Origin of the sequence: Protofrankia sp. BMG5.30 (assembly GCF_001983005.1) — a bacterium.
Taxonomy (GTDB): Bacteria; Actinomycetota; Actinomycetes; order Frankiales; family Frankiaceae; genus Protofrankia; species Protofrankia coriariae.
Genome location: NZ_MOME01000013.1, coordinates 57672 through 115342, shown reverse-complemented (window position 1 = coordinate 115342; position 57671 = coordinate 57672). Strand labels below are relative to the sequence as shown.

Annotated in this window: 40 protein-coding genes, 1 tRNA gene and 1 pseudogene (2 of these 42 cut by a window edge); 25 read left to right on the top strand and 17 right to left on the bottom strand. The window is 71.3% G+C overall.

Annotated elements, in window-relative coordinates:
- A protein-coding gene (locus BL254_RS08505; RefSeq protein ID WP_076843010.1) for a nitrate- and nitrite sensing domain-containing protein crosses the window boundary here: on the bottom strand, positions 1 to 2110 show its 5' portion. The gene continues 1634 nt to the left of window position 1, outside the view; only the first 2110 of its 3744 coding nucleotides appear in the window; the start codon lies at positions 2108 to 2110; the stop codon falls past the left edge of the window.
- A gap of 489 nt (positions 2111 to 2599) precedes the next feature.
- Here BL254_RS08505 and guaA point away from each other — a divergent pair, with 489 nt between their 5' ends.
- Positions 2600 to 4189 carry a glutamine-hydrolyzing GMP synthase gene (gene guaA, locus BL254_RS08500; protein ID WP_076843061.1) on the top strand — a complete coding sequence of 530 codons (1590 nt, stop codon included), beginning with the start codon at positions 2600 to 2602 and terminating at the stop codon, positions 4187 to 4189.
- 85 nt (positions 4190 to 4274) lie between these two features.
- Here the strand turns inward: guaA and BL254_RS08495 are convergent, their stop codons facing one another.
- Complete coding sequence (locus BL254_RS08495; RefSeq protein WP_371390251.1) at positions 4275 to 5579, bottom strand: threonine/serine dehydratase; 1305 nt, start codon at positions 5577 to 5579, stop codon at positions 4275 to 4277.
- A 461-nt stretch (positions 5580 to 6040) separates the two neighbouring features.
- Here BL254_RS08495 and pcrA point away from each other — a divergent pair, with 461 nt between their 5' ends.
- A complete protein-coding gene (pcrA, locus tag BL254_RS08485) occupies positions 6041 to 8509 on the top strand; it encodes a DNA helicase PcrA (protein WP_047221605.1) in 2469 nt (822 codons plus the stop codon).
- Positions 8510 to 8646: 137 nt separating this feature from the next.
- On the opposite strand, the gene BL254_RS08480 is transcribed toward pcrA, so the two are convergent.
- Together BL254_RS08480 and BL254_RS08475 are read right to left on the bottom strand one after the other, a co-directional pair.
- A complete protein-coding gene (locus BL254_RS08480; protein ID WP_254857921.1) occupies positions 8647 to 9471 on the bottom strand; it encodes a M23 family metallopeptidase in 825 nt (274 codons plus the stop codon).
- A 209-nt stretch (positions 9472 to 9680) separates the two neighbouring features.
- Complete coding sequence (locus tag BL254_RS08475) at positions 9681 to 10658, bottom strand: triacylglycerol lipase (RefSeq protein WP_254857919.1); 978 nt, start codon at positions 10656 to 10658, stop codon at positions 9681 to 9683.
- A gap of 696 nt (positions 10659 to 11354) precedes the next feature.
- Between BL254_RS08475 and BL254_RS08470 the strand changes: the two genes are divergently transcribed.
- The 7 genes from BL254_RS08470 to purH all read left to right on the top strand — a co-directional run bounded on the left by BL254_RS08470 (position 11355) and on the right by purH (position 19007).
- Positions 11355 to 11795, top strand: coding sequence for a cobalamin B12-binding domain-containing protein (locus BL254_RS08470; protein ID WP_013875048.1), 441 nt, complete (start codon positions 11355 to 11357; stop codon positions 11793 to 11795).
- 993 nt (positions 11796 to 12788) lie between these two features.
- Complete coding sequence (gene sucC / locus BL254_RS08465) at positions 12789 to 13955, top strand: ADP-forming succinate--CoA ligase subunit beta (RefSeq protein ID WP_047221608.1); 1167 nt, start codon at positions 12789 to 12791, stop codon at positions 13953 to 13955.
- A 24-nt stretch (positions 13956 to 13979) separates the two neighbouring features.
- Positions 13980 to 14855: a succinate--CoA ligase subunit alpha gene (gene sucD, locus BL254_RS08460; RefSeq protein WP_047221609.1), complete on the top strand. Its 876-nt coding sequence runs from the start codon at positions 13980 to 13982 to the stop codon at positions 14853 to 14855.
- 320 nt (positions 14856 to 15175) lie between these two features.
- Positions 15176 to 15895: a hypothetical protein gene (locus tag BL254_RS26920; protein ID WP_175648320.1), complete on the top strand. Its 720-nt coding sequence runs from the start codon at positions 15176 to 15178 to the stop codon at positions 15893 to 15895.
- 184 nt (positions 15896 to 16079) lie between these two features.
- Positions 16080 to 16607: a helix-turn-helix domain-containing protein gene (locus tag BL254_RS08450; RefSeq protein ID WP_254857917.1), complete on the top strand. Its 528-nt coding sequence runs from the start codon at positions 16080 to 16082 to the stop codon at positions 16605 to 16607.
- 151 nt (positions 16608 to 16758) lie between these two features.
- Positions 16759 to 17334, top strand: a complete 576-nt coding sequence (gene purN, locus BL254_RS08445; RefSeq protein ID WP_076843006.1) for a phosphoribosylglycinamide formyltransferase — start codon at positions 16759 to 16761, stop codon at positions 17332 to 17334.
- Positions 17331 to 19007 carry a bifunctional phosphoribosylaminoimidazolecarboxamide formyltransferase/IMP cyclohydrolase gene (gene purH / locus BL254_RS08440; protein WP_254857915.1) on the top strand — a complete coding sequence of 559 codons (1677 nt, stop codon included), beginning with the start codon at positions 17331 to 17333 and terminating at the stop codon, positions 19005 to 19007. Before purN ends, purH begins: the two co-directional genes overlap by 4 nt.
- Positions 19008 to 19346: 339 nt before the next feature.
- Here purH and BL254_RS08435 read toward each other — a convergent pair whose 3' ends face one another.
- Positions 19347 to 19655 (bottom strand): hypothetical protein, encoded by a 309-nt coding sequence (locus BL254_RS08435; RefSeq protein ID WP_013875041.1) that lies wholly within the window; start codon positions 19653 to 19655, stop codon positions 19347 to 19349.
- 521 nt (positions 19656 to 20176) lie between these two features.
- On the opposite strand from BL254_RS08435, the gene BL254_RS08430 reads away from it, so the two are divergent.
- From BL254_RS08430 to mdh, 3 genes are all read left to right on the top strand, one after another.
- Positions 20177 to 20482 (top strand): DUF3017 domain-containing protein, encoded by a 306-nt coding sequence (locus tag BL254_RS08430; RefSeq protein WP_235433270.1) that lies wholly within the window; start codon positions 20177 to 20179, stop codon positions 20480 to 20482.
- Positions 20483 to 20724: 242 nt separating this feature from the next.
- Positions 20725 to 20931, top strand: coding sequence for a hypothetical protein (locus BL254_RS08425; RefSeq protein ID WP_047221611.1), 207 nt, complete (start codon positions 20725 to 20727; stop codon positions 20929 to 20931).
- 5 nt (positions 20932 to 20936) lie between these two features.
- Positions 20937 to 21869, top strand: coding sequence for a malate dehydrogenase (gene mdh, locus BL254_RS08420; protein ID WP_076843005.1), 933 nt, complete (start codon positions 20937 to 20939; stop codon positions 21867 to 21869).
- A 233-nt stretch (positions 21870 to 22102) separates the two neighbouring features.
- On the opposite strand, the gene BL254_RS08415 is transcribed toward mdh, so the two are convergent.
- Positions 22103 to 23353 carry an NAD(P)/FAD-dependent oxidoreductase gene (locus BL254_RS08415; protein ID WP_371390298.1) on the bottom strand — a complete coding sequence of 417 codons (1251 nt, stop codon included), beginning with the start codon at positions 23351 to 23353 and terminating at the stop codon, positions 22103 to 22105.
- Positions 23354 to 23483: 130 nt separating this feature from the next.
- Here BL254_RS08415 and BL254_RS08410 point away from each other — a divergent pair, with 130 nt between their 5' ends.
- Positions 23484 to 24401, top strand: coding sequence for a serine hydrolase (locus tag BL254_RS08410; protein WP_047221699.1), 918 nt, complete (start codon positions 23484 to 23486; stop codon positions 24399 to 24401).
- 127 nt (positions 24402 to 24528) lie between these two features.
- The gene (locus tag BL254_RS08405; protein WP_076843003.1) at positions 24529 to 25692 is read left to right on the top strand and encodes a YihY/virulence factor BrkB family protein; all 1164 of its coding nucleotides are present in this window, start codon (positions 24529 to 24531) and stop codon (positions 25690 to 25692) included.
- Between the two features lie 485 nt (positions 25693 to 26177).
- On the opposite strand, the pseudogene BL254_RS28235 reads toward BL254_RS08405, so the two are convergent.
- A pseudogene (locus BL254_RS28235) lies at positions 26178 to 27164 on the bottom strand (D-alanyl-D-alanine carboxypeptidase family protein); the annotation flags it as partial.
- A gap of 187 nt (positions 27165 to 27351) precedes the next feature.
- On the opposite strand from BL254_RS28235, the gene lysS reads away from it, so the two are divergent.
- Positions 27352 to 28827, top strand: coding sequence for a lysine--tRNA ligase (gene lysS / locus BL254_RS08395; RefSeq protein WP_076843001.1), 1476 nt, complete (start codon positions 27352 to 27354; stop codon positions 28825 to 28827).
- Positions 28828 to 29067: 240 nt separating this feature from the next.
- Here the strand turns inward: lysS and BL254_RS08390 are convergent, their stop codons facing one another.
- The gene (locus BL254_RS08390) at positions 29068 to 34635 is read right to left on the bottom strand and encodes an AAA domain-containing protein (protein ID WP_076843000.1); all 5568 of its coding nucleotides are present in this window, start codon (positions 34633 to 34635) and stop codon (positions 29068 to 29070) included.
- Positions 34636 to 34864: 229 nt separating this feature from the next.
- Here BL254_RS08390 and BL254_RS08385 point away from each other — a divergent pair, with 229 nt between their 5' ends.
- Positions 34865 to 38584 carry a UvrD-helicase domain-containing protein gene (locus BL254_RS08385; RefSeq protein ID WP_076842999.1) on the top strand — a complete coding sequence of 1240 codons (3720 nt, stop codon included), beginning with the start codon at positions 34865 to 34867 and terminating at the stop codon, positions 38582 to 38584.
- Positions 38585 to 38694: 110 nt separating this feature from the next.
- Here the strand turns inward: BL254_RS08385 and BL254_RS08380 are convergent, their stop codons facing one another.
- Complete coding sequence (locus BL254_RS08380; protein WP_235433274.1) at positions 38695 to 39576, bottom strand: class I SAM-dependent methyltransferase; 882 nt, start codon at positions 39574 to 39576, stop codon at positions 38695 to 38697.
- 249 nt (positions 39577 to 39825) lie between these two features.
- Between BL254_RS08380 and BL254_RS08375 the strand changes: the two genes are divergently transcribed.
- Positions 39826 to 40830: a CAP domain-containing protein gene (locus tag BL254_RS08375; RefSeq protein WP_076843058.1), complete on the top strand. Its 1005-nt coding sequence runs from the start codon at positions 39826 to 39828 to the stop codon at positions 40828 to 40830.
- Positions 40831 to 40982: 152 nt separating this feature from the next.
- Here BL254_RS08375 and BL254_RS08370 read toward each other — a convergent pair whose 3' ends face one another.
- From BL254_RS08370 to BL254_RS08340, 7 genes are all read right to left on the bottom strand, one after another.
- Positions 40983 to 41981, bottom strand: a complete 999-nt coding sequence (locus BL254_RS08370) for a family 16 glycosylhydrolase (RefSeq protein WP_157180371.1) — start codon at positions 41979 to 41981, stop codon at positions 40983 to 40985.
- Positions 41982 to 42278: 297 nt separating this feature from the next.
- On the bottom strand, positions 42279 to 43325 hold the full coding sequence (locus BL254_RS08365; RefSeq protein ID WP_076842998.1) for an MBL fold metallo-hydrolase: 1047 nt from the start codon (positions 43323 to 43325) through the stop codon (positions 42279 to 42281).
- A gap of 620 nt (positions 43326 to 43945) precedes the next feature.
- The gene (locus tag BL254_RS08360; protein WP_047221620.1) at positions 43946 to 44869 is read right to left on the bottom strand and encodes an agmatinase family protein; all 924 of its coding nucleotides are present in this window, start codon (positions 44867 to 44869) and stop codon (positions 43946 to 43948) included.
- 33 nt (positions 44870 to 44902) lie between these two features.
- Positions 44903 to 46153, bottom strand: coding sequence for a radical SAM protein (locus BL254_RS08355; protein WP_076842997.1), 1251 nt, complete (start codon positions 46151 to 46153; stop codon positions 44903 to 44905).
- Positions 46154 to 46220: 67 nt separating this feature from the next.
- Positions 46221 to 47189, bottom strand: coding sequence for a DMT family transporter (locus tag BL254_RS08350; RefSeq protein WP_076842996.1), 969 nt, complete (start codon positions 47187 to 47189; stop codon positions 46221 to 46223).
- Between the two features lie 477 nt (positions 47190 to 47666).
- Positions 47667 to 49334 (bottom strand): polyketide antibiotic transporter, encoded by a 1668-nt coding sequence (locus tag BL254_RS08345; protein WP_254857913.1) that lies wholly within the window; start codon positions 49332 to 49334, stop codon positions 47667 to 47669.
- Positions 49327 to 50226 (bottom strand): ABC transporter ATP-binding protein, encoded by a 900-nt coding sequence (locus BL254_RS08340; protein WP_076842994.1) that lies wholly within the window; start codon positions 50224 to 50226, stop codon positions 49327 to 49329. Before BL254_RS08340 ends, BL254_RS08345 begins: the two co-directional genes overlap by 8 nt.
- Positions 50227 to 50282: 56 nt before the next feature.
- Here BL254_RS08340 and BL254_RS08335 point away from each other — a divergent pair, with 56 nt between their 5' ends.
- The 3 genes from BL254_RS08335 to BL254_RS08325 all read left to right on the top strand — a co-directional run bounded on the left by BL254_RS08335 (position 50283) and on the right by BL254_RS08325 (position 51905).
- Positions 50283 to 50777 (top strand): GbsR/MarR family transcriptional regulator, encoded by a 495-nt coding sequence (locus BL254_RS08335; protein WP_047221622.1) that lies wholly within the window; start codon positions 50283 to 50285, stop codon positions 50775 to 50777.
- Between the two features lie 382 nt (positions 50778 to 51159).
- The gene (locus BL254_RS08330; protein ID WP_052914252.1) at positions 51160 to 51618 is read left to right on the top strand and encodes a hypothetical protein; all 459 of its coding nucleotides are present in this window, start codon (positions 51160 to 51162) and stop codon (positions 51616 to 51618) included.
- Positions 51609 to 51905: a hypothetical protein gene (locus BL254_RS08325; RefSeq protein WP_076842993.1), complete on the top strand. Its 297-nt coding sequence runs from the start codon at positions 51609 to 51611 to the stop codon at positions 51903 to 51905. The genes BL254_RS08330 and BL254_RS08325 overlap by 10 nt, the downstream gene beginning before the upstream one ends.
- A gap of 452 nt (positions 51906 to 52357) precedes the next feature.
- Here BL254_RS08325 and BL254_RS08320 read toward each other — a convergent pair.
- Positions 52358 to 52429 (bottom strand) — tRNA-Arg (locus BL254_RS08320).
- A 73-nt stretch (positions 52430 to 52502) separates the two neighbouring features.
- On the opposite strand from BL254_RS08320, the gene BL254_RS08315 reads away from it, so the two are divergent.
- The 5 genes from BL254_RS08315 to BL254_RS28230 form a co-directional block, all read left to right on the top strand.
- Entirely contained in the window at positions 52503 to 52895 is a 393-nt protein-coding gene (locus BL254_RS08315; RefSeq protein ID WP_076842992.1) for a response regulator transcription factor, read from the top strand.
- Between the two features lie 68 nt (positions 52896 to 52963).
- On the top strand, positions 52964 to 53998 hold the full coding sequence (locus tag BL254_RS08310; protein WP_047221625.1) for a DALR anticodon-binding domain-containing protein: 1035 nt from the start codon (positions 52964 to 52966) through the stop codon (positions 53996 to 53998).
- Between the two features lie 217 nt (positions 53999 to 54215).
- The gene (locus tag BL254_RS08305) at positions 54216 to 55499 is read left to right on the top strand and encodes a homoserine dehydrogenase (protein WP_047221706.1); all 1284 of its coding nucleotides are present in this window, start codon (positions 54216 to 54218) and stop codon (positions 55497 to 55499) included.
- Positions 55500 to 55600: 101 nt separating this feature from the next.
- Positions 55601 to 56737 carry a threonine synthase gene (gene thrC / locus BL254_RS08300; protein ID WP_047221707.1) on the top strand — a complete coding sequence of 379 codons (1137 nt, stop codon included), beginning with the start codon at positions 55601 to 55603 and terminating at the stop codon, positions 56735 to 56737.
- Positions 56650 to 57671 carry the 5' portion of a homoserine kinase gene (locus tag BL254_RS28230; RefSeq protein ID WP_076842991.1) on the top strand. Its footprint extends 262 nt past the window's final position, so 1022 of the gene's 1284 nt are visible here — the first part of the coding sequence; it begins with the start codon at positions 56650 to 56652; its stop codon lies beyond the right edge, outside the window. The genes thrC and BL254_RS28230 overlap by 88 nt, the downstream gene beginning before the upstream one ends.

The window sequence follows — 57671 nt, the reverse complement described above, 5'->3', positions numbered from 1 at the left end:
TGGTCAGTGGCGCTGTGGGGCGTGCCGGCGTGCTCGGGGTCGCCTCACTGGCGACGACCTTGGCTGGCAGCCTTATCACGGCGGTGATCCCGCCGGAGGTCGATTCGCGGAGCTGGACGCGGATGCTGTGTCGGCCGGCCAGCCGACCGACCGCGAACAGACCCATCGTGCGGGACACCGACACGTCGATGACGGGTGGGTTGGCCAGCCGTTCGTTGATGCGTTCGAGCTCCTTGGCCGGCATTCCGATGCCGCGGTCCTCGATCTCGACTATCGCTCCGGCGCCAGGCCCCAGGGAGCGGCTGGTGACCTGCACATCGGTCGCCGGCGGGGAGAAGGAGGTGGCGTTCTCCAACAGTTCGGCGATGAGGTGCACGACGTCGCTGACGGCGTTCCCGGTGATGGACACCGCGGCCGCCGCCGTCTGYTTGACCCTCGTGTACTGCTCGACCTCGGAGATCGCGGCGAGGACGACCTCGTTGAGGGGGACGGGGTGGGTCCACCTGCGGGCCGTGTCGGTGCCGGCGAGCACCAGGAGGCTTTCGTTGTTCCRGCGCATACGGGTCGCCAGGTGGTCGAGCTTGAACAGGTTGGAGAGCTGGTCCGGGTCCTGCTCCCGGTTCTCCAGGTCGTCGATGAGCCGCAGCTGCCGTTCGACCAGTCCCTGGCTGCGCCGGGACAGGTTGACGAACATGGCGTTGACGTTGTTCCGCAGCACGGCCTGTTCGGACGCGAGGCGGACGGCCTCTCGGTGGACCTCGTYGAACGCGCGGGCGACTTCACCGATCTCCTCGTCGGTGTTGATACCGACCGGTTCGACCTCGGTCTCGATGTCCTGTTCGGTGGAGTCACGCAGCCGGCGGACCGACTCGGGCAGCCGGCGGCCGGCGACGTCGAGCGCGGCCGCGCGCAGCCCGAGCAGGGGGCGTACCAGGGAGCGGGCGACGATCATGGCGGCGAACAGGGCGGCCGTCAGGATGAAGACGATGAGCAGACCGGAGAGCAGCGCCCGGCGCTGGATACCCGACCGCAGCGTCTCGACGCGGTCCTCGGTGTTGTTGTACAGGGAGTCGACGACCCTGCTGTTGAGGTCCATCGTGGCCTGGGTCGACTGCAACCACTTCAGGTTGTCGAGCTCGAGCGGCTGCCCGACCCGTCCTGTCAGTACGTCCTGTACCTCGTTGCTGGTCTCCGCGACGTCCTGACCGACGAGCGTCTCCCGGTACACCCTGGCCTGGTCCGGGTTGGCCACCGCCTCGAAACGGGAGATCTGGGTTTCGCGTTCCGTGCTCAGACCGACGAACAGCCGGTAGTCGGTGCTGTCGAAACGTCCCTGCTGGATGGTGCCGTGGATGAGGGACTGCTGGGCAGCCAGGCGTTCCCGCGCGCGGATGACGGAGTCGAGGRCCTCCACGTCGGCGTTCAGCGCGGCGTCGTCCTGGCCCTGTGGGATGAGCGACACCAGGTTGACGAGGCTGTTGATCATTCCGGTGTAGGCCACCTGGACGGAGCTCGACGAGGCCAGCGTCAACGCGGTCTCGCGCACGTTCGTCCGGTGCGACAGCCGGTCCGTGATCGACTGGAGTGCCGTCCGGGCCTGCTCGGTGAAGGCGTTCTGCTGGCCCCGGACATTCTGCTCGTACTGCCGGGCCGCCTCGTCAACCTGTGTCTGCACCGTTTTGATGCGCTCGGGGGAGCGGAAGCCCGACAGGGGCGTGCCGCGTGAGGCGACATAGCCGACCGTATAGGTGCGTTCCTGCTCCAATGCGGACACCAGTGCCGTGGCGGCGCGGCTTATCTTCGCCATGTCCTGGGCACGGTTGACGTCCCGGGTGCTGGTCAGCACACTGTTGGCGCCCATCGCGGCGTTGGCCAGGATCGCGATGATCGGGACCGCGAGAATCGCGATCAGCTTGGTACGGACCCGCCAGTTCGCCGGCGCACCGAGCAGTGCCCTTATGCGTCGTATACCGCCTGGGTCCTGTGACGTGATGGCTGGGGCGTCGACGCGGTGCCCGCCGTCATCGGCGGACCGCTCCGGCTCCTGCGGTGTGGCCTCGCCCGCCGGGGGAGCGTCGATGCCCGTGCCGGCTATCGGTTGTCTGCGCACGTACCTTCGCAACCTCTCCGCCAGCCTCCCGGAACATGACGTGCCGGGATGGCCCGGTATCGGGCCCGGATGTCCCTCGATAGGCACCATAGCGGTATGGCCAGACATCCCGACACGCGCCTGGCCTAAACTAGATGTCCACTTCCGATCCCATCCGTTCGGTCCGTTTTCGGGCGGTCCGGACGTATGCCCGCAGGATGGACRGAAGTCCGGGCGGGTCGGCCGCCTGTTGCCTGTCGCGCAGGTACTTTCCGGCGCCGCGTCAGGTACCGCACCCGTTCTCCGCGGGCCTGACACCTTCTCTATGGGCCCGTACCGTCCTGGCCTGTTCTTCGTGGGCTTGGCTCTCCGTGGGCCTGGCATCTTCTCCGTAGGCTTGGCGTCGTGGACACCGCCATCTCGAAGCCGGCCGCGGGCCCGACGGGCAACGGCCGAGGATCCGACGCGCCAGCAGCCCCCGCATCCGCGTCTCCGCCCGCGCCCGCGTCGGTGGCGTCCGACGCGCCCGGGGCCTCCCGCCCGGCTCACGACACGGTTCTGGTCGTCGACTTCGGTGCCCAGTACGCCCAGCTCATCGCCAGGCGGGTGCGGGAGTGYCACGTCTACTCGGAGATCGTGCCCTGGGACATCTCGGTCGAGGAGATCCTCGCCCGGCGTCCCGCCGCGGTGATTCTCTCGGGCGGGCCGAAGTCGGTCTACTCGCCGGGCGCCCCGGAGGTGGACCCCGCGCTCTTCCGTGCCGGGGTGCCGGTGCTGGGCATCTGCTACGGCCACCAGGTGATGGCGCACGCGCTGGCCGGGACGGTGGCCCGCACAGGTGTCGCGGAGTACGGCGCGACCCGCCTGACCGTCACCGCCGGCGGTGTCCTGTTCGCAGATCTGCCCACCAGCCAGCAGGTGTGGATGTCCCACGGCGACTCGGTGACAGCGGCGCCACCGGGGTTCGTGGTCACCGCGTCGACGCTGTCGACCCCGGTCGCGGCCTTCGAGGACGTCGCGCGCGGGCTGTTCGGCGTGCAGTTCCACCCGGAGGTGGTGCACAGCGACCGCGGCCTGGACGTCCTGCGGCGTTTCCTGTTCGYCGGCGCCGGCTGCCGGCCCAACTGGACGATGGTCAACATCGCGGACGAGGCGGTCGCGGCGGTCCGGGCCCAGCTCGGCGACGCGCGCGCGATCTGCGGGCTGTCCGGCGGGGTGGACTCGGCGGTGGCCGCGGCGGTCGTCCACCGCGCCGTGGGCGACAGGCTGACCTGCGTGTTCGTCGATCACGGCCTGTTGCGCGCGGGCGAGGCGGAGCAGGTGGAGAAGGACTTCGTCGCCTCGACCGGGGTCGAGCTGGTGCACGTCAAGGCCGCCGACCGGTTCGCCGCGGCACTCGCCGGCGTCAGTGACCCGGAGCGCAAGCGCAAGATAATAGGACGGGAGTTCATCCGGGTGTTCGAGGCCGCCGCCCGCGAGCTGGAGGCTCAGGCCGAGGCGGAGGGCTCCCGGATCGAGTTCCTGGTGCAGGGCACCTTGTATCCGGACGTCATCGAGTCCGGCTCGCCGACCGCGGCGAAGATCAAGTCGCATCACAACGTCGGCGGGCTCCCCGAGGATCTGCAGTTCTCCCTGGTGGAGCCGTTGCGCACCCTGTTCAAGGACGAGGTGCGCCGGCTCGGCGAGGAACTCGGGCTGCCGGAGGAGATCGTCTGGCGGCAGCCATTCCCGGGGCCTGGCCTGGCTGTCCGGATCATCGGTGAGGTCACCCCGCAGCGGCTGGCGACGCTGCGGGCCGCCGACGTGATCGTCCGCGAGGAGATCCGCCGGGCCGGGCTGGACCGCGAGATCTGGCAGGTGTTCGCGGTGCTGCTGGCGGACGTCCGCTCGGTGGGGGTCCAGGGGGACGAGCGCACCTACGGGCATCCGGTCGTGCTGCGCGCGGTCACCAGCGAGGACGCGATGACCGCCGACTGGGCCCGGCTGCCCTACGACCTGCTCGAACGCATCTCGAACCGGGTGGTCAACGAGGTCGAGCAGGTCAACCGGGTGGTGTACGACATCACCTCGAAGCCGCCGGGCACCATCGAGTGGGAGTGACCCGGGCCGGACGCGGGCCGGCGGGCCGGCGGGCTGGCGCGGGCAGGGGAGAGTGYGCAGAGGAGAGCGGTGCGGTGACCAGGCGTCACGCGGCGGGGATGCCCAGGGGACCGGCGGCCAGCGCGCGGACGCGGCCGGCGGTGACCGGGTCGATGTTGCCGCCGGAGAGGACCACCGCGGTCGGGYCCTGCGCGAGTTCGGGATGACGCAGCAGCGCCGCCGTCCCCGCTGCCCYGGCGGGCTCCACCGTCTGGCCGTCGGCGCACAGCAGCGCCACCATCGCCTCCCACAGCGCGTCCTCGTCGACCGTGATCACATCGTCTACCAGGGCGGTGGCGAGCGCCAGGGTCAGCGTGCCCGGGGCCCGCACGGCTATGCCGTCGGCGATGGTGGCCGCCGGGACGCGCACCGGCCGTCCGGCGCGCCAGGACAGGGCGAAGGCGGGCGCGCCCGCGGCCTGGACGCCGATCACCCGCACGTCGCGCCGCCGCTGTCTGATCGCCGCCGCTATCCCGCTGATCAGGCCACCGCCGCCGATGCCCACCAGGACGGTCCGCAGGCCGGGGATCTGCTCGGTGAGCTCGAGCCCGATCGTGCCCTGTCCGGCGATCACGGTCGGATCGTCGAAGGGATGCACCAGTAGCCCGCCGTGTCCGCGCGCGGTGGCCTCGGCGGCCAGCAGGGCGGCGTCGATCCCGCCGTGGACGTGCTCGACCCGCGCGCCGAGGCGGCGGGTGCGCGCGACCTTGACCGGGCTCGCGTCGGCCGGGACGAAGATCGTGGCTGGGACGCCGAAGTGGGCCGCCGCGTACGCGACGCCCTGGGCGTGGTTGCCGGCGCTGGCGGCGACCACCCCCCTGGCCCGTACGGCGGGGTCGGCGAGCGCGAGTCGGGCGAACGCGCCACGTAGCTTGAACGACGCGGTGCGTTGCTCGTTCTCGCACTTCAGCCACACCGGCACGCCGGTCAGCCGGGACAGATGGGCGCTGGGCGTGACCCTGGTCCGCCGAAGCACCGGCGCGAGGACGACCGCGGCCGCGGTGACGTCGATCGCGTCGCAGCCGACGGCCGCAGCGTCGAGGCTCGCCGCGCCGTGGCCCGCCACGCCGTGCCGTGCCGTGCTGTGCCGTGTCGTGTCGTGCCCCGCCGGGGCGCGGTTCGCCGTGTCGACGGCCCGCGCGCCGTCAGCGCCGCCGGCGCTGCCCGCGGCCGCCGCGGGCGTGACGGATCTGGGCGGGACGTCGTTGTCGTCCTTACCGGTGGCACGTGCCGTACCGGCGGCGGGACAGGCGGCACCGGTCTTACCTGTTCTGCTCTTACTTGTCTTACCTGTGGTTTCTGTTTTGTCGCCGGTGGTACATGTCGGGTTTTCGGCTGGCTGGCGCATCATCGTGCTCCCGGTAGCTCGGCGGCCACCTCCGACGTGACCGCGGCAACAAAAAAGCCCCCCGCCGAACTGGCAGGAGGGCGAGGCGCGCTGACCCGTCGGTATTGCTTCGAAAGCATGTCGGCCCGAAAGCCTGCTTCGAAAGTGAGGTCGCGCGCCTAACTAATGATCATAATGTGCTGCGGCACCTTCTCAGTTTGCTCTTGGACGTCGGCGGCCGTCAAACCCACCGGCTCGCCCCGCGCCGGATGTTTGTCACACCCGGTGGCGGGATCGCGGCTACCGTGCAGGCCCTCCCACGGGCCCTCCAGCGGGCCACGGCGCGGGCCCTCCAGCGAGCCACGGCGCGGGCCATGACCGCCAGGGCGGGGATGCGCGGTCGTGGCGCGCGTCGGGGCCTCGTAGGGTGAGAGTCATGTACCGCTGTCGGACCAGCTGGGCGTCGAACGTATGATCGGCTCCCTATGAGCGCGCTTCCCGGTGGCCCGTACCCCGGCTTCGGCCTGTACCCGGGCTTCGACGACGCCGACGACCGCGACGAGCCGGGGTCGCCGACGGCGGAGGGCATACCGGGCGCCCGCCCCGCCGCGCCCCGGCTCGATCCCGACGCGCTGCTCGACGGCCTGAACCCGCAGCAGCGGGCGGCGGTCGTCCACACGGGCTCGCCATTGCTCGTCGTCGCGGGCGCGGGCTCCGGCAAGACGCGGGTGCTGACGAACCGGATCGCCTACCTGCTCGCCGCGCGCGGGGTCCGCGCTGGCGAGATCCTGGCGATCACGTTCACCAACAAGGCCGCGAACGAGATGAAGGAGCGGGTCGCCGCGCTCGTCGGCACCCGCACCCGGGCGATGTGGGTGAGCACCTTTCACTCTGCCTGCGTGCGCATCCTGCGGTCGCACGCCAAGCGCATCGGGTTCACCAGCGGCTTCTCGATCTACGACGCGGCGGACGCCCAGCGCCTGATCACGCTGGTCGCGCGCGACCTGGACATCGACCCCAAGCGGTATCCGGCACGCGCGCTCGCCACCGGGATCAGCAACCTGAAGAACGAGCTGGTCGACTGGGAGACCGCCATGAGTCGGGCGACCGGCCATGTCGAACGTGCCGTCGCCGAGGTCTACGGGCTTTACCAGCGCCGGCTGGCCGAGTCGAACGCGTTCGACTTCGACGATCTGATCATGACGACGGTGAACCTGCTGCAGGCGTTCCCGGACGTCGCCGAGCACTACCGGCGCCGGTTCCGGCACGTCCTCATCGACGAGTACCAGGACACCAACCACGCCCAGTACGTCCTGGTGCGGGAGCTGGTGGGGCAGGCGTCCCGGCTGACCGTCGACGGCGAGCCGGTACGGCCGGATCCGGTGCCGCTGGGCGCCGACGCCGACGAGCCCGCGGTGGAGCCGGCCGAGCTGTGCGTGGTCGGCGACGCCGACCAGTCGATCTACGCCTTCCGGGGCGCGAACATCCGTAACATCGTCGAGTTCGAGCAGGACTACCCCGACGCCACCGTGATCCTGCTGGAGCAGAACTACCGCTCCACACAGACGATCCTGTCCGCGGCGAACGCGGTGATAGCCCGTAACGCCCGGCGCAAGCCCAAGCGGCTGTGGTCGGACGCCGGGGACGGCGAGAAGATCGTCGGCTATGTCGCGGACAACGAGCACGGCGAGGCCGCCTTCGTCGCCGCCGAGGTCGACCGGCTCTCCGACGCCGAGCTGGCGCGCCCTGGCGAGGTCGCGGTCTTCTACCGCACCAACGCCCAGAGCCGGGTCTTTGAAGAGATTTTCATCCGGGTCGGCCTGCCCTACCGGGTGATCGGCGGGGTGCGCTTCTACGAGCGCCGTGAGGTCCGGGACCTGCTCGCCTACCTGCGGGTGCTGGTGAACCCGGCGGACACGGTGAACCTGCGGCGCATCCTCAACGTGCCCAAGCGGGGGATCGGCGACCGGGCCGAGGCGATGCTCGCGGCCTTTGCCGAACGTGAGCGCGTCCCCTTCGCCGATGCCCTGAACCGGGTGGACGAGGTCCCGGGCCTGACCGCCCGGTCGGCGAACGCGGTCCGCGGTTTCGCCACCCTGCTGGCCGAGCTGCGCGCGGCCGTGGCCGACGGCCCGGTCGCGGCGCTGGAGACGGTGCTGGAGCGGACCGGCTACCTCGCCGAGCTGGCAGCCGCGGACACCCTCGAGGCCGAGGGGCGGGTGGAGAACCTCCAGGAGCTGGTCAGCGTCGCCCGGGAGTTCAGCGAACAGTTCCCGCAGGGCTCGCTCGCGGACTTCCTCGAGCAGGTCTCCCTGGTCGCCGACGCCGACCAGGTGCCCGACCCCGATGACGGCGCGGATGGCGAGGGCGGTGCCGCCGGGGCCGTCACCCTGATGACGCTGCACAGCGCCAAGGGCCTGGAGTTCCCGGTGGTCTTCCTCACCGGCTTGGAGGACGGCGTCTTCCCGCACCTGCGCACGCTCGGTGACTCCACCGAGCTCGAGGAGGAACGCAGGCTCGCCTACGTCGGCATCACCCGGGCGCGCGCCCGGCTGTACCTGACCCGGGCGGAGGTCCGCAGCGCCTGGGGCCAGCCGACGTACAACCCGCCGTCGCGGTTCCTCGAGGAGGTGCCGGCCGAACTGGTCGACTGGCAGGGGAACACACAGTCGGCGCCGGCCGCCGCCCACCCGCGGACGAGCGCGTGGGGCTCGGCGTCCGCGGGGCCGTCCAGCGCGCGGGCCGGTGGGCTGCCGGGGCGTCGGCCCGCGCCCGCGCCGCGCGAGATCCCCGACCTGTCCCTGGGGGACCGGGTCAACCACGACACCTTCGGGCTCGGTCAGGTCGTCGCGGTGGCCGGCACCGGGGACAACCGCGAGGTGAGCATCGACTTCGGCGAGGGGACCGGCACCAAACGCCTGCTCCTGCGCTACGCCCCCGTCGAGAAGCTGTGAGCGTCCCGCGCACCCGCGTCCGGCAGGTCTGACAGGCACACGGCCAGCGCCAGCGGTCGCCAGACGTTGGGTGACGTCGGTGGCGTTCGGTGACGTTGGTACGGCGCGGCCGGTGGAAGAGCGGCCAGCGGTAGCGGTCAGTAGTAGACGTTGTGTTTGGCGAGCCACGCGAGTGGGTCGACCTTGGTGCCGTTCTGGCCGCCCAGCCGGACCTCGAAGTGCAGGTGCGGCCCGGTGGAGAACCCGGTCGACCCCTCCAGGCCCACCTGCTGACCGGTGGCGACCTGCTGACCGACCCGGACGCTGATCCGGGACAGGTGGGCGTAGCAGGTGACGACGTTGTTCGCGTGCCGGACCTGGACGAAGTTGCCGTAGCCGGACTCCCACCCCGCGTAGATGACGGTGCCGCCGTGAGCGGCGACGACCTGGGTCCCCATCGGTGCGCCGAGATCGATGCCGGGGTGGCCGTTCGCGCCGCCGAAGCGCTGGGTGATCCGGGCCTGTATCGGGCGGACCCAGCGCAGCTCCTCCTGCTGGCGTACGGCCTCCGCGGCCGTGGTCCGCTGCTGGAGGAGCAGGATGGACATCTGGGCCAGTGCCTCGTCTCGGTCGACGCGGTCGGCCTGGGCTTGGCGTCGCGCGGCGTCGCCGTCGTGTTGCCGCTCGAGCAGGGCAGGGTCACTCAGCCCGTCGGTGGCGGCGTCCGTCACGCCGCCGGACGCGGGATCGAAGATCGTCCCGGCGGTGCGCAGGCCGGAAATGACCGCCGGCTCGGAGTGGGCGATACCGGTTGTGTTGATCATAACGATGCCGAGGGTGGAGACCACGGCGGTGGCGATGCCGGTACGGCGGATCTGCGCTGCCGATGCCGCCCGGCGAGCGGAGCCGGACGAGCCGCTGTGGCCCGTGGCCCTGCCATGGCCGCGATGCCGCCCTGAGTCACGGGCTGGGGGCTGCGACAACCCGAACTCACGCTCCCGTTGCTCGACAAGACTCCCGCCGTGTCATGGCATGCCATGACACAACGTGTTACGTCACAGTGTGTTACGGCACGACGGGAGGAAAAGCCTGCAAACCGGATCGAACGCTACACCGTCCCAAAGCGGGCTTTGACACCACCCCCGCCCACGGCGGGCGTGACGCGTGAAGCGGCGCAATTATTGCTTTTTCGTCATTGTGAGTGATGAAGATTTCGATCATGTTGGAAGTCGCCGGCCGCTGAACGGCCCTCCGCCCATGACGCGCGGTCGGAACGGGCGTCGCGGAGGGATCTCGGCGCCTCCGCCGGCGTCTCGGCCTGCTCCGCTTCCGCGGCCTCCTCCTCGCCGCCGGGGCCGGTGCGTCCGGTGTCAGGGCCGGTGCGTTCGCCGCCCGGGGCGGTGTGTTCGACGTCGTCCAGATGCGCGAGCGTGGTCGCGATCTGGTGGACGACGCCGATGTTGAACGGCAGCGAGTGGTGACCGACGCCGGGAACCCGCAGGTTGCGGACGATCAGGTCCGGATGGCGGACCAGCGCCGCCTCGGTCGGACGAATGATCGCATCCAGGTCCCCGGAGAAGGCCACGAACCTGGTCCGGCAGTTCGGTGCGGGCTCGGCGAGTTCGCGGATCACGTCCGAGTCCGGGACGAGCTGGCGCAGCAGGGTGTACGGCACCATCGGGGGGAGCAGCCGGGCCAGGCGGGTGCCCTCGTGCGGCGTGCCCAGCGTCACCAGGGTGTGCACGCGGGCGTCGCCGTCGAGTTTCTGCACGTAGTAGCGGGCAACCAGGCCGCCAAGGGAGTGCCCGACGATGTGTATGCGCGGGTAGCCCGTCTGCTCGCACATCGTCTCGACCACCGTTGCCAGCTTGCGGGCCGCCGTCGGGACGTCCGCGGTGAACAGCGGCAGGTTCACGGTGACGACCCGCCCGAAGCCTCGCCGGCGCAGCGACCGACGGAGCCGAGTGAAGATCGACCTGTTGTCGATCATGCCGTGGACCAGCAGGATCGGCGTGCCCGCGRCTTCGATGTCGCCGACGAGCAGCCCACGCCGCAGCGGGGAAAGGCCGTCGAGGGTGTAGCGGTCGGCCGGTTCGCGCAGCCGTTCCGAGACGACCCCGATCGGATAGAAGGCGATATGGGTTGCCAGCCAGGTGGCTTCCGCAGCCATTCCACGGATCGCCGCCGGTGTCTCAAGCAGGCCGCGGGTCATTTGCGTGCCCCGACGGGCCGCGGATGAGCTCATGGATCGGGTGGCTCTGCCTGCCGCCGCCCCCACCGGCCCCAGTTGACGCTTTCCGATTGCCCTGCTCCCGTCCGTGCTCGGACAGTTGTCCGAAGAACCAGTCGGCCGCACGAACTGGCCAGCCGAAGGCAGCGCGATCATCGGCCTGCTCGCGCGGCCGCGGGTCCGGGTTTCCCGCGCGGGGATGGACCCGGGAACGGCACGATACTCGCAGGCACGTAGCCCCTGGACGTTGCCCGGATGTCGCACCCGACCAGGCCGGGTCCGACGGATCGTCGACCGCGTGGGCGGCGCCCAGCCGGCCGACGCCCACCGGACACGGCCCAGCCGTTTCACACCAGACGGACCTGGCGCGGTCCGGGAGGCGTCACTGGGAACCATCACGACGTCTACCCTTACTGAGAGTATAAAAAGAGTGGGTGGATGTCGACTGTTGGTTTCTCGCCGTGACTGCCGGCCGGGATGGCGGCGGCTGTGATCCCGCCGGGCAACAGCGTGCTTCCGCCGGTGCGTCCGGCTAGGGTCTACGGAGAGATCGGGCCACGGAACGCCATGTACGGGGCATCGCGTCAGGGAAGCGACGTCCCCGGCTGATGGTGTCAGGGAACGCGAGGAGGCCGCGTGAGCGAGACCGGTGAACGTATCCGGGTGGTGGTCGCCAAACCCGGCCTTGACGGCCACGATCGCGGCGCCAAGGTTATTGCGCGGGCACTGCGGGACGCGGGTATGGAGGTCGTCTACACCGGTCTGCACCAGACGCCCGAGCAGATTGTCGAGACCGCTATCCAGGAGGACGCCGACTGCATCGGCCTGTCGGTGCTCTCGGGCGCACACATGACCCTTTTCGCGCGTCTGATGGAGCTGCTGCGGGAGCGTGGCGCCACCGACATCGTGGTAACCGGCGGCGGGATCATACCGGATGCTGACATTCCGCAGTTGAAGGCGCTCGGCGTCGCCGAGATATTCACGCCCGGGGCGACCACGGGCGAAATCGTCGAATGGATCCGGTCGAGCGTGGCCGCGGCCCACGCGCCCGGCCCCAGCGCGGTTTCCGCGGGCTGAGTCTTCCAGGTACCTTCCGGGGTCTTCCGGGTGCCTTCCGGGCCCACCGGTTTCGCCTCCCGGGTCACCGGCTTTCCGGGCCGCTCGAGCGGCCCGGCCCGCCTGCCGATGGCCGGCAGACGGCAGGCGGGCGGCGGACGACCCCGGACGGAGGGCCTTTCGGGTACACGACCCGAGGGCCGGACCGCGACCGGGTCCCGGTCGGGGAACGCACGCCGGCGCCGAAGCTCGCACGGGTGCGTGGGGCTACCCCGGCCGGGGTTTCGAGAGATCGCTCATAGGGGCGGATCCGGGAGGTCTCACGGGTAGGTGGGCCGGGGCCGCCGGCCGGCCAGGTGCGCGCTCGGTACGCCACGGGGCCCGCTCGTCGTGTCCACTCCGTCCGGACGCGGGGCACCGCCGGGCGGGACGCCGGCACTCCGCACCGGCCGTGCCCGCCGGCTCTGTTCACCGGCCGCGCTCGCCGGCTCCGTTCACCGGCCGTGTCCCTGTCGCCGGTCCGCCGGGTGGGCACGGGCATGCACCGAGGATGCGCTGAACATGTGCCGGACATGCGCCGGGCATGCTTGTCTTCGTTGTTTGTTCGCCGTTGTCCATCCGCCGTTGTTGTGACATCGGGTGTCACAGGCGCTTGTAGTTGTTCCGCCGTTCCCGTTCGGCCGGCGGTGCACGGCTTGTGGCCGGATCCGGGTACGTAGTGAGCGAGGTAACGCGGCCGTCGCCGTGGCGGGCGCCGAGATCGTGCCGGGTTCGATCGGAATAGTGGGTATTGCGATCACTGTGATCGCGGTGTCGACCACCACAAAAGCAGGCGTCCGGCACCGGATCCGGGTGATGATGGTGGCTGACCCCGGACATACGAGACCGGCCGCCGCGGCAGGAGCAGCCTCCACCGGGACGGGCGTCTTCAGTAGGCTCGGGGCGGCTTCCCTTTTCTTCGAACTTACGAACGTTCGGCCCTGACCACCGATCTCATATCCGACTGGACGGACTGTGGATCTCTTCGAGTATCAGGCGAAGAAGCTGTTCGCCGACCACGGCGTGCCTGTGCCCAGCGGCAAGGTCGCCACGACCCCCGACGAGGCACGCGGCATCGCAACTGATCTTGGTGGGCGTGTCGTCGTCAAAGCGCAGGTCAAGACCGGCGGCCGCGGCAAGGCTGGTGGCGTGAAGGTCGCCGACGGCCCGGACGACGCCACCGCCAAGGCATCGGCAATCCTCGGGATGGACATCAAGGGCCACACGGTCCACTCGGTCCTCGTGGAGCAGGCGAGCGACATCGCCGAGGAGTACTACGCCTCCTTCCTGCTGGACCGGGCGAACCGGACCTTCCTCGCCATGTGCTCCCGCGAGGGCGGGGTGGAGATCGAGGAGGTCGCCGCTACCAAGCCGGAGGCGCTCGCCCGCATCCCGATCGACCCGCTCGTCGGGGTCGACGCCACCATCGCCCGCCAGATCGCGGTGGCGGCGAAGCTCCCCGAGGCGGCCCTCGACGGTGCCACCCAGCTGCTGGTGAAGCTGTGGGAGGTCTTCGTCCGCGCCGACGCCACCCTGGTGGAGGTCAACCCGCTGATCCTCACCGGCGACGGCCGCGTGGTCGCGCTGGACGGCAAGGTCAGCCTGGACGAGAACGCCTCCTTCCGCCACCCCGACCACGCCGCGTTCGTGGACGTCGCCGCGGTGGACCCGCTGGAGCAGCGGGCCAAGGAGAAGGACCTCAACTACGTCAAGCTCTCCGGGCAGGTCGGCATCATCGGTAACGGTGCCGGTCTGGTCATGTCGACCCTCGACGTGGTGACATACGCCGGTGAGGAGTTCGGTGGGCAGCGCCCGGCGAACTTCCTCGACATCGGTGGCGGGGCGTCCGCGGAGGTGATGGCGGACGGTCTGTCGATCATTCTGAGTGACCCGGCGGTGAAGAGTGTGTTCGTGAACATCTTCGGCGGGATCACCGCCTGTGACGTCGTGGCCAACGGCATCGTACAGGCGCTGAAGATCGTCGGCGACATCACCACCCCGCTGGTCGTGCGGCTCGACGGCAACAACGCCGAGGAGGGCCGGCGGATTCTGCGCGAGGCCAACCTCGACGTGGTCAAGCCGGTGGACACCATGGACGGCGCGGCGCGGCTCGCCGCCGAGCTCGCCGCGGCCGCGGCCTGAGCGGACGGGAAGAGGCTTCCGACAATGGCAATCTGGCTGGACGAGACGTCCAAGATCCTGGTTCAGGGCATCACCGGCTCCGAGGGACGCAAGCACACCGCCCGGATGCTGCGCGCCGGCTCGAAGATCGTCGGCGGCACCAACCCGAAGAAGGCGGGCACCGATGTCGAGGGTGTGCCGGTCTTCGCGACGGTGGCCGAGACGATCGAGAAGACCGGCGCCGACGTCTCGGTGGTGTACGTCCCGCCGGCCGGGACCAAGGCGGCCGTCATCGAGGCGATCGACGCGGGCATCCCGCTCGTCGTGGTCATCACCGAGGGCGTGCCGGTGCACGACACCACCGACTTCTGGGCGTACGCGAAGTCCAGGGGCAACAGCACGCGGATCATCGGGCCGAACTGCCCCGGGATCATCAGCCCGGGCCGGTCGAACGCGGGCATCATCCCGGCCGACATCACCCCGCAGGGCCGCATCGGCCTGGTCAGCAAGAGCGGCACCCTGACCTATCAGATGATGTACGAGCTGCGTGACTTCGGCTTCTCCACCTGTGTGGGTATCGGCGGTGACCCGGTCATCGGCACCACCCACATCGACGCGCTCGCCGCGTTCGAGACCGACCCCGACACCGACGCGATCGTGATGATCGGTGAGATCGGTGGTGACGCCGAGGAGCGGGCCGCCGCCTACATCGATGAGCACGTCACCAAGCCGGTCGTCGGCTACGTCGCGGGCTTCACCGCGCCGGAGGGCAAGACGATGGGCCACGCGGGAGCGATCGTGTCCGGTTCGTCCGGGACGGCGCTCGCCAAGAAGGAGGCTCTGGAGAAGGCGGGGGTGCGGGTCGGCAAGACCCCGTCCGAGACCGCCCGGCTCATGGCCGACGTCGTGCGCTCCCTGTAGCCGCTCGCGGAACCTGCCCCGCGGGGGATCCCGCCTCGAATGATCTTGTTTCCGCTGGTTGTCGTTCCTGGCGTCGTATGACGGCGGGCCCGTTGCGGCGGCATCGTTTCCGGACCGGGTGTGGCGAGTCGTTTCCGACGGTCGGCCACGCCCGGTTGTCTTTTGTGTACCCCCTGCGTTGTTGGTGGCGGGCGGCTCGGTGCCGTGGATATTTTCAGGGTCCTTTCCCGGACATGATCGCGTTGTTTCGGCGGACAGAGGCTACGGTGTCAGGGATGAGTCCGTCAGGTCACCGCTGATCGCTGAAGTGGGGTCGTCCCGTGACACGTATAGCCGGCCGAGACATACCAAACAACGACCTTGGCATCCTGGCTGCCGGCGTCGTCCTGCTCATCGCGTCGTTATTCAACTGGTTCTCGGCCAGTGGGTTCGGCGTCACCCGTGGAGAGAACGCGTGGGGCGTCGGCTTCCTCGCCTACGGCGGCGTCGAACTCGGGCTGCTCGCCGCCGCCCTGGTGGCGGTGCGGGTCTTCACCCGGGTCCAGCTGCCGGCGGTGGGTGCCGACTGGTCTCTGATCATCGCTGCTGTCGCCGGCCTCGGCACGATCCTGATTTTCTTCAAGGTGGCGCTGGGGATCGACGGTCTCGACCGGGCGGTCGGGCTGTGGCTCGGGTTTGTCGCGTCCATCGCCATCACGGTCTTCGCCGTCCTGACCGCTGTCGCCGGCGGGCATGCGCTGCCGCGCGGCGGCCACCGGGACCGCTCGCCCAACCCGATACCTCCGGCTCCCGGGTACGACGCGTACGGCCAGCCGCTCTCGGGCGGTTACGGCCAGCCAGGCTCCTACGGCCAGCCGCCGCAGGCCGGTGGGTACGGGGGGCAGCCGGGTGGCTACGGCCAGCCGCCCCAGGCCGGCTACGGCCAGCCGCCGCAGGCCGGGGGCTACGGGCAGCAGGCCTACGGCCAGCCGGGCTCCTACGGCGGCCAGCCGCCGCAGCCCGGTGAGAGCCAGCCGCCCTACGGCCAGCCCGGCCGGTAGGGCCCACTCCGCCCCCGCTGGCCCCGGCCTGTTTCCCGCGGGCCGGGGGCTGCCCGGCCCGGCCGGGCATCGGCCTCCCTGACGGCTGCCCGGCCCCGCGGACGGGCCGGCTGCCCGCCACGCCCGGAAATGTCCGACCTCTCCACTAGAATTCGAACACATGTTCGTCGACGGGGAGGTCGTCATGGCTGTCAGCACCGCGTGGTTGCGGGCCGAGTCCAGACGTCTGCGGGCGCTCGGGTGGTCCTATCGGCGGATCGCGCTGGAGTGGCAGCGCCGGTACCGGCTCAACGCCCGGGTCGCCTTCCGGCTCGCCCACGGCTGGACGCAGGAGGAGGCGGCCCGGCGGTGGAACACCCGCTGGCCCGGCGACGACGYGCCGAAGACGGGCAAGTCCTTCTCCTACTGGGAGGTCTGGCCCGCCCGCGGTGGCCGAGCCCCGTCGACCCGGACGCTCCATCGGCTGGCCGAGCTCTACCTGTGCCGTCCCGGCGATCTTCTTGACGGGGATGATTTCGGCCGTCTCGACACGGGCCGCGACGAGGCCGCGCGGGGGCACGCRAGCGCGCGTGGGCACGAGGCGGCCCCGGCGCGCTCCGGCCGGCTGATCCACGCCCCGCGCGAACACCGCGCCGGGTCGGCGGCATCGGGTGGCGACTGCGGTCCATGTGTCGGCCACCCGGCCCGCCGGTCCTCCCGTCACCCCGTCTGAGCAGGCGCTATGCCCTGATCAACGGTGCTCTCGACGGATGCGCACAGGCCGCCTGAGGTCAGTACAGTCGGAGCGGAACGGTCCCTGGCCGCTGACCGTGCCGTCGGCTTCGACGGCGCGTTGCCGGCCACCTGCTTCTCCGGGGAGTCCCGTGTCCGCTCGACTGGTTGTTCTCGCCTCCGGGGTGGGCACCACCTTGYAGGCTGTGCTGGACGCCTGCCGGGATCCGTCCTTCGGCGCCGAGGTCGTTGCCGTGGGCACGGACCGCTTCGGCACTGGCGCGCAGGAACGGGCGKTGGCTGCTGGTATCCCAGTCTTCACTGTCCGTCTTGAGGACTTCCCGCGCCGGGAGACGTTYGACGAGGCCACGGCGGAGCGGATCGCCACCTGTGATCCGGATCTGCTGGTGCTCGCCGGCTACATGAAGATCCTTGGAAAGCAGGTCATCGGACGTTTCCGAACGGTGAACACCCATCCGTCGCTGCTGCCTGCGTTCCCCGGCGCCCACGCCATCCGGGACGCGCTCGCGCACGGTGTGAAGGTCAGCGGGGTCACGGTCCACTGGGTCGACGAAGGCGTCGATACCGGGCCGATCCTTGCGCAGGCGGCGGTGGACGTGGAAGCGTCCGACACGGAAGAAACGCTGCGTAGCCGTATCCAGGCAGTGGAACGCATCCTGTACGTACAGACGATCGGCCGGATCGTCCGGTCGGAGGAGGGGACATGACATCCGCACAGGTCCCGCGGGAGTCCTCACCCAACGAGCCGGTGGCGGGAGCGCAGGGTTCCCCGCCTACCGACGCGGCCTCGTCCGGCGGTGGCGAACTGGTCGCCACGGGGCGGCGCCCCATCCGGCGGGTGCTGGTCAGCGTCTACGACAAGACCGGTCTGGCCGAACTGGCGGCCGTGTTCACCGAGGCCGAGGTGGAGGTCGTCTCCACCGGTTCGACCGCGGAGGTCCTCGCCCGGCACGGCCTGGCCGTCACGCCGATCAGCACCCTCACCGGGTTCCCCGAGATCCTCGGCGGGCGGGTGAAGACGCTGCACCCGCGGGTGCACGCCGGCCTGCTCGCGGACCTGCGCAACGTCGAGYACGCCGAGACGCTCGCCGAACTCGACATCGAGCCGTTCGACCTCGTCGTGTCCAACCTCTACCCCTTCCGGGAGACGGTGGCCGGCGGGGCTCCCGAGGACGAGGTGATCGAGCAGATCGACATCGGTGGCCCGGCGATGATCCGTGCCGCCGCGAAGAACCACCCCACCGTGGCCGTGGTGGTCTCCCCAGCGGACTATCCGGAGCTGGTCGCCGCGATCCGGGCCGGTGGTTTCGACCTGGCCGCCCGCCGCCGACTCGCCGCCCGCGCCTTCGCCCACACCGCCGCCTACGACGTCGCGGTCGCGTCCTGGTTCGCCAGCGTCGGCGCACCCGACCAGGTCGCCCGCGAGTCCGGCTGGCCGGACACGGTCGCCGCGGTGTGGCGCCGCGCCGAGGTGCTGCGCTATGGCGAGAACCCGCACCAGCGGGCCGCGCTGTACGCCGCCGAGAACGAGGAGCCGGGGCTCGCCGGTGCCCGGCAGCTACACGGCAAACCGATGTCGTTCAACAACTTCACCGACGCGGAGGCGGCCCGCTCCGCCGTGGCCGACTTCGGCGAGCCGGCCGTGGCCGTGATCAAGCATGCCAACCCCTGTGGTCTGGCGATCGGCCGCGACATCGCCGACGCGCACCGCAAGGCGCACGCCACCGATCCGGTGTCCGCCTTCGGCGGGGTCATCGCGACGAACCGTCCGGTCAGCGTCGCCCTGGCCGAGCAGATCGCGGAGATCTTCACCGAGGTCGTGGTGGCGCCCGGCTACGACGACGGGGCGGTGGAGATCCTGGCCCGCAAACCCTCGATCCGCCTGCTGGAGAGCCCCCTGCCGCCGCACTCGCACGGCGTGCAGATACGCCAGATCTCCGGTGGGCTGCTGCTGCAGTCCCGCGACGCGCTGGACGCCGCCGGTGACGATCCCTCGGGCTGGACGCTGGAAGCCGGCTCGCCCGCGGACGAGGGCACCCTGGCCGATCTCGCCTTCGCCTGGAAGGCAGTCCGGTCGGTGAAGTCGAACGCGATCCTCGTCGCCACCGACGGCGCCACGGTCGGTGTCGGCATGGGCCAGGTGAACCGGGTGGACGCCGCGCGACTCGCGGTGGCCCGTGGGGGTGACCGCGTGAAGGGGGCGGTGGCCGCCAGCGACGCCTACTTCCCGTTCCCGGACGGGCTGCAGGTGCTCATCGACGCCGGGGTCCGCGCGGTTGTCGAACCGGGCGGATCCGTCCGCGACGAGCAGGTCGTGGCGGCCGCGCGGGATGCCGGGATCACCCTCTACTTCACCGGCGTCCGGCATTTCACGCACTGACGGTCACGCACTGACGGTTACCGCGCTAACGGTAGCCGGCGGAAGCGTCTGAAGCCTTCGGGGTCGGTGGAGGCGATGCTTACTGACAGTGCCCAACTGATAGTGATCAACTGATGGTGATCAGCGGAAACGGCGTCCGAATCCGCCACGGCCTGACCAGGGCGCGGCGGCCGGTGGGGCCGGGTCGATGTCGGGGTCACGGGCAGGCATCCGCCGCGCGGCCGGCGTTTCGGTGACGACGGTGTCATCGGTCCGGCCGTCGTCCCGCCGCCGTGACGCGCGTACCTGGTCGTTGGTGCCGTCCGGATCCGCATGTGGCGGCCGGACGGCACCAACGCTTCACGAGATGGACGCGGACTCCGCCGCTGCCGCCCCACGCCGCGACGTGCTGGTGGTGGTGCCGTTCGAGGACGCCGGGATGGCCCCACCGGGCGTGTCGTTGGTGGGGACGTAACGCTGCGCCACCCAGTCCAGGGCTTCCCGCCAGTTCGCGCCGTACAGGACCGAGATCCTGTCCGCCGTCTGCCGCGCGAGCGCCTGTACGAACACCCGGTCGTCGCTGTCCAGGTGCCGGGCGTCTCCGAAGGTCTCCCAAGCTCGGAACATCAGTTCCTGCAACTTCTTGCTGTGTGGCGATTCGTCTGTCACGGCCCACTCCCTCCCACTCCGGTGGCTGCGGCGGAAGTGTCCCCTAGTCCCGTGCGGAGGGTTCACCCGGGGGTCTAAAAAATTGCGATTCGATGGATGATCACGGGTTTTTGCGATTGCCGGCGCGGTACTGGGCGATCCGCCCACTTAAAGATCAAAAATGCCTCGGAGCTGCCCGGACAGGGAAGCTGGCGTGGTCGGAAGGCCCCGGCGGGCCCTGGGACGCGACGTGACCGCGGGGCCACTGCGACCGGCACCGCCTCCGGACGCCCATCCTCAACAACTCCAACGACTGTCGCGGCCGGGGAGGCCGCCTCCCAGTGGGCCGCTGCGGCCGGGAGGCCGCCTCCCAGCGGGCCGCTGCGGCCGGGAGGCCGCCTCCCAGTAGACGTAGACTGCTCTGCGTGGTCGGGGTGAGTGGCCGGGGGATCGAGTCCGGACAGGGGCTGCCGGTTCCGGTCGACCGTCCGGCCGGTGGGGCGTGGACATGTCGGTGACTGTGCGGTGTCGGTGACTCCACGGTGAACGCCGGCCGCCGTCAGCGTCTGGCCCGGAGGCGCTCGTCGCCGGGCTGGGACCCGGTGCTCACGGTCGTGCTGGGTGCGGCGATCATCGCTCTGGTGTTCGTGTCACAGGACCACTGGCGACGCGGGCTGCTCGGGCTGGGCGTGGTCCTGCTCGCCGGGGCCGTCATGCGGCTGGTCCTGCCGACCCGGCGGGCTGGGCTGCTCGCCGTCCGGAGCCGGGTTTTCGATGTCGCGACACTCGCAGCCCTCGGCGTGACGATCATCGTGGTGACGCTGGCGGTACCGGCCCCGGGGTCGTAAGGGCCGCGCGGACGCGGCCGTCATCCCTGAAGGGCGCGCGGCGGCGGGGCCCGCTGCCGACGGGTGTCCAGTGGCGGAGCGTCCGCTGCCGTGATCCCGGTGGCCTCCCGGGAGGCTCGGCTGGCCCGGGGCGAGGAGTCCGCTGCCCATCTCGAAGGCGATCGCGGTAACCTCACGATATCCGGAACATTTCTAAACATCATCCGAATATCGTGTTCAGATGAGCGGGGCGAACAGTACACATGCCGACCCACCGCGTCCCCCTGATCCCCGGTGACGGGAGCGGGCCTGGGCACACCGAGGCGGCCACCCGGGTGCCCGGGGCGGCTGCCTCGGCCGTGGGCTGCGGTTTCGGCGTCATCTACGATCTGAGGCCGAACCGTATCGACCCGGCCGCCGGCGGGACGGCGGAATACACCGACGCCATCACCGAAAAACTGAGGGGCTGACACCGATGGGTGGGAAGGTAACCGTTGTCGGAGCTGGTTTCTATGGTTCCACGACCGCGCAACGCCTTGCCGAGTACGACATTTTCGACACGGTCGTCCTCACCGACATCATCGAGGGCAAACCGCAGGGGCTCGCTCTCGACCTGAACCAGTCGCGGCCGATCGAGGGTTTCGAGACCACGGTTGTCGGGACGAACGACTACGCCGACACCGAGGGGTCGGACGTCGTCGTCATCACCGCCGGTCTGCCGCGCAAGCCGGGCATGAGCCGGCTGGACCTGATCGAGGTCAACGCGAAGATCGTCCGTCAGGTGTCGGAGAACATCGCGAAAACCTCGCCTGAGGYCGTCGTCATCGTGGTGTCCAACCCGTTGGACGAGATGACCGCGCTCGCCTCGAACGTCCTCGGCTTCCCCCGCAGCCGGGTCATCGGCCAGGCCGGCCTGCTCGACACCGCCCGTTTCACCAACTTCGTCGCGGTGGAACTCGGCGTGCCGGTGAAGTCGGTCCGCACGCTCACTCTGGGTTCGCACGGCGACACCATGGTCCCGGTGCCCTCACACTCCACGGTGGACGGCAAGCCGCTCGCCGACCTGCTCCCCGCGGACAAGATCGAGGAGCTGGTGACCCGTACCCGCAACGGCGGGGCCGAGGTGGTCGCGCTGCTCAAGACCGGATCGGCGTACTACGCGCCGTCCGCCGCCGCCGCCCGGATGGTCAAGGCCGTGGCCGAGGACTCCGGCGCGGTGATACCGGCGTGCGCGTGGGTGGATGGCGAGTTCGGTATTGCCGGTGTCTATCTCGGTGTGCCCGCCGAGATCGGCCGTGGTGGCGTGAAGAAGGTCGTGGAGATCGACCTGTCCGACCAGGAGAAGGCCGCGCTGATCACCGCCGCCGAGGCCGTCCGGGCCAAGCAGGCCGACGTCGCCAACCTGTAACGGCCTGTAGTAACGGTCTGTAACAGCTGCCGGCTGTGACGACGCATTGCCGTAGCGGACCATGACTGGTCGATGGCTGGTCGATCGTCCCATGGCCGTACCACCGGCCATGGGACGAAACCGGCCCACGGGACGAGCCGGGCGGAGCGGCACGGCCGGGCGGAGCGGCAGGCATCGGCGGCATGAGGGCGCCGGCCGGCTGACGAGCCCGCAGCCCGCCCCGGCCGGTGCGCTCACCGCCAGCCGGCCACCAGCTTGCGCACGGCCAGCCGGGCCAGTGACGCGGCGGGGATCGTCCCGCGTCCCAGGCCGATCTCCAGCAGGGTGTCGAAGAGTTCGGTGCGGTGGCTCGCGGCCGCGACGGCGGCGTCCATCAGGGTGCGATGCCGGCCGGCGAGCCCGGCCAGCAGGGTGGTGTGGCGCAGGTGCCGCCCGAGCTCACGCTCGAGGGCGTGCCGGTAGACCGCGCCGGCCGCGCCCGGCGCGGCGGTGACAGCGGTCTGGCCGGCGAGCGACCCTGACAGCAGGGCGTAGTAGATGCCCTCGCCGGTGAGCGGATTGATCAGCGACGCGGCGTCTCCGGCGAGCAGCACCGGGCCGTCGGGCTGGCGGGGCCGCCAGGTCGACAGGGGCAGGTGGTGGGCGCGCAGCGTCCCGGGATACGCGGGCTGGTCGGCAAGCATCCGGGCCAGGGTGCCGTGCAGGACGGCCCGGCCACCACCGTCGCCGCCGCCGTGCAGCTCGTCGAGCTTGGAACGCAGCATCCCGTAGCCGATGTTGGCGCGGCCATCCCCGATCGGGAACGACCAGGCGTAGGCCGGCCAGCCCTCGTCGGTCATCTCGATGAGCTGCTCGGGCGGGCGGTCGGCGGACGGCGCGTCGGCGTACCCGCGCACGGCGATGGCCAGCGCCTCCGGTGGGTTCGGCCCGATGCCCAGGGCCCGCCGGGTGGCCGAGTTCGCCCCGTCCGCCCCGATCACCACCCGGGCCCGCAAGTGACCGTTGACCACCACCGGCTCGCCCGCGCCGCCGCCCGCCGCCACCGAGCGCACCCGCTCGCGCCGCAGGACGGCTCCGCGCGCGCGGGCGGCGGCGACCAGGCGCGCGTCGAAGATCTTGCGTGGCACCACGTAGTTCGCCCGTGGGCACGGGGTCGCCACCTGCGCGCCACCCGGCGCGCGCAGCCGCATCCGGTCCACCGGCGTGAACCCGGCGGCCGCGTCCGGCACGCCGAGCGCGCGCAGAACGTCCAGGCCGTGCGGGGCGATGCCGTCACCGCAGGCCTTGTCCCGGGGGAAGTCCGCGGCGTCGAGTAGCACGACGCGGGTGCGTGGCCGCAACTGCAGCGCGCGCAGGGCGGCGGCGCAGCCGGCCGGGCCGGCGCCGACGACGAGCAGGTCGATGGTCCCGGCCGGGCCGGCCGTGGACGCCGTCCCGGACGCCGCCGTGCGGGCCGCCGCGGAAGCCGCGGTGGAGGAGACCACGGTGGAGGCCGCCGGAGAGACGGTCGCGGACGTGCTCATGCTGTCGGGAGATGTCGGTGTTGCCACATCGGCCCAGTGTCCCAGTGCGTTGGGCGCACACCCACGTGAGGAGGTTCGTACAGTTCATCAGGTGGATGCCCTTGCGCAGGTGGACGCCTGGCCGGTGGAGAACGCGGCCGTCGCGGTGCTGCTCTCCGGAGGTTCCGCGGATCCCGGCGGTCCTGCCGGTTCCAGCGGTCCTGACGGTTCCAGCACGGCCGCCGGCACCGGCGATGCCCTCGGCGCGGTCACGGTCGCCGGGTCGGTCGGGGACGCGGACAGGCTGTTCCGGCTGGCGTCRGTGTCGAAGCTGCTGTCCGCCTACGCGGTGCTGATCGCCGTGGAGGAAGGGGTCTTCGCTCTCGACGATCCGGCGGGCCCGCCGGGTTCGACCGTCGCGCACCTGCTCGCCCACACCTCGGGTCTGGAGTTCGCCGGCAGCCGGCTGCTGGCCGAGCCCGGGGCGCGACGGGTCTACTCGAACACCGGTTTCGAGATCCTCGGGGAGACGCTCGAGAAGGCGTCCGGGATCGCCTTCCCCGACTACCTGGCCGAGTCCGTGTTCGCGCCGCTGGGGATGGGCTCCTCCGAGCTACGGGGTTCGCCCGCACACGCGGTGTGGTCGAACCTGCACGACATAATCCGTTTCGCCGCCGAGTTGCTGGCGCCGCGCCTGCTGGCCCCCGCCACCTTCGCGCTGGCGACGTCGGTGGCCTTCCCCGGTCTCATTGGTGTGCTGCCGGGCTTCGGCGCGCAGAAGCCGAACGACTGGGGGCTCGGTTTCGAGATCCGCGGCGGGAAGCAGCCGCACTGGACGGGCAGCACCAACTCGCCCGCCACGTTCGGCCACTTCGGCCGGAGCGGGACGTTCCTGTGGGTGGATCCCGTGCCGCGAGCGGCCTGCGTGGCCCTGACCGACCGCGAGTTCGGCACCTGGGCAGCGCAGGCGTGGCCGGTGCTGTCCGACGACGTGGTGGCCGCCGTCCGCGCGGACGGTATCCCGCGCTGAGCGTGTTACCCGTGCCGGCGCGCTCCCGCGTCCGTCGGGGGCCGGGCGCCGAGCGGATCCCGCCGCCCGGCCGGTACAACGGGCGTGCCAGGCGTGACGGCGCCGAGCTTTTGGGTAGTTAGCACTGGTGGCTAACCCGATCAGTGCGGTCCGCTTCGGGGCACGGAAGGCGTCCGACGCCGCGGGTTCCGTGCGCCGCAGAAGACCCTTCGTCGACCATGCCGTACGCGGCTACCGCCGGTATGCCGAGGACGGCGGTGACCGACTCGCGGCGGCTGCCACGTATTTCGCCTTCCTGTCCTTCTTCCCGCTGGTGGCGCTGGCCTTCTCGATCACGGGGTTCGTGGTCGACGCGTATCCGAACGTCCAGCAGGAACTGGTCAACCAGATCAACAGTTATCTGCCGGGGATGGCGGACAAGCTCGACATCGCCAGTATCGGCAACTCGAAGGTCGGGGTCGGCCTGATCGGTCTGGCCGGTCTGCTGCTGGCCGGGCTGGCCTGGATCAACGCGCTGCGGGACRCCATCCGGATCATCTGGCACCAGAGCGTGGACGTCGGCAACGCGCTGGTGCGCCGGCTGCGGGACCTCGGCGTCCTCGTCGGGCTCGGGCTGATCGTGTTCGCGTCCATCGCGGTGACCAGTGTCATCACCTCGGTGTCGGGGACGTTCCTGGAGGGGATCGGCCTGTCCGGGAGCACCGCGGCGACGGTGCTGACCACGCTGCTCGCCCTCGGCATCGCGCTGGCGCTGGACGTGACGGTCTTTCTGTGTCTGTTCCTCTGGCTGCCGTCGATCACCGACCGTCGCCGAGCGGTGCGCGGAGCCCTGCTCGGCGCCGTCGGCGTGGAGAGCCTCAAACTGCTCGGCACCTGGCTGGTCGGGATGATGACCGACAACCCCGTGTACGGGACGTTCGCGGTGATTGTCGGTCTGCTCATCTGGATCAACATCGTGCTGCGCTGGACCCTCCTGGTCGCGGCGTGGACGGTGACCGCCCCCTACGACTCCGACGTCGTCCCGTCCGGCACCGCCGCGACTGCCCCGGATGACGATGCCGCCGAGCCTGTTGACGCCGTCCCGGACGGCGGTGCCGGTGAGCCTGCTGACGCCGTCCCGGATGGCGGTGCCGGGGCCGCCGGGAGAGCGGCCGAACCGCCCGGTGGGCCGGCGCCCGCCGGCTCGTCGGCCGCCGGATCACCCGCTGGTGCCGTTGCGGGCTCCGTCGATGACCGGGTGGACGCGCCAGCGCCCCGGCCGGGGCCGTCGGCACCGTCACCGCGCGGTTGAGGCACGATCCGGACGAGCCCGGTCCGCGATGCCGTGCCCGCGACCACGGACGCGGACGGATCCCGCGTCACGGCGGGCCGCGCCGCCGTCCCGGGCCGCGTGCCGATGCCCGGAGACGGCTGCCGCGCACGATGCCGCCGGCGCAGGGTCAGCACCATGGCGAGCAGCGTCACCGCGATGGCGATCCAGGTGACCAGGCCGACGGTGTGACCGCCGCTGGACGCCTCCGCCGTGCCATGTCCGTCCGTGTTGGCCTCCTGCTGGCCCGCTTCGTTCTGGCCGGCGCCCCCGCTGCGACCGGCACCTGCCCGTGCCGGCTCGCTGGCGATCGCGTGGGCCACGTGGGCCGCGGGCTCGGCGCGTACCGCCGCGTCGGCCCTGCCCGTCAGCTGCCCGACCGCGGCGATCGAGCCGACGTGTGCGAACCCCCAGTCGAACAGGGCGCGGGCGTCGCCGGCGTACGCGGGCGCCGCCCGCAACATGGTGACGATGAGCGTGTGGTTGCCACGCCGGACCGCGCCGACGTAGGTGGCGCCCGCCGCGGCGGTGTAGCCGTTCTTGACGCCGATCGTCCCCGGATAGGAACCGAGCAGGTCGTTGTGGTTCTGGATCTCGAAGGACACGCCGCCCCGGCCACGGACCGTCGCCCGCGGGATCGTCAGGAACCCCTTCACCGCGGGGCTGGTGAGAGCGGCCCGGCCCAACAGGGCAAGATCGTATGCTGATGTGGCCTGGCCGGGGGCGTCCAGGCCGGTGGGATCCCCGGCGCGGGTGGCGCGCGCGCCCAGATCCGCGGCGATCCGGTTCATCAGCGTGACCGTGGCCGCGGTACCGCCGGCGGCTTCGGCGAGCGCGGTGGCCGCGTCGTTGCCACTTGCGACGATCATGGCGGTGGCCAGCTCGGCGACGCTGTAGGTCATGCCCGGCACGAGGCCGACCCGGGTCCCGTCGACCCGCGCGGCCGCGTCGCTGACCGTCACCTGCTGGGCCAGTGGCAGCCGAGGCAGCACGGCGAGCGCGGTCAGGATCTTCAGTGTGCTTGCCGGCGGGTACTGGCCGTGCGCGTCCCGCGCCGCGAGCACCGCGCCGCTGTCGGCGTCGGYGACGAGCCAGGCGGCGGCCGTGACCTGCGGGGGAGGCGGCAGTGCCTGCGGACTGACCGCCACACCGCGACTGTCGAGCGCCGGGCCACCGAGAGTGTCCGGCGGGGATGCCGGAGGCGGCGGTGCGGGCAGCGAGGAGGGTGCGGGAGGCAGTGGGGACGGTGAGGGTGCCGGTACGGGGGGAGTCGGTGGCGGCGCCACCGCGGTTGCGGCAACCGGCCCGGCGGCCGGGACTCCGACGATCAGCCACCCCGCCAGGGCCGCCACCAGGATCACCACCAGGGGCGGGAAAGCCGGCAGGCGGATGGGCCGGACCAGGGCCAGGCGGCCCGTCGCTGGCGTCCTGAAGCGTCGGCGAGTCCGAAGCATCCAGCCAAGTTACTGTCGGTCACTCCACCGCGGCCGCAGAAGCCCCGCCGTGTCGCCCTCCAACCACTGCCACAGCGCCCACATACCATGATCTACATACCGTGGTCGACGTGTGCCGTCCGCTGGACGTGATCCCCCCTTTGGGCGTCGGCGCGGGTGGGTTGTCGTTTCGCTATAGGGTGTGTTGATGTCAACGGAGGAGTCCGGGGTGAGCGGGCCCCGGTCCGGCTATCGCACCGACTCGGTGGCTGCCGAGGCAAGAGAAGCGCCCGACGGTACGCCTGTCCGCCTCGCCGGCCGGGTGGTGCTCTGGCGTCGGATGGGCGGCCTGATCTTCGGGCACATCCAGGACCGCAGCGGGCGTGTCCAGGTCTCCCTGTCCAGGGACGAGCTGGGCGCGGACACCATCAGGGAGTGGTCCCGCGCGCTGAAGATCGGCGATTTCGTCGGGGTCGCCGGCCGCCTCTACACCACCCGTCGTGGTGAGCGGACGGTAGCGGTATCCGATCTCACCGTGCTCAACCGGACGGCGCGCGCGTTGCCGGACAAATGGCAGGGCCTGTCGAACGTGGAGGCCCGCTACCGCCGCCGCTATCTCGRCCTGCTGGTCAACGACGAGTCCCGGGCGCGGTTCCGGACCAGGGCGAAGGCGATCCAGCGGATCCGCCGGTTCCTCGACGACAACGACTTCCTCGAGGTCGAGACGCCGATCCTGCAGGAGGCGGCCTCCGGCGCCGCCGCCCGGCCGTTCGTCACCCACCACAACGCGCTCGACGAGGACTTCTACCTGCGGATCTCACCGGAGACGTTCCTCAAGCGCGTCGTCGTCGGCTCCTTCGACCGCGTCTACGAGCTCGGCCGCAATTTCCGCAACGAAGGCATGGACTCCTCCCACCTCCAGGAGTTCACGATGCTGGAGTGGTATGCCGCCTACTGGGACTACCGCGACAACATGGCCTTCGTCCGCGAGCTGATCCTGGCGGTGCTCGACGACGTCCTCGGCACTCGTACCGTCACCTACGAGGGCGTGAAGCTGGACTTCGGCGCCGACTGGCCGGAGCTGGACTACCGGGCCGAGGTCGCCCGGCGCACCGGCATCGACCTCGCCGTGGTACGCGACCTGCCGACCCTGCGGGAGCGGGTCGCCGGCCTCGGGCTGGACGTCGAGAACGCGCCGTCGTACGCGGCACTCGTCGACCTGCTGTACAAGAAGACGGTCCGGCCCGGGCTCGTCCAGCCGTGCTTCCTGGTGCACCACCCGGCGGAGCTGGTGCCGCTGGCCCGGCGCAGCGACGACGACCCCACCCGGCTCGACATGTTCCAGGTCGTGGTAAACGGTTGGGAGATCGTCAAGGCGTACTCGGAGCTGGTCGACCCGGCCGAGCAGCGAACCCGGCTGGAGGAGCAGGCCGAACTGCGCGAGGCCGGCGACGACGAGACCATGATGCTGGAGGAGGACTTCATCGAGGCGATGGAGTACGGGATGCCACCGATGTCCGGCCTCGGCCTCGGCATCGACCGGTTCACCGCCCTGCTCACCGACGCGCCCACCCTGCGCGACGTCGTCCTCTTCCCCACCATGCGCGGCGCCAGAAAAGGCCAGCACACCCCCGACGACCAGGCTGCTCCCGACGCCGACRCCGACGCCGACGCCGACGCCTGACCAGGGCCAGGCTTGGCTTCGGCTCCCGGCCCGGCGAACGGACGCGCCACCAGGCGCCGGCCACCGGAGAAGATCGTCGAAAGTTTGTCGCTGTGTACGCTGTTTCGCCTGAAAAGCGTGCACAACGACAAACTCGTTCAGATCATGGCCCGTGTGGGCGGCCGCGGGCAGGAGCCATGCCGGCTGACCGAGAGCGCTGATCGGACAATGTCCCAGGTCAGGGGTCCCAGGTCGGGAGTCCTAGGTCAGGGCGCCGAGGGCGTCGTCGAGGCCTTCCAGGTCGCTCAGAGGGATTGGCGTCCAGCGGTGTTCGCCGGCTCCTGGTGCGCCGGCCGCCCGACCGCCGGCCGCCGTGTCAGCCGTGTCGACATCATCGCCGCTGGCGTTCTCGCCATCCCTGCGCGTGTTGTCCGTGGGGATGTTGTCCGTGGAGATGTCGTCCCCGGGCGCGTCGTCCGCCGGTGTGCCCGGACGGGGTGGTGCCGGCTGCGATCCGTGACCGGCTCCGGCCGGATCGACGGGGGCGGTGCCGCCCCGGGCGGTACGAGCCGCGTGCGGCGCCACCGGTGTCACCCCGACGGCGCTCAGGGCCGGCCACAGGGAGGCGAGCGCGGCGTCCGGATCGATCTCGAACTCCGACTGGCGGATCCGCCAGAAGCGCCAGCCAGCCCGGCGCAGCTCCCGCTCGCGGGCGAACTCGTGGGCGATCCGCTCGGGCGGCACGGCGGTGTCCGCGTCGCACTCGACCGCGAGGCGGGCGCGTCCGCCGGCCACCACCAGGTCGACGCGCCGGCCGTTCACCTCGACCTGGGGCCACACCAGATAGCCGCGTTCGCGCAGGGCACGGAAGACCCGTTGCTCGAAGAGGGTGTCGAAGCGAGGGTGCGGGATGTCCGGGCGGACGTCGCGCGGCACGGGAACGGACGCGGACACGGCGGGGGCCGGGCCGGCGTCCACCCCGACGGTGACGGACGGCCGCACGGACGTCTGTGACAGGACGTAACTGAGATAGTTGTGCCGCAGGTCGGTCGACTCCAGGTCGCCCGTGGTCACCGAGTGGAACAGCCACACCTGGTCGCGGGCACGGGAGGTGGCCACGTTGAACCTGCGCTGGTACTCCAGCCGGGTCAGCGACGGCGTGGGGGTGTCGGGCGCGACGACCATCGACAGGAAGACCACGTCCCGTTCGTCGCCCTGGAAGTCCGGTGGGGTCCCGACGCGCAGCCGCCGGCGCTGCTGCTCGGCCGGGGACATCCGGCTGATCAGTTTGCCGCGGATCAGCTCCGCCTGGGCGCTGCCCTGCAGCACGACGACGCCGAAGGTCAGCCCGTCGTAGCGGGGGTCGTCGGCGCAGGCCAGCACCTGGGTCACCAGCGCCTCGGCCTCGGCCGCGTTGCGCAGCCCGCCGGCGACACCGGAGGTGACCGCACCCGGGACGTGGCACGACCGCAGCGGCGGCAGCCGGTCCGCGCCGAACTGGCGCAGTGGCACCAGCGGGGCGTCCCGGTAGAACAGCGCGGACGACCACTCGATGATCTCCGGCATGCAGCGGAAGTGCTCGCGCAGCCGGATGACCTCGCCGAACCTCGTCCGCAGCAGGGTGAACAGGCTGGACCGGGGGGTGAACGCGATGCGCAGCCAGCCCGGCACGTCGGGCAGCAGCGTGTCGAGACGCTGGAAGACCGGTTCCAGCTCCTCGAAACTCGCCTCCGCCGGGGTGCACTGCCGGTCGTCACCGACCACGATCACGCGGGGCGCCAGCCACAGCAGGAACAGGCTGTCCAGCCCCGCCTGGCTGCCCTCGTCCACGATCACCACGTCGAAACAGTCCCGGACGGCGGGAATGGTCGACAGCACCTCGCCGATCGGCATGATCCAGGCGGGGACGGCGGTCTGGGCGACCCGCATCGCCTCCCGGGCGGCCTGCCGGTACCGCTGCGCGTAGCGGCCGGTGAACTTGCCGCCCGCGGCGACCGCGTCGGCGTAGGAACGCAGCGCCGCGGACTGCTCGGCGCCCATCCGCCCAAGGCAGTGCTTCCAGGCGAGCGCGCCGGCGAGCTCGGCGGTGGCGGCGGCGAGGGCGTCCTCGGCGGCGTCGAGCTCGGCCTCGACGTCGGTCTCACCAGCCGCCGTCCGCGAGCGTTCCAGCCAGGTCGCCGCGCAGGCCCACGCCCATGCCGCGGGGAAGGAGGCGATCCGCTGATCCCATTCGGCCGCGTCCGCGTCGCCCGGACGGCTGCCGGCTGCCGGCTCGGTGTTACGGAGCGTATCTACCGTTCCGGCATCCGATGTCCCGGCCGCGGCCTTGGCGCCGTCGGCCGTACCCGGCGCCAGGCTCTCCAGCAGGACGGCCAGGGCCGGGTGCGCGTCCCGTACGCGCGCCAGCAGAGTCACGCAGCGCCGCTCCGCGTCCCGTTCGCTGTCGGCCGCCTCGAGCGCGCCCCGGGCCGCCTTGTAGGCGGTGACGTCGCGGGCGGCCAGCGCGTCCGCGAGCGTGCCCAGCTCCGGTGCGGCCGTCCCGGTCCTGGCCGCCGCCAGGTAACGGCTGTGGATACGGCTGAGATCCGCGGTGGCGGCGGTGGCATGTTGACGCAGCCGGACATCCTCGACCGCGGCGGCAAGATCCCGGCAGGCCCTGGCGCCGGTGAGCGTGACGCCGAGGGAGCCGCCGGCGGTGGCCAGAGCGCCCGTGCCGGCAGCACCCGGGACGTCCGGCATGCCGGGGTGGCCGGGGACGCCGAAGGAGGCCAGGACACCAAGGACGCGGTCGCGCGCGCCACGGGCCCGGTCGACCGCGGCGAGGGCGTCGGCCAGATCGTGCAGGCGGGCCAGGCGCACCTCGGGAGCGGCGTCCGGGTCGATGTGTACGTCCACCAGCGCCCAGGCGTTGCTCGCCGTCTCCAGGCAGACCTGTGCGGTCAGCCGGGCGAGCACCGCGTCGAGCAGGTCGGGGGTGCGCGGGGGGACACCGTCGACGGTCGCCTCCGTGAGCAGCAGGGCCGCGTTCTTCTGGGCCTTCGACGGGAAGACGGCGCGCAGACCGTGGCCGGCCGCCAGGTGGGCCCGCAGCGCCTCGCCGTGGGCGAGCAGCACCTGCGCGTTCGCGGGCCCCCGCTCGGTCAGCGCGGGCAGGACGACCGTGCGCAGCCCGACCCGCTCGAGCGCGCTGGCGGCCTGCTCGACGGCCGGCGCGGTCGAAGCGATCTTCGTCCACAGCACGGTGTCACGGCCGGCGAGGGCGTCGTCGAGCGCCGTCCGCACCCACGCCCAGCGGCCCTGGTGGCCCGCCACCAGGGCCAGCGCGTCGGTCAGCTCCGCGGCGACCGCCCGCAGGGCGTCCACCTGCGCCGGAGACAGCCCGGCAAGCCGGTCGGCGAGGGCGGCGACCGGCTCGGCAAGGGTGACCGTGCTGTCGTGGGCGACCGAGGAGGCGGCCCGTTCGGCGGCCAGCAGCTGGCGGATCGTGCCGGTCGGGACCAGCAGGTCCGGATCGGTCAGGCCCTGGGCGAGCCGGCGGGCCCGGGCAGGCGTGCGGGAGCGCAGCACGGCGAGCAGTTCGGCCGCCTCGGCGGCGTCCAGGGGCGCCGGCGGCGGCCCGCCGCGCTCGCCGTGGCTGTCGCGTCCACCGTGATCGTCGCTGGCAGGTACCGGGCCGCACCCGCCAGCAGCACCGCCGCCGCCGTATCCCCTGTCACTGTCGGTGACATGACCGCCAGGGCTGGCGCTGTCCTGGCCACCGCCGGTGGCGGGCCAGGGCACGGGGGTGGGGAGCCAGCCGTGGGCGGCGCGCTCGTCCCGGACCCGCGCCGCGATCCGGGCCAGGGTGCCCTCCCAGCCCGGCGCCACCCGCGAGCCGTCATGGTGGGCACCTTCGGCCGCGCGCAGCCGCTGGATCCGTTCGGCCAGTTCGGCCCGGCGGGCGGCGGCGTCGTCCCGCCGGGAGCGCAGCCGCGCGATCCGCCGGTCGTGGTCGTCCGGCCGGAAGGCGGCCTTCTCCGCCGCGAGCGCGCTGATGCTCACCGCGAGCTCGGTCGAACCGGTGTCGTCGAGGTCGGTGAGTGACACGCACAGCCGTTGCAGCTCCGGGGGCATCTTCTCCCGCAGCACCCGCAGCGCCTGCGCCTTCTGGCTGGTGACCAGCACCCGCTTGCCCTCGGCGAGCAGCGCGGACATCAGGTTGGCGATCGTGTGGGTCTTGCCCGTCCCGGGCGGCCCTTCCACCACGACACCGTTGTCCCGGCGCAGACGTTCCATCACGTGGGCCTGCTCCGGGTTCGCAGGCAGCGGGAACAGCGGCGCGGTGCCGCCCGGGCCGGGCGGGCCGTCCAGGCTGTCCGGGCCGGCCCGGACAGCACCGTCGGGCGCCGCGTCCGCGGCCAGCCAGGCCAGGCGTTCGTCGGCCTCCAGCGTCTCGACCAGCTGCACCAGGCCGAGCGGCGGCGGGCCGTCGCCGCGCAGCGCGTCCAGCATCTGGTCGTAGTAGTTCAGCAGCGCCGCCCGGCCGCGGGCGCGCAGCACCAGCGCCGGGGCGAAGGTCACCTGCGGGCGTGGGCCGGCCGGCCGCGCCGCCGGCTGCCAGGACGGCGAGTAGCCGTCGGTGGACACGTCCACGGCAAGGGTCAGCCAGTCCCGCAGCGCCCGCTCGTCCTCGGAGCCGAGGGGGACCGCGGGGCGGCCGCGCAGCCGCTCGTGCAGCGCGTTGGTCCGTTCCGGCCGGAACGCCGCCACCCCGTCGAGCAGGCTGCCGTCCTCCAGCCGGGTCGTGGCCTCGGCGGGCAGCCGCAGGCGGATGGTGGAGCTGGTCGTGTCGATCTCCACCAGCAGCCTGGTCGCGAGCAGGTGATGGCGGACCTCGACGGCAGCAGGCGGCGGGCCGCCCGTCGCGGGCGGGCGTGCCGCCGCCGGGCCGAGCGGGGGCCGGCCCGGCATCGTCGCCGACGTGATCGTTGCCGACGTGCCGAGCGAGGGCATGCCGGTTGTGGACGGGCCGGGTGCGGCAGACGGGCGCGCCGTGGACGCCGATGCCGGGGGCGGGGCCGGGGTCGGGGTCGGGGTCGGGGCGTGCCAGGACAGCAGGCCGGTGCAGAGCACCAGCTCGAGCGCGTCGCCCTCCTGCGCCAGGCGCTGCGCCACCGTGTGCAGGACGTTGTGCAGGGCCCGCCGGTCGGCGTCCGCGCGGGCCCTGGTCGCCCAGATCCGCCAGGCCGGCAGCCACTGCGCGTAGGCGGCCTGAACCTCGGGCGCGTCCGCGAGCCGGATGGTTTCGGTGATCTCACGCTGGATGCCGTCCGGCCGCAGCTCGACGCGGGTCCGCGGGCCGATCTCGCGCAGCGGCGGGAACTCCTCGACCGGCTCGCCCGGTTCGGCCATGACGACCCAGCCGGTGAGCTGGCCGGGCAGCGCCGGCGGCGGTGGCAGAGCCGCCGCGGCGGGCGCGGACAGCAGCACCTCGCCGGGGCCGGCCTGCTCGAACAGGGACAGGCCGTCCGGAAGGTTGTCGAGCCACACCACGACGGGATGCTCGTCGACCGTGGTGACCCGCGGCGCCTGGGCCAGGGCGATCTCCCGCAGGAACCGGACCAGGCGATGGCACCGGTCGGTCAGCGCGGCCCGGCGCCGGTCGTCGAGGCGGCGTCCGGCGTGGGCCGCCGGCCCGCCACCGCTTTCCCCGCCGGGCTGTCCCGCACCGAACCGTTCCTCGCCGTGCTGCCCCGCTCGCCCTTCACGACGCCGCCCGTCGCCGGGCCGCTCGTCGTGATGAGGCTCGTCGTGATGGCGTGGCTGGCGGACAGCCGTTTGTTCGGTCATAGTCCTCTCCGGACGCGACAGCCCCACGGGCTCCTCCGATGGCCGGATGCGCACACCGGCGGACACACCCCGTTGCGGCAATGCCCATAATGACCCGTCCCACCAGGAGGCGGTCATGCCGGGTGGCGTCGCGGGCGAGCGGCGGCGGGAGCCAGCCGAAGAGCGCCGGTGGCCAGGCCCGGCAGGCCGCCGTGTGTGCGAGCGCGCGGGTGCGACAACATACCCAGCTGTGAGCTCACGGTTTCTTGCGGACCTGCACATCCACTCCAAGTACTCACGGGCCTGTAGCCGTGACTGCGACCTGGAGCATCTTGCCTGGTGGGCGGCGCGCAAGGGGATCCAGGTGATCGGCACCGGGGACTTCACCCACCCAGCCTGGTCGCAGGAGATCGCCACCAAGCTCGTGCCGGCCGAACCCGGCCTGTTCCGGCTGCGTCCCGACCTCGAGGCGGACGTGCTGCGGACCCTGCCCGCGTCCTGCCGGGTGGCGACCCGGTTCATGCTCTCCACGGAGATCTCCACGATCTACAAGCGGGGGGAGCGGACCCGCAAGGTCCACCATCTTCTCTACGCTCCGAGCACCGACGCCGCGGCCCGGATCACCGCGAGCCTGGCGAAGATCGGCAATCTCGCCGCGGACGGGCGTCCCATCCTGGGCCTGGACTCGCGTGACCTGTTGGAGATCACCCTCGGCGCGGGCGACGGCTGCTACCTGATACCGGCCCACGTGTGGACGCCGTGGTTCGCGGTGCTGGGCTCCAAGTCCGGTTTCGACGCGGTCGAGGACTGCTACGTCGATCTGGCCGACCACATCTTCGCGCTGGAGACCGGCCTGTCCGCGGACCCGCCGATGTTCTGGCGGCTGTCCGGGCTCGACCGGTTCCGCCTGGTCAGCAACTCCGACGCGCACTCCCCGCCCATGCTCGGCCGGGAGGCGACCGCGTTCACCTGCGACGTCGACTACTTCGCCATGCTCGCGGCGCTGCGCACCGGGGACGGGTTCGCCGGCACGATCGAGTTCTTCCCCGAGGAGGGCAAGTACCATCTCGACGGCCACCGCAAGTGCAACGTCCGCTACGAGCCGAGTCAGACCCGGCAGGCGGACGGGCGCTGCCCGCAGTGCGGACGGCCGCTGACCGTCGGCGTCCTGCACCGGGTGGACACGCTGGCCGACCGGACCGAGGGGTTGCGCCCGCCGACCGCGGGCGAGGTGCGCTCGCTGGTGGCGCTGCCCGAGGTCGTGGGGGAGATCCTCGGGGTCGGGCCGAAGAGCAAGGCGGTGGCCGCGCAGGTCACGACGCTGACCACCCGGCTCGGCCCGGAGCTGGGGATCCTCGCCGAGGTCCCGCTGGACGCGATCGCCGAGGTCGGCTCGTCCGCGCTGGTGGAGGCGATCCGCCGGCTGCGGAACGAGGAGGTGATCCGCGAAGCCGGATATGACGGCGAGTACGGCGTCATCCGCCTCTTCCGCCCGGAGGAACTCAGCTCGGACGCGGGCACGCTGTTCGACCTCGCCGCCACCACGGCAACACCGGCCGGCACGGCAACACCGACCGGCACGGCAACGGCCCCGGGCGGCTCCCGGGCCCGCACCGCCCGCCGGGGCAGCCGCGCCGTCCGTACCGCGCTGGCACCGTCCACGGCCGCGTCCTCGCCGACGTCATCCCCGGCATCGCCGTCCGTCCGATCCGGTGCCTTATCCGCGGCCCCGCCCGCGGTGGACAGCCCCACGGGCCTGACGAGTCCGGTGTATCCGACGCAGCCGGCTCCCGGGCAGCGTGTCCCCACCGCGGACGCGCTCCCCGGCGGACCATCCTCCTGGTCGCCATCTCCCGACGGGCCCGCCGCCGGCGCGCGTCCCTCTGATGGGCCTGCCGCCGACGTGGTGGATGTGCCACCGCAGGGCGTGCCGTCCGAGGTGCCCGGCGCGTCCGCCCTGGCCGCTCTCGACGCCGAGCAGCGCGCCGCGGCAGCGGTCACGAACGGCCCGCTGTTGATCGTCGCCGGGCCGGGGACCGGCAAGACCCGCACCCTCGTCCACTCGATCGCGTACCGGGTGCGGGAGTGCGCGGTGCCGGCCGAGCAGTGCCTGGCAGTGACCTTCACCCGGCGGGCCGCGGCCGAACTGCGCGAACGGCTCGACGCCCTCATCCCGCAGCAGGCGTCGCGCGTTTTCGCGACCACCTTCCACGGCCTGGGGCTGCGGATGCTCCAGGAGCAGCACGCGCGCCTCGGCCTGGGGCCGGATGTCGCGGTCGCGGACGAGGCGGTGCGCACGCAGATCCTGCGGGAGGCGCTGGCCGGCACGGCGTCGGGGACGCGCAACCTGGAGCGACTGCGACGCGCGCTGGCCGGGCTGCGCCGCGCCCGCGCGCTCGGGGAGCCCACCGACGGGCACGAGCTGGCCGTGGTGGCGCGGGGGTACGAGCGTGAGCTGCGCGCGCGCAACCTGGTCGACCTCGACGACCTCGTCCAACTGCCCGTGCTGGCGATGCGGGAGCATCCCGAGATCGCCGACGAGTACCGGGCGCGCTGGCAGCACGTCTGGGTCGACGAGTACCAGGACGTCGACGAGTTGCAGTACGTCCTGCTGACCATGCTGGCCGGGCGCTTCGGCGACGCCTCGCCCGCCCGTCCACCGGAACCCGTGCCGGCGGCGAACCTGTGCGCGATCGGCGACCCGGACCAGGCCATCTACTCCTTCCGCGGTTCCGACGTGGGCTTCTTCCTGCGTTTCCGGGACGACTTCCGGGACGCGAAGGTGGTGTCGCTGACCCGCAACTACCGCTCCACCCCCGTGATCGTCGAGGCGGCCGTCCGCCTGATCGAACCGGCCACCCTGGTGCCCGGCCGGACCCTGCGCGCGGTCGGGGAGCATCCGCACAGCGCTCCGGTACTGCTGCGCCRCACCGCCGACGAGGCGGACGAGGCATCGGTCGTCGTGGGCCTCATCGAGGAGGCCCTGGGCGGCACGTCCTTCCACGCGCTCGACACCGGGGTGGACGGGACGGGGCAGGCCCGGCTGTCCTTCTCCGACATCGCGGTGCTCTACCGCACCGCCCGTCAGGCGCGGCCGGTGATGGACGCCCTCGACCGGCAGGGGTTCCCCTTCCAGCGCCGGTCCCACAACCGGTTCGCGGACACCCCGGGCGTCGCGTACCTGCTGGAGCTCGTCGGCGACGACACGCCGGCCGACGGGATCCCCGCGGCCCCCGTGCTCCCAGCGGACACGGTGCCGGCGCGGGGCCGCGGTGTTCTCGCACGGCTGCGGGCGGCGGCCCAGATCGCCCTCGACAACGCCGCCGGCCTGCCCGGCCGTGGCGGCCCGGCATCCTCCGGCAGCCTGCCCGGGACAGCGCCGGACGCCCGGAGCGGGCCGGCGTCACCGGCCGGGCCCGCATCGCCGCCGCCTCCGGCCGGACCGCCGAACGAGGCCGAGATCCGGTACGCGCTGGACGTCCTGACCCCGCTGGCCACCGAGTGCGGCGACGACCTGGAGCGTTTCTGTTCCGAGATCGCGCTCGGCGCGGAGGTCGACACCTTCGACCCCCGGGCGGACCGGATCTCCCTGCTGACGCTGCACGCCGCCAAGGGGCTGGAGTTCGGGTTCGTCGTCATCATCGGCTGCGAGGACGGCCTGCTGCCGTTGCGGTGGGCGGGCGCGTCCCCGGCCGGCAGCGGTGCCGGTGCGGGCGCCGGACTCACCGGGCGTGATGACGGCAGCGACGACGGTGACGAGGAGGAGCGGCGGCTGCTGTTCGTGGGCATGACCCGGGCCCGGGAGCAGCTTGTGCTCACCCATGCGGCCCGCCGTGGCCGGCAGGTGTCCGAGGTGCGGCCCTCGCCCTTCCTGGACAGCCTGGGTGCGCCGCTGCTCGAGCGCCGTTCCGGCCCGCCCCGGCCCCGCCGGGCCCGCCCGAACCAGGGCCGCCAGCTCCGGCTGATCTGACCGCTGCCCACCGTCCCGGGAGCGTTGATCGCGGACGCGCGAAGGGCCGCGAAGGGCCGCGAAGGGCTGGGAAGGGCCGCGGAGAGCCTGGTCGCGGTGCCGGCGGCCGGTCAGCGCCGGCGGAAGACCATGGCGAGGTTCCAGGTGACGACCTCCCGGACACCCGGCACCCGCAGGATCGGCCTGGTCCACGCCGGCAGGTAGCGCGGCATGGCGGCCACGACGTCGATGCCGTGGTGGCCGTGGGCCCAGGCCAGGGCGTCGGCCACCGACACCGCGAACAGGCTGCTGCCGTAGCGGTTCTTCGGCGGGGTCCCGGTGCGGCGCTCGTAGCGCCGGGCCGCGCGGTGGCCGCCGAGATAGTGCCAGGGCGCGGTTTCATGCCCGCCCCAGGGTGAGAGCCAGTTGGTGAAGCTCAGGAAGATCACCCCGCCGGGTCGGGTGACCCGCACCATCTCCTCGCACATCCGCCACGGGTCCGGCACGTGCTCCAGGACGTTCGACGAGTAGCAGATGTCCACCGAGGCGGTGGCGAACGGCATGTCCAACGCGCTGCCGAGCACCCGGCCCGGCTCCACGATGCCACCGGCGCTCAGCTCGGAGATGTCCGGCTCGACCCAGACGTAGTGGGCGCCGGCCTGCTGGAAGGCGCTGCGGAAGTAGCCGGGGCCGCCACCGACGTCCAGGACGAGCGAGCCGGCCAGCGTGGTGAAGCGGCTGAGCTGGTGCACGGAGTCGGCGGCGAGCAGCGAGTAGAAGCCGGCCGGGTCGACCGGTTCGCGCCGGGCTGCGCGGAAGAGCCGGACGGACCGCCCGATCGAGGTGCTGGCGATCGGCGCCGGCGCGCTGCCCGTGGGCGTCGCTCCAGAACGTGGCGCCCGTGCCGGGGCTGTCGGTGCCGTCTCCGGGGTTCCCGTTGGCCCGCCGCCGGCGATGGCGTGCGCATCTGGGATGGATGGGGATTCGCGCGGGGCGGACACCGTCTCGGCCATGCCGGGACACTAACACCCCCGACCGGGGCCGAAATGTGATCTTTTCGGACGTCTTCGCACGAATCGGGAAGACTTTCCGATCATCGTCCGGATGTCGGATACCAGCACCGGCGTCGGCGCCGTTCGGCCGGGACGATACGTGACACTTGTTCGTCCTTGTAAGAGCGATCGAGAGCGCGCTGGTGAACCGGACGGCCCGGCCCTCGGCCGGCCGCCATGACCCACCTGCTCGGACCACTCGGAGTGATCATGATTGAGCTGGTCGCCGGTGCCAACCGGTCGTTGCCGGACGGCGCGCTGTCCGTTCACGTGGCCGGGCCGTTCGACCTGTCGCTCCTGATTATCAGCGGGAACGGGAAGGTCGCCGGGGACGGCGACTTCGTCTTCTACAACCAGCCGTCCGCGCCCGGGGCCCGGCTGACCGATGACGGCGCCAGCATCGACCCGCCTCGGCTGCGTCCGGCGGCAACCAGGGTGGTCGTTGTCGTGAGCCCGGCCGACACCGGTGTGACGCTCGGGCAACTGCCGCCACCGGTCCTGAACGTCCGTGGCCGGGGCGGCACCCCCGTCGCGCGCTTCACCCCGCCGCGGCCACGGCAGGAGACCGTTCTGCTGCTCGCGGAGATCTACCAGCGTGGGGCCGGGTGGAAGATCCGGGCGCTCGGCCAGGGCTATTCCGACGGCCTCGCCGGGCTGGTCCGCGACTTCGGCGTTCAGGTCGACGACGACGACGGCGCCGCGCCGGCGGGCCTACCGGTGATCCCGCCACCGCCACCGGCACCGGCACGGCCGGCCGCCTCGCCCGCCGCCGGTGCGGCCGTCGGCGGGGGCACCAGGGGAGTCGATATCGGGGGAGCCGATACCAGGGGAGACGTCGTCTCGCAGGTCGTGGCATTGGTGAACGTCGAACGGGGCAGGCTGGGCCAGTCTCCGCTCACCGTGGACGCCTGCCTGCTCCTGGCGGCGCAGTGGCACAGCGAGGACATGGCGGCGAACAGCTACATGGACCATGTCAGCCTGGACGGCCGGACGATGACCGACCGTGCGACCGCGTCCGGTTACCGCTACCGGATGCTGGGTGAGAACGTCGCGGCCGGTCAGAACAGCCCGGCGGAGGTGATGGACGGCTGGATGAACAGCCCCGGCCACCGTCGGAACATCCTCAACGGGGAGTTCACCCAGATCGGGGTCGGCTACGCGCGTGGCGGTAGTTACGGCATTTACTGGACCCAGGTTTTCGGCACGCCCGCCTGACAGGGAAACCGCGGGGGAAAGCAGGCTGTCGGAGCGGTCTGTCGAGTCTGCAGGTCACCGCGGCCGGTGCGGATCGACCGGTGGCGGTGACCGGTCGATCCGGCAACCCGTGCCGGCTCGGCAGGGCTGTGGCCCATGGGGCCTGTCAGYGGTTACGGGGCCTGCTGGTAGATGTGGACGTAGTCGATGTCGACGCTGCTGGGGAACTGAGTGGCGCTGTTGGGCGCACCGCCCCAGCTGGAGGAGCCGCCCACGTCCAGGTTCACCATCAGGTACATCTTCTCCGAAGGAACCAGGCTCGTCAGGTGACCGGTCTGCACGCCGTCGATGTAGAAGGTCAGCGATCCTGGCTCCCACCTGACGGCGAAGTTGTGATAGTCGGCGCTCCAGTCCGAGTGCCTGGTCTTGAACTGGTTCTCACTGCCGTGCCTGGTGTGCAGCGTCTGGAAGATGGTCGTCTGGTCCTCACCGATGAATTCCATAATGTCGATCTCATCGAGTGTGTAGGCCGGGTTGTACAGCCAGATCGCGGGCCAGAACCCCTTGCCCTTCGGCAGCTTGGCGCGGACATCCACGTAACCGTAGGTGAAGAAGTACCGCTGGTCGCTGTTTATGATGCCGCTGGTGTACGGAAATGTCCTGCCCTTGAAGTTGTAGGGGGCCCTGCTCGCGGTCAGATGCGCCTTGCCATCGCTCTGCGTCACCGCGGACGGCGAGTAGCAGTTCTGCGAGCCGTGGTTGCCGGAGTTGGCCCCGCACTGGGCGCCCTGCCAGACGTTGGTGACCCACTTGGCGGTGTCCAGCACAGGTGCGTCGAACTCGTCGCCGAACACCAGGCGCCAACTGTCGTCGAGCCCTGGTGGCCGCGTGGCGGGAGCGGGCGCGAGCAGCAGGCGAAGCGGGTTCGCCGCCGGCGGGGCCGGGGCCTGGGCCTGCGTGGGCGCTGCCTGCTGTGCCGGCTCCGCCGTGGGCGGTGCTGACTGAGCCGGCTGACCGCCCGCGGCCGCGGACGCGCCGGGCGACGGATGCGCTGCCAGGTAGGCCTTGGCAGCCTGCTGCCCGATGGACGAGACGGACGGGGAGGACTCCGGTGACGTGGACGTGCGAGGAGCCTGGCAGCCCGCCAGGGCGACGCCCACTGGTAGTGTCAACGTCATCGCCAGGAGCCGCCACCGAGTCCTGAATCTGGACTTGGTCGGTGCGGAGGACTGAAGTCTGGGCAACACGAGTCCTTACATGTCCGGTCCCCTCCGGCGGAGGGCAGCGTAACACGCCCCTGTGCGCACACCTAGCGCCGACGAGCGACGTTCCAGCATCCTAACAGGAGTAGATCTATTTTTAGGATGATATGTCATGATGGGCCCGTTCCTCCGCCGCCGGCCATCGTGCCTGGTCACCGCGTCTGTTGGTAGCCGTCGTCCAGTACCGGATCCCCGGTTGCGGGGAGCTCAGTTTCGCGTGGCGTAGCGCACAACGCCGTCCCCGGTGGTGGCCGCGACCAGTTGGTCGTGCTCCACCAGCAGGTCGAGGTGCGCCTCGATCTCGAGGACGGCCAGCGTCTGACTGGTCGTGTCGAGTTCGTCCAGTCGGCGTTCCCGGCGGGTCCAGCGCATCGCCGCCGCGACCTGGAACGCCGTTTCGGCACCCGCGCGAACATTGCGGGCGGCGGTGTCCAGACGGGCCTCGTGATGGGCCAGCAGCTCCTCGACCCGCCGGTGCACGCTGGTGGTGACCGGGCCGTGCGCAGGCAGTAGCAGGGTGTCGGGCAGACCGCCCATCAGCCGCAGCGACTGCAGGAAGCTGCGCAGCGGCGACGGTTCGGGCGCCCACTCGAACCCCAGCGACGGGGTGATGTGCGGTAACACGTGGTCGCCGGCGAACAGCAGGCCGTTGGTGTTGTCACGAAGCACCACATGGCCGCGGGTGTGCCCCGGGGTGGCGAGGACGTCGAGCTTGYGCTCCGCCAGGCCGACGACATCGCCGTCGTCGAGCCAGCTGTCGGGGGGACCCCACGGCGCGTTCYGCGAGTGGTCCGTCTCGTGCACCAGGTATCGGGCGTAGCGCTCGGCCAGCTCGGGGGCACCGCAGCGCAGCAGCATCGCGATCTGYGGGCGGGTGAGGACCTCGGATTTCTCACCGGCGAGTATMGAGTGGCGCTCCCCCCAGCCGATGCTGACCTTCGTCCCGAACCGCGCGCGCAGGGCAAGGGCCTGGGTGTAGTGGTCGTGGTGCGCGTGGGTCACCACCACACGGGAGACGTTGTCAAGCTGGTAGCCGAGCGTGCTCAGAGCGGTGGCCAGCGCGGATTCGGTGGACGGCATGGCCCACCCGGAGTCCACCACGACCAGGCCGTCGACGTCCGGCACGACGTAGACGTTCACCGCGCGCAGACCGCTGTACGGCAGCGGGAGCGGGATGCGGTAGACCCCGGCCGCCACGGGATGTGCGCCGGGCTCCGTCCAGTCGTCGGGTTGTTCGTTCGGCGGCGGTGGCACGCACGTCTCCTTGATGGGTTCTTCAGCTGGTGGTCGCGGCGTTTTCGATCTGTTTAAATATAATTAGAATTAATACAATTTTACTGTGCTGATCGGTCACCTGCCTCCCAATCGCGCCAGTTCCGCCGGCAGCACGCGAATGACCCATGACGCGAATAGGCCGTGATGCCCCGCCTGGTGGCCGGTTCGTTGTCGACGACGGACATGCCCGCGACACTCCCGGCCGGATCGAGCCGCCGCCAGTGTCCGCCGTCGGTGTCCGCCGCCGGCCACGCTGCTCTCAGCCTCCGCCGTAGGTGGATTCCGTCGTGATGACAGCGCTTTCCACCTACAGGCGCGGAAGCCGTAGGTGGAAAGCGTCGCGATGGCAGCGGTTTCCACCTACAGATGGCGGCTACCGGCCAACGCGGGTATCGGGCAGCCGGAGCGGTGACAGACAGCTGTCCGCGCGTCGGGTTCGACGTCGGAACGCCAGAGCCCGCCCCCGACCGGCGCGCGGCCGGGGGCGGGCTCTGGGCGGCCGGGCCGTGGCGGCCAGGCAACCGGCCCGTCACCACGACGGCGGGCCGGTCGGGGGCGGGCTGTGGGTGGGGGACGCGGGTGACGGGGCGTGGATCCGGTCAGGCCCACTTGCCGGCGACGACACCGGCCATGTGGTTGAGGAGCAGATGGGCCGCGAGCTGGGAGGTCTGGTCGAGGCGGTCCAGCGGGGGACTCACCTCGTTGATGTCGATGCCCACCACGGGGACGGCSCCGCTGATCTCGAAGACGGCGTCCGCCACCTCGTGGGTGAGCAGACCGCTGCCGTTCGGGACGCTGGTGCCGGGTGCGAACGCCTGGTCCAGGCAGTCGATGTCGACGGAGATGTATACGCCGTCGGTGTCCCGGGACACATGGCTGATCGCTTCTTCCAGGGTCTCCCGCCAGCCACGCCGACGGATCTCGTAGGGCGTGCGGACGAGCACCCCCTGCTCCTCCGCGGAACGCATGTAGTACTCGGAGTATATGGGGGCGCTGATGCCGAGCTGGGCGGTCACCGAGTAGTCGATGACGTCTTCCAGGGTCTTCATCCAGTGGCCCGAGTGTTCCTTCCCGGGGATCGGCGGGCGGGCGTCGAAATGGGCGTCGAAAACGATCAGTCCGAATCGCCGGCCCGGGTTCCGCCGGAGCAGACCGCGGAAAATCGGATCGGCGATCGAGTGGTCACCGCCGAGAAAGACAGGATGCTGTTCCGGGGGAATTCTGGCCACGGCTTCGGTGATGTTCGCGTAGGTTTCCGGCAGCGAGTGGACGACGTCGACCCGGCCGAGGTCGACCAGTCGGACGTGGTCCAGCGAGACTCTTTTGTCGGTGCAGTAGAGGGAGAACCCGTTGAACGCGGTCAGAATGCCCTCGGGTCCGAAACGGGTTCCCGGCCGATGGCTCACCGCGTAGTCGAACGGGATCCGCAGGAACGAGAAGACGGTGTCGTCCGGCGTGGTCTGGTCGACCCAGCTGTCGGCGACCCAGCGTATTGTCGGGTCGTCGACGACCTTCGTGTGCATCGTGCGTTCTTCCTCTCGCCGGTATCTTCTCGCCTACGGCTTCGCGGGCGCCTGCGCGGGCAGCGTGTCGGCGGGGCGGGCGCCCGCCGGCAGGATTTCCACGTCGACCGCCCGGCTGCGGGCACCCCGCCGGTGGATCTCGACCTGTGAGATCTCGTCCAGCGCGTTCTCCATCACCGGGTCGGCTTCGTGCCGGTTACGCCAGTGCAGGTACTGCTCGGTCTTGCGGTCCATCGGCCCGAGATCGACGCCCTGCCACTGGCGTTCGCGCAGCAGGCAGAAGCCGTTCTGGTCGGGCTGGCGCACGCGCCGGGCATAGGTCGACTGCCAGATGTCGGCCAGGCTGTCGCGGCGCAGATGGCCCAGCAGGCGGCCGAGGCCGTTGCAGTCGTACACCTCGCCGAAGAGGTTCACGAACAGGCCCACGTTGACCTGGCGGCACCGGTAGCCGCCCCCCATGGGCCGGCTGGGAACGTATTCCAGGCCGTATTCCTCGCGGTCGATCCGGGCCATGAACTCGATGAGCTCGTCGGCCCGCCGCTTCTCGAAGAGAACCTGCCGGTGGTCGGCCATACCCTCGGGAATGAGGGTCATGATGTAGTTGTGCACGTTGTTGTCGCGGCACCAGCGGAAGATCGTGCCGATCTCCTCCATGTCCTGGAAATGCGGGGTCACGACCATGTCGATGGCCATGCGGGTGGGTATCGTCGAGGCGAATCCCCGTTCGACGAGCAGGTGTAGCGCCCTGGTGGCGACCCTGCCGTAGCCCTTGACGCCGACCATCTTGTCCTGCACCCGTGGGTCGTCGGAGTTGTGCTTGATGAAGATGGTTGCGCCGAGYCGGTACAGCCGGTCGATCGTCAGCTCGTTGAGATGCCAGCCGCTGGTGAAGACGACCGGGATCATGTCGTTGTCGTGGATGTACTCCAGGACCTCCCAGAAACCGGGATCGATCATCGGTTCGCCCGCCCCGGGGAACTCGATGGTGGTGGCTCCGAGTTCTCTGGCCTGGCGGATGATGTCCTTGCGCTGTTCGGTCGTCAGCTCGGTGCGGTTCGGCACGTCGCTGTAGCGGTCCGGGGTGCGGTCGCAGTAGAAGCACTTGAGCTGGCACTCGCCGGTGAAGTCCATGTCCAGGTGCAGCATGCGTGCGTGCGCCTGTGCCTCGGCTACCGTGCTTTCGCAGTAGTCGGTGCCCCTGGCCCAGAGATTCTCGATTCGCTGGCGGGCCGCGACGATGTGCGGCAGGTTCTTCCGATCGGCCACGGTGATGCTCTTGCCCATGGGTTCTCACACCCTTTCCCCGGTGGATCCGGCGCGGCACCAGGACGGTTGACGCCCGGTCCGTCGGTCAGTTCACGACGGCCTCTTCCCGTTGCCCGGTTCCCGCCGGTTCGCCGGGACGTTCCCGAAGCAGGAAACGCTCGTTGCGGTGCATGTGGACGAGGGCGACCAGGAGCAGTGCGATACCGGCGAGCTGGGGGAGCGCAAGTCGTTCGTCGACGAGCAGATACGCGGCGAGCCCCGCGACGACGGGATCGAGCATGCCGATGACCGTCGCCGGGAACGCGTCCACCTGTCGCAGGCCGCGCAACAGCAGCCAGTACGGCACGACCGTGGCGAAGACCCCGATAAAGAGGATGTAGGCAACGGTGGACGGTCGATAGTCGATCCGGTCGAGCGGGAGGACGGGGACGAGTACGAGCCAGCCGACCGCCGACATCACGAAGGTGTGAAAAGTGACGGTCGTCGTCTCAAGGTCGAGCCGTCGTGCCCGGTTGCCGGCCATGTTGTAAAGGGCGAAGGCGAGCCCGCACAGCAGCCCGGCCGTGAGCCCCAACCGGTTGGCCCGGAAGATGTCGGCGTCGTACGCGCCCGTGAGCAGATAGCAGCCGAGGACGCTCATACCGAGCACGGTGAAGCTCGCCCGGTTGAGCAGATGGGTGCCCCGGCCCAGCCCGATCAGGATGACGAAGACCGGTGCCGTGTACTCGAGCATGATGGCGACGKCCACATCGGTCCTGCTGATGGCGACGTAGAACGTCAGGTTCACTATGATCAACAGGGCCGTCATGATGCCGAGATGCCCGAGCTGGGCCCGGTTCACCGGGAGGATTCTGGCGCGCGCGAACACGATGACCGGGACGAGTACGACGGCCGCGCAGAAAGAGCGCAGGGCGGTCAGCGAAACCGCGGACACATCGTCGTTGAACAGCACCTTCGCGACCGCTCCTGCGAGCCCGAAGAGCGCCGACGCCGCGGATATGCACAGATAACCCGACAGTGTCCGCTGCGATTTCTCCACGCCCGCACGTGTCATGCCTGGGCGTCTCCTCATCATCAGATAATGCGAGGGGAACGACAGTGCGTAACAGGTTAGGCGCAGGGCTGTGTTCGGGTCAAGGAACCCTAATCATGATCTTGCCAGGTGATGTCGGCAAGAATGGTTCGACCTGTCCGCGGGAACGTGCTTGACGCTGGCTGGCGCAAAWTTTCCGATACTTTCCAGGTGATCTTGAAGAGATCTCCGGGTGGGTGYGGCCTCCACAGGAAAGTACCTGACCGGCGGTGGACGCTCGACGCAAGGACGCCATAAGACTGGCATAAGACCGACACGGGACCGGAGCGGGAACAGCGCAGGGGCGAACGCGGCCGGACGTGCGTGTACGCGCCCGGTACAGGCTGGCGCGGGGCCGACACCGCGGCTGGGGCGGGCAGCGCGGACGGCGTCCCGCGCCGCCCAGGCGGGGCCTCCCGCATCCCTCCCGGATCCCTCGCGCCGCTGTCCCCGCGCTTCCTACGTAGTGGTCAGGTCACGGCGCAGAAACGAGGCGAGCGCGCCGAGGCCGGCGAGCAGCCCGATGCCGACCATGACGGCTGCCGCGACCGGCCGGAACGGCTGGGCCGGCACGAGGCCGACGTGGGCGAAGGGAGTGAGGTCGAGCAGCCACCGCGGTGGGCTGAGCAGAGAGCCGACGAGCTGCCAGAGGAAGGTGACCGCGACCAGACCATAGGCGATGCCGCTGGCGGCCCGGGGCACGAGCGCGTAGCCAAGGGCGCCGAGGCCGAGAAACAGGCCGGCGGTGGGAAGGGTGTTGGCACCGGCTTCGAGCAGGCTCGACAGCGCGACGCGCACACCGGAGGCGGTGGCGCCGGCCCAGGCGGCCAGGCCGGCGGTCAGGGCGATGGCGGTGGCGGCAACGCCGGCGGGTACGAACCGTCCGGCGAGCCAGCCCCCGCGGGAGACCGGCTGCGCGAGCAGGGTTTCCAGATGCTGTGCCTCGTCCTGACGCAGGACGCCGATCTGGACGCAGGCGAACAGGCTGACCGCCAGGGTGACGAACAGGAACAGGAACGCGAGGTAGCCGGTGGGCGTGAGGATCGACCCGGAGCCCAGTTTGGCGATCTCGCGCTGCACGTTCTGCGGCACGTCGGCGCTGGAGATGCTGTGCGAGACCGTGCCGAGGACGAACATGAAGATCGCTACCGTGCCCAGCCACGCGGTGAGGACGCCGCCCTGGCCGCGCAGCGCCTGCGACGTGGTCGACCGCAGCAGGTGCGGCCAGGGGTCGGCGCTGTCGCGGCTGGGCAGCAGCCCGGCGCCGATGTCGCGTCCGCGGGCCAGGCGGGTCGCCACGGCCAGCAGCACGCCAGTGACGACCACCGGCAGGAGCAGGACCAGCGGCCGGGCCCCGGTGAGGGGACGCAGCTGCTCGGCCCACCCCAGCGGGGTCAGCCAGCGCAGCCAGCCGAGCCCGGCGACGGTGTCGGCGAGGACGCGCAGGAGCAGCAGCACGCCGGTCACGGCGCCGCCGAAGGCAAGCGCGGCGCGCCGGGACGCAGCGAGCTGGCCGGCCAGCGCGCCGATACCGGCGCAGGTCACCGCGACCGACGCGGCCGCTGTGGCCAGGCAGGCCGAGCCGGCGACGGGGAGCCCTGCGACGACAAGGCCGGCGAACTCCGCGAGCCACAGCGCCCCGACACCGGCGGCGATCGCCGTGTAGGCGGCGGTGTGCAGAATGCGGCGGGAGACCGGGCCGGCGAGCAGGAGGTCGGTTCGGCCGCTGTCCTCCTCGGCGCGCGTCGCCCGCACGGCGGCGAGCAGCCCGAACACGGCGGCGGCGATCGCGAGCACGCCGCCGACCCGCCAGGCGGCGTAGCCGGCGACGGTCTGGATCTGGTGGGGCTGCCCGTAGAGCAGCCGCAGGCCGGTGTTGTCGGCGAAGCCGCGGGCGAACGCCAGCCGGTCGGCGGCCTCGGGATAGGTGTGCCGGTATCCGACCGGTTGGACGTAGGAGTAGACGGCGAAGAGGTAGGCGAACACGACGGTGCGGGTCCGGGCGTCACGTAGGGCCCGCCCGACCAGCGGGACCATCACGCCACCACCGCGTCCGTGTCCGGCTCCGGGCCGGGAGCGGGGTGCCGTCGGCACGGCCGGCGGGGCCGTCACGGTGGGGTCAGTCATCGATCCTGCCCCGGGCCGGCTCGGCATAGTGGTGCAGGAAGATCTCCTCCAGGGAGGGCTCCTGGCTGGTCAGGGTCGCGACCGGGTGCCCGGCGAGCGCCGCGATGACCGGGCCCACACCCCCGGTGGTCCGCAACCGCAGGCCGCTCGGGCCGACCGGCTGCACCTGCACACCGGGCARCGGCGGCAGTTGGGGCGCCGGGCCGGTGAAGGTGACCTCGACGGTCTGGGCGTGCAGGTGCCGCAGCTGGGCCAGGGTGCCTTCGTCGACCAGCCGGCCGCGGCGCAGGATGCCGACCCGGTCGCAGAGGGCCTCGACCTCGCTGAGGATGTGCGAGGAGAGCAGGATCGTCTGGCCGCGTGACCTGGCCTCCTCGGCGCAGTGGCGGAACTCCACCTCCATCAGCGGGTCCAGGCCGCTGGTCGGCTCGTCGAAGATGAGCAGATCGGCGCGGGTGGCCAGGGCCGCGATCAACTGGACCTTCTGCCGGTTGCCCTTTGACAGCGCACGTACTTTCTTGCGCGGGTCGAGATCGAAGCGGCTGACCAGTTCGTCGCGGTAGGCCACGTCCACCCCACCGTGCAGGTGAGCCAGAAACTCCAGTGTTTCCGCCCCGGTCAGTGACGGCCACAGCGCCGGTTCGCCTGCGACGTAGGCCACCCGCCGGTGCGCGGCGACCGGATCCGCCCAGGCGTCGATCCCGAACAGGCGGGCCCGGYCGGCCGTCGGGCGGTGCAGCCCGAGCAGCAGCCGGATCGTCGTGGTCTTGCCGGCGCCGTTAGGGCCGAGGTAGCCGTATGCCTCACCGGGCGCGATCGCCAGGTCGAGCCGGTCGAGGGCGACGGTGTCGCCGTAGTGCTTGGTCAGGCCCTCGGTGTAGATTGTATACATGATCTTTACATGCTACAGAACTTTCACGATTTCGTGAACATAGTGAAGGCAGTGAAGTGAAGACAGCTGAAGGACGCCGGCCGGAGCGGGATCCGCGAGCGGTGGAGCGGTTCGTCGAACGCTTCGCCGGAGCGCTCGTGGACGCCGGCATGCCGCGGATGCCCGCGCTCGTGTTCGCGGCGTTGCTGGCCACCGACGACGCCCGGCTCACCGCCGAGGAACTCGTCGACCAGCTGCGGATCAGCCGGGCCGCCGTCTCCGCGGCCGTGCGCTATCTGACCGGTCTGGGCATCCTGCGCCGCGAGCGCCAGCCGGGCTCCCGCCGGGAGCAGTACGTCTTCGAGAACGACAGCTGGTACGAGATGGTCGCCCGCCGCGAGCAGGTGCTCGACCGGTGGGTCGTCACCACCCGGGCCGGTATCGACGCGGTCGGAGCCGCCAGCCCGGCCGGCACGCGGCTGGCCGAATCGCTCGCCTTCTTCGAGTTCCTGCAGGCCGAAATGCCAGCCCTGCTGGTCCGCTGGCGCCGCCAACAGGCCCGCCCAAGCTAGAAAGCGGCATCCGGGCGGTGGCAGAGGCGGTGTTTGGTTCCTGGCGGGCTGGGCGATGGATCCACTGCCCGGGGTGCCCCTGACCAGCGCTTCCGCCGGTGGGTGCGCTCCCCGCCGCCGGGGCGGTAGAGATCGGCCCGGTGCCCGGCGCGCAGCAGGATGACCGTTTGGTGTCGTCGTCGATCTGGTACAAGCACCTGGTAGGGCCCGCGACGGGCGCTGAACGAGCCGGTCAGCTCCCGCACCACCCAGTGGGCGGCTGGTCATAGCGGTTGACCTGCCCATTGGCTGACACCGAAGGTGCCGGCTCCTCGGCGAGCTGGTCGAGCACGCACCGGCGGGCTGGCGGGCCGTCGACCGGGTCGCGTGCTGGGACCGGTTCATGACGGACTATCCGGGACCGCGCGGCCTGACCACGTACTGGGCAGCGACCGGAGACATCGCGGCCCAGCTCGGCAGTATCGAACGTGTCGCGCCCGAGCGGGGCGACGTCGCGCCAGCTGTGTCCGGGGACTTCGCCGCCGACTTCTACGCCCCGTGGCGACGGCCGAGTCACGCCGTCGCCTACGTCATCAGCCAGCCTCCCCTGGAGGAGCACGGCTTCGCGACCGTACGGTCCGCGGACGCGACGGTCGAGTTGCGCACGCCCCGGGACCCGACCATCATGATCATGTCCCGCGACTGGCCATCCACAGGAGACTGCACGAGCAGCAGAGCCCAACGCCGGTACGCCGACCCACTGATCACAGCCTGGGATCTACACCGGTCGCCCGGCGGAGACATCGGCTCGGCCATCGATCAGCTTCGAGCGCGGGCACTACGAGAGCCTCTGTGGACATAAGGCGTCGCGTCGAACTCGTCGCCACCGCGTACGCCGACGAKCTGTCACTACGGGCGCTGGCGGAGATCGCTACGATCACCGCCGACCAGAACGTGCGCATTATCGGCGGGCAGATGGCCTCGCTGCTCCTGACCGCCTTCCCCGTGCCCGGGACCGCCTCGCGCCGTGATGCCGTTGTGCACCTACACGAACTGGCCCGACGCACCCGGCGTCCCCTCTCCGGGGGCGATGTTCCGCCGGCCCGGCTGGCCACACTCATCGCCTCCCTGGTTGGTCGACCTGCCTGAACCGGGCCGGTATCGACGCGGTCGGGGCCGCCAGTTCGGCCGGCACGCGGCTGGCTGAACCGCTCGCGTTCTTCGAGTTCCTCCAGGCCGGAATGCCAGCCCTACCAGTGGTACTTCGTCCGCCACGGCAAATATCCGGCCCAACAGCGTGGGCGTCGAGGATCAGGCCMGGTCCGCGGGTGCGGGGGAACAGGCGGGCGGAGAAGGGGCCGGCCCGCCCGACGGAGCCGCTGGCGAGGCGGGTGCCGTACCCGCTGGAGGGGGCGACCCGCCGGGAACCGAAAAAACCCGGGTTCGAACCTGCGCAACCCGACGAGGACTCTTTGCCTGACTTGGGTGACTGAATCGGACTCAGAACCAGCGAAGGGTAGTCGACCTATGCCCCAAAATAGCTGGTGTGAGTGAGAAGCGCTCAATTTATGAACTCTCTATAACTAAAACGCTACACTGTGTGCCCCCGGCAGGATTCGAACCTGCGCACCTGCCTCCGGAGGGCAGTGCTCTATCCCCTGAGCTACGGGGGCTCCAGGACGACGGGTCTTACCGTACCAGGCCCGTGGGGGTGGTCATCCGGCCAGGTGGCCGTAAGCTCCGGATGTGTACTGCGAAGCCCCGCGCGTCCTCGTCGTCGACGACGACGCGGTGATCCGTSAGCTTGTGGTGGTCAACCTCGAGCTGGAGGGCTTCGAGGTGTACACCGCGGTCGACGGCTTCGACTGTCTGGAGCGGGTCCGGGCTGTCGCGCCGCATGTGATCACATTGGACGTCATGATGCCGCATCTGGACGGCTGGGACGTGGTCGCCCGCCTGCGCGAGGATCCCGCCACGGCGGACATCGCGGTGGTCCTGTTGTCCGCGCGCGCCCAGGCCGCCGATCTCAGGCGTGGGGAACGGCTCGGGGTGGACTACTACCTCACCAAGCCCTTCGACCCGGACGAGCTGATCGGGGTCGTGCGCCGGCTCGCCGCCGGCCGTGACCAGCCGGTCTGAGGCCACGGCCGGCCTGTCCGAGGTTCGGTAGCCCGGCCGGGGCCGTTGCGCGCCGATAGCATCACGCCATGACCCCGGCCGATCTCGCGGAAACCCTCCGGGCCATCGTCTGCGATCTTGTCGCCGACGATGAGCTCGACGTGGAGGTACCCGCGATGGTGCCGGTCGAACGCCCCAGGGTCGCCGGCCATGGTGACTACGCCACCCCGATCGCCCTCCGGCTCGCCCGRCCGGCGCGGCGGCCACCGCGGGAGATCGCGGAAGCGGTCGCGGCCCGGCTCCGGCTGGATCAGGCGGTGTCCGGCGTCGATGTCACCGCCGGCGGCTTCCTGAACATCCGGCTGGCGAGTGACGCCCTCGGAGAGATCGCCCGGACGATCGTGCGGGCGGGCGACGGCTATGTCCGTGACACCGCGGCCCGCGGTGTCACGGCTCACGGTGTCACGCCCGGTCGCCCGTGGCCGGATGGCGACAATGATCACACTGGCCGCCCTGACGGCGACGATCACGCTGGCGGCGTGCGCGCCGTAACCGGTTTGACGGCCGACCTGACCGACCTGGCTGACACTGGCCTGGCTGGCCTGGCCGATCTGGTGAGCACGGTCGGGACGGATGCGGCCCGTTATTCGCTTGCCCGCCTCCCACCGGGCAGCGCCGGCGCGCGCGATATCGACCTCATCGACCTCGATGTCATTACCAGACAGGCCAACGGCAATCCGGTTTTCCGCGTCCAGTACGCTCATGCTCGGATTTGTCTGCTGCTGCGTAATGCCGGGCAGTTGGGGCTGGGGGTGGATGTCGAGGGCGCGGACGTGTCCCTGCTGACCCATCCGTGTGAGGGCGATCTGTTGCGGGCGCTGGGTGATCTGCCGAGGGCCGTCGCGGCTGCGGCTGAGCCGTGGGCACTGTACCGGGTCGCGCGTTACCTCGAAGAGCTTGCCGATACCTACCATCGTTTCCACGGGGTGTGCGAGGTGCTGCCCCGTGGAGGCGACGCGGCAGGGGCGCTCACCGGGGCGCGGCTGCTGCTCGCCGACGCGACCAGGATCGTGCTTGCCGGGGGTCTCCACCTGCTGGGCGTGTCGGCTCCGACGAGGATGTGACTGTCGTGCGTGACCAGGCCCGTTCACCCGTCCGCCAGCCGGCGCTCACCGGCGGCTGCGCCAGCGCGTCCGTCGGCGCCACGAGGTGCCTCGTCCCCACGTCGGCGCGGCCGGCACCGACGCTCCCGACGGGAGCGACGCATGGTGGGCATGGTCATGGTGGGGCAGGCCATGGTGAGAAATCCGGTGAGGAATCCGCGATGAGGAACCGGCGATGATGAGAATTGCGCTGCTGGGGTGTGGTGTGGTCGGCAGCGACGTCGTCCGGCTGCTGCACACCCATGCCGAGGATCTCGCAGCCCGGGTGGGCGCGCCGCTGGAACTGGCCGGCGTGGCCGTCCGCCGCCCGTCCATCGCGCGCGACCTCCCGGTCGATCCGGCGGTTTTCACCGGGGACGCGGCGGCGCTGGCGACCCGGGACGACATCGACATCGTCGTGGAGGTGGTCGGCGGCATCGAACCGGCCCGCGGCTGGCTGCTCGCCGCGCTGCGCGCGGGAAAGTCGGTGGTGACGGCGAACAAGGCGCTGCTGGCCACCCACGGCGCGGCCCTGTACGACGCCGCCGCCGCGCACGGTGTGGACCTCTACTACGAGGCGGCGGTCGCCGGCGCGATCCCGTTGCTGCGCCCGCTGCGGGAGAGCCTCGCCGGTGACCGGGTCCGCCGGGTGCTCGGCATCGTCAACGGCACCACCAACTACATCCTCACCCGGATGGACGAGACCGGTGCCGGCTTCGCCGAGGCCCTTGAGGAGGCGACCGCGCTCGGGTACGCCGAGGCCGATCCGAGYGCGGACATCGACGGCTTCGACGCCGCCGCGAAAGCGGCGATCATCGCGCAGCTGGCGTTCCACACCCGGGTGACCCTGGATGACGTCCACCGGGAGGGCATCGGCGACATCACCGCCGCGGACATCGCCAGCGCCCGCGCCATGGGCTGCACGGTGAAGGCGCTCGCCATCGCCGAACGGTCGGTGGAGGCACCCGGAGTGAGCGTGCGTGTGCACCCGGCGATGATTCCGCGGGCGCATCCGCTGGCGGCGGTCCGGGACGCGTTCAACGCGGTGTTCGTCGAGGCGGAGGCGGCCGGCCAGCTGATGTTCTACGGCCGTGGGGCCGGTGGCTCGCCCACGGCGTCCGCGGTGCTCGGTGACCTGGTCGCGGTGGCGCGCAACCGGCTGGCCGGCCGGCGTGGCCCGGGGGAGTCCGCCTACGCGGCCCTGCCCGTCCTGCCGATGGGCGCGACCGTGACCCGCTACCACATCAACCTGGACGTGACGGACAAGACCGGGGTGCTCGCCTCGGTCGCCGCCGCGTTCGCGCGCCAGGACGTGTCCATCCAGAGCGTCCGCCAGGACGGTCACGGCGACGATGCGAGTCTGGTCCTGATCACGCATGCGGCCACCGACGCGGCCCTGGCCGCGACCGTCGAGGAGCTGCGGGAACTGGACGTCGTCCGCGCCGTCGCGAGCGTGATGCGGGTCGAGGGAGGTGAGCTGTGACGACAACATCGCGCGCGGCGACAGCGCCGACGACATCCCCGGAAGGGACGGTGCCGACCGAGTCGCGTGCCGCGACGGCGCCGACAACGGCACGAGCGGCCGTGGCGGCACTCGCGGCCGGGGAGGCAGGGGCCGCCGGGGGAGCGCACGCCACCGAGGCGCCCCCGGCCGCCGGGACGCGACGGGTGTGGCGGGGAGTGATCGAGGAGTACCGTGACCGGCTTCCGGTCTCCCCGGACACGCCGGTGGTCTCCCTCCGGGAGGGCGGGACTCCGCTGCTGCCCGCGGCTCACCTGTCCGACCTGACCGGCTGTGATGTTCATCTCAAGATCGAGGGCGCCAACCCGACCGGTTCGTTCAAGGACCGCGGGATGACGATGGCCATCAGCCGTGCGGTCGAGGCGGGCTCCCAGGCGGTGATCTGCGCGTCCACCGGCAACACCAGTGCCAGCGCCGCCGCGTACGCCGCTCGTGCCGGGCTGACCTGCGCCGTTCTGGTGCCGAACGGCAAGATCGCGCTGGGGAAGCTGGCGCAGGCCCTCGTCCACGGGGCTCGCCTGCTACAGCTCGACGGCTCCTTCGACGACTGCCTGCGGGTCGCCCGCGAACTCGCGGACACCTTCCCGGTCACCCTTGTCAACTCGGTGAACCCGTTCCGCCTGGAGGGGCAGAAGACCGCATCCTTCGAGATCGTCGAAGATCTGGGCTCGGCTCCCGACGTCCACTGCCTGCCTGTCGGAAATGCGGGAAATATAACAGCTTACTGGCGCGGCTACGTCGAGGAGGACGCGCGCAGCGGCGCCGGCCGGCCTCGCATGCACGGTTTCCAGGCGGCCGGTGCCGCCCCCATCGTGCGCGGCAGCGTGGTGGACCGGCCGCAGACGATCGCCACCGCGATCCGAATCGGCAATCCCGCGTCGTGGGACCTTGCCGTGCGGGCCCGGGACGACTCCGGCGGCGGGATCGACGCGGTGACCGACCGGCAGATCCTCGCGGCCTACCGGCTGCTCGCGCACCGCGAGGGCGTCTTCGTCGAGCCCTCCAGCGCGGCGAGCGTCGCCGGGCTGTTGCAGGCCCGGGCCGCGGGCCGGGTCGAGGCCGGCGAGCGGGTGGTGTGCACCGTGACGGGCAACGGGCTGAAGGACCCCGAGTGGGCGATCAGCGGGGCGGCCAGGCCGGTGACCATACCGGCGACGGTGGCGGCCGCGGCCACGGCGCTCGACCTGCACGGGTCGTGAACCGCCCGGCGGCCGCGCCGCTCCTGGCCGCGCCCCGGACGGCCCAGGCGGCCCGGGTGCGGGTACCGGCGACCAGCGCCAACCTCGGCCCGGGCTTCGACGCCTGCGGCCTCGCGCTCGGCCTGTACGACGAGCTCACCGTCACCGTCACCGGTGCCGGCCTGTCGATCGAGGTGACCGGTGAGGACGACGGCGTCCGTGACGAGACCCATCTGGTCGTCCGCGCCCTGCGGGCCGGTTTCGCCGCGGCCGGCACCACCCCGGCCGGGATCCGGCTGAACTGCGTCAACCGCATCCCGCACGGCCGTGGCCTGGGCTCGTCGGCCGCGGCGATCGTGGGCGGCCTGCTCGCGGCGAGCGCGCTGGGCGGCGGCCGTCCGGACATCCCGGAGGTCTTCGCGCTCGCCTGCCGGCTCGAGGGGCACCCGGACAACGTCGCGGCCGCCCTCTACGGCGGTTTCACCATCGCCTGGCACGACGGCGACGGCCCGCCGCGGGTGGCCCGTACCGACCCTCCCGAGGACCTGCGACCGGTCGTGTTCGTGCCCACCCGCCGTCAGTCGACGGCACAGTCACGGGTGGCCCTGCCGGCGGGGGTGCCCCACGCGGACGCGGCGATGAGCGCCGGGCGGGCCGCGTTGCTGGCGATGGCGATGTCGGGAGGCCCGCGGCCCCGCTCCGGCGGAGCCGGTACCGCCGCGGTGGCCTCCCCGGGGACGCCCGGGCCGGAGAACAACGACCGCGCCGCTGCCGGCCCGGGGAACGGCCGTCGGCGTGGCGACGGGCAGAACGGTGGACAGAACGGTTACGCCGGCCTCGTCGACGACCGGCTGGCCGGCTTCTCCACGGGGAGGCCGGCCGGCAACCAGACCGGGAGCCAGACCGGGAAGCAGGTCGGGAATCAACACGTCCGGCCGGGCGCTGTGTCCTGGCG

Bases quoted from the DNA above. Each gene is read 5' to 3' on its own strand.
- BL254_RS08375 (WP_076843058.1), top strand. From the start codon at position 39,826: ATGATTGAGCTGGTCGCCGGTGCCAACCGGTCGTTGCCGGACGGCGCG.
- BL254_RS08390 (WP_076843000.1), bottom strand. From the start codon at position 34,635: ATGACCGAACAAACGGCTGTCCGCCAGCCACGCCATCACGACGAGCCT.
- BL254_RS08380 (WP_235433274.1), bottom strand. From the start codon at position 39,576: ATGGCCGAGACGGTGTCCGCCCCGCGCGAATCCCCATCCATCCCAGAT.
- BL254_RS08345 (WP_254857913.1), bottom strand. From the start codon at position 49,334: ATGACTGACCCCACCGTGACGGCCCCGCCGGCCGTGCCGACGGCACCC.
- pcrA (WP_047221605.1), top strand. From the start codon at position 6,041: ATGAGCGCGCTTCCCGGTGGCCCGTACCCCGGCTTCGGCCTGTACCCG.
- sucD (WP_047221609.1), top strand. From the start codon at position 13,980: ATGGCAATCTGGCTGGACGAGACGTCCAAGATCCTGGTTCAGGGCATC.
- BL254_RS08425 (WP_047221611.1), top strand. From the start codon at position 20,725: ATGCCGACCCACCGCGTCCCCCTGATCCCCGGTGACGGGAGCGGGCCT.
- BL254_RS08330 (WP_052914252.1), top strand. From the start codon at position 51,160: ATGACGGACTATCCGGGACCGCGCGGCCTGACCACGTACTGGGCAGCG.